Raw genomic sequence first — 41336 nt, 5'->3', positions numbered from 1 at the left:
CTACCTCGCGTTCCCGCCCGCGATAAGGACGGTCGTCTACTCCACGAACATGGTCGAGTCGATCAACTCCCGCCTGCGGAAGGCCACCCGCAACCGCGGCCACTTCCCCTCCGAGCAAGCCGCGTTGAAGGTCCTCTACCTCGCCGTCCGGGAGCAGATCACCCCCAGGGCACGCGACATCAACCACGTCGCCGCACACTGGAAGGAGGCACTGAACCAGTTCTCACTCTTCTTCGAGGACCGGCTCAGCATCCAATAATCCCACGGCACTTACACGAGATCGCTTACACGCCCACCACCCGGTGACGCGATCGGTGACCGGGGGCGGAGGGTGTGGTGGGCTGTCAGTACTCCCAGGGGTTCAGGACGGCAGCACCTGTCCGCGCCAAGTGCTTGACGTTGCGGCTGACGAGCGTCCAACCGTTTGCGATGGCCGTGGCCGCGATCAGCGCGTCGGGCGGATCGATGCTGGTGCCGGAGCTCTTGAGCCGATGGTGAACAGCGAGGTAGGCGGCGGCTTCCTGTTCGCCGATCACGGCGATCCGCCCCTGGTACTCCGCGCGAATACCATTGAGGACGTGTTCGAGTGCGGCCCGGCGCAGCGGATCGGAGGTGGCTTCGACGCCTGCCTCGATCTCCGCGACGGTGATGACACTGAGGAAGTGCCTGGGCGCCGGGACGGATCGAGCCCATTCGATGACGGCGGGGGCCGGCTTCGGCCGCGTGGTGAGCTCGGCGACCACGTTCGTGTCCAGCAGACAGGTCACTCGGGGTCTTCCTCGCCATCGTAGGAACGCGCCCCGAACTCCAGCCCTTCGAAGGGCGTTGTCAGGAGGAAGTCCAGGAAGCCGTCCGTTCCCAGCGTTGCCCAGCGGTGCAGCATCTCCGGCAGCGCGTCGATGTCGGTGTCGGCGAGTTCGGCGTCGAAGTGCCTGACCTGGTCCTCGGGCAGCGATCCGCGGATCTCTCTGATGGTCCGGAGCGGGTGGGACTCGTCGGGCCGGCGAGGGGGCACGGGCAGGTTCGGGGCGGTGCTCATGGCCGTCTCCTTCGGTAGGTCCGAGGAACAGCCTAGGGCCGCCGGGGCCGGGATCGGCGGCCCTGTCGGACGGGTTGTCGGTGGGGCGGGTGATGATAGGGGCTGATTCGCACAGTCGGACGGAAGGACACACCTGATGAGCTGGTGGCAGCAGCCACTGGTCGGCTTCGACCTGGAGACCACGGGCACCGACCCGGCCGTGGACCGCATCGTCACGGCCGCGCTCGTGGACACGGTCGGGGCCGCCCGGGTGGAGGCCGCGCACTGGCTGCTCGACCCCGGGGTGCCGATTCCCGCGGAGGCGGAGGCGATCCACGGGATCGGGGACGAGGTCGCGCGCGGCAAGGGGCGGCCGGCCGCGGAGGCGGTCGAGGAGATAGCCGCCGCGCTCTGCGAGCGGATCGCGGCCGGGCGGCCGGTGGTGGCGTTCAACGCGCCGTTCGACCTGTCGCTGCTGGACGCGGAACTGCGCCGGTACGGCCTGGCGACGCTCGCGGAGCGCCTCGGCGGACCGGTCGGGCCGGTGCTGGACGCGCTGGTCATCGACCGGGCCGTGGACAAGTACCGCAAGGGCTCGCGCACCCTGCAGCGGGTCTGCGAGGTGTACGGGGTGGAGCTCACCGACGCGCACGAGGCCGGCAGCGACGCGCTGGCCGCCGTGCGGGTCGCCGTCGCCCTGGCCGGGCGCTACCCGGCCGAGGTGGGGGAGGTCGCGCCGGCCGAACTGCACCGGCGGCAGGTCGACTGGTACCGGCAGTGGGCCGAGGGCTTGCAGGCCTGGCTGCGCCGCGGCAAGGACCCGCAGGCCGTGGTCGACCCGCGCTGGCCCTCCAGAGCCACCGGGTGACCGCGACCGTACGCCCGGCCCGCCCCGGCGACCTGCCCGGCTTCCTCGCCCTCGCGGCCGAGGTCGAGCACTGGTTCGGCCCGATGGTGGCCGAGCCCGGCTTCCACCGGGCCGTCGGCCGGAGCATCGAGGAGGGCCGGGCCACCGTCGCCGAGGACGGCCGGGGGCTGCTCGGCGGCCTGCTGTTCGGCACCGACGACGCCGAGCCCCCGCTGCACCACCTGCACTGGCTGGTGGTCGCCGAGCGCGCCCGCGGCACCGGCCTCGGCCGGGCGCTGGTCGAGGACGTGCTGCGCCGTCACGTCCGGGCCCCGGCCACCGTCGAGGTGGTGACCTTCGGCCCGGACCACCCCGGGGCGCGGACCAGCGGCGCCCGGGTGTTCTACGAACGGCTGGGCTTCACCCCGGCCGAGCCCGCCGCACCCGGACCGGAGGGCGGCTCCCGGCAGGTCTACCGGCTCAGGCTCGCCCGCCGACAGGACACGTAGGACAGGACGCGTAGGACGGGACGCGCAGGACAGGACGCGTAGGACGGGACGCGCGGGAGGAGACGCCTTACGACGCCGGGAAGTCGAAGGTGTAGCCCTGCGCGACCAGCCAGGGCAGCAGCTGCTTGAGCGCGGCCACGGTCTGGCTGCGGTCGCCGCCGCCGTCGTGCATCAGGATCACGCCGCCGGGCTTGAGCTGGTGCTGCACGGCGGAGACGATCGCGGGCACCCCGGGGCGGGACCAGTCGCGCGGGTCGACGGACCAGCCGAGGGAGGACATGCCGAGGCCCGCGGTGATGTGCTCGTTGTCGGCGTTGAAGCCGCCGCCCGGGGCGCGGAACCAGTCGACCCGGGTGCCGGGCCCGCCGGCCTGGACGATCATGTCGTGGGCGGCGGTGATCTCGTACACCGCCTTGTCGTGCGGGAGCTTCGCGAACGGCTGCGGGTGGTGGACGCTGTGGTCGCAGAGTCGGTGCCCGGCGGCGATGACGCGCTTGACCATGGCCGGGTTGGCGGCGGCGTTCTGGCCGATCTGACAGAAGGTGGCCTTCGCGTCGTACTGGGCGAGCAGGTCGAGGATCTGACCGGTGGCCGGGCCGGGGCCGTCGTCGAAGGTGAGCGCGACGGTGTGGCCGCCGGAGGCGGTGGAGCCGATCACCCTGCCCGGCCCGGTGTGCCCGGGCGGCGCGGCGGGGGTGGTGGCCGGGGCGCCCGGGGTGGCGCTCACGGGGCCGGGCGTGGTCGGGGTGCCCTCCGCGCTCGGCGCGCCGCCCGTGGAGGGGCTGCCGGAGGACGGCTTCGGGCTGTGCGGCCTCGGCGTGACCGGCGGCGCCGCCGGGCCGGTGCCGTTCGCGGCGTCCGAGCCGGGGGTGGGCGCGATGGTGCCGGCCGCCGTGCCGTCCGGTTGCGGCGGCTGGGCCGCCCCGGATATCGGGGACTGCGCGCCGGCGGTCGGCGGTTGCAGCGCCCCGCTGGCGGTGCCGCACGCGGACAGGCCCAGGACGGCGGCCGCCGCGATGCAGCCCGCGATCAGCCGGCGGCGGCCACGGGCCGTGCGCGGCGGGAGGGAGGGGCGGCGGGCGGCGGTCTCGGGCATGGCGGCGGCTCCTGAGGTGCGAAGTACGGTGCCGATCCTTCAGTCAGGATGACTGTGCGATAGGACGCCGATCGTAGATACCCCGGTTGCGTGCCGGACCGCTCAGCCCCCTGGGAGCCTTCTCACACCCGCCCGGTTTGTCCTCCGCCGTCGGAACGGGTACCGGCGCGCCGTCAGAACGGGTACGCGCCGTCAGAACGGGTACCAGCGCACGTCGGTGGCCCCCTCGCGCAGCGAGGCCACCCGGCGCCGGAACTCCGCCAGCGCCGCCGGGTTGCCGGCCGCCTGCTGCGCCACCCAGGAGGCGCTGGCGGTCTCCCGGGCCCCGCGCAGCACCGTGAAGCCGGGCCAGTCGCGCACGTCCCAGCCGTACGCCTCGGTGAACGCCGTGTACTCCTCGCCGGGCACGCCGTAGCGGTCGTGGCTGAGGGCGAGCACCACCAGGTCGTGTTCGCGCAGGTCGTTCGCCATGAACTCCAGGTCGAGCAGCACCGGCCCGTCCGGGCCGACGTGGACGTTGCGGGGCAGCGCGTCACCGTGGATCACACCGGGGTGCAGGTGCGGGGTGAGGTCGGGCAGGGCGGCCTCGAAGGCGTCCCGGCGGTGGCGGAGGAAGGCGACGTCCTCGGGGTCGACGTACCCCTCGGCGGAGGCCAGCCAGCGTTCGACGGGGGCGAGCAGGTCGCGCCGGCCGAGCGGGAAGGACGGCAGCGGCAGGGCGTGCAGGGCACGCAGCAGCGGGGCGAGGTCGACCGGGCGGGCCGGGCGGACGGCGGGGGCGAGCCGGTGCCAGAAGGTGACCGGGTGCCCGTGGGCCAGCTGCGGCTCGGGCGCCACCGCCTCGTACGGGCGGACCACCGGGACGCCCTGCCCGGCCATCCAGTGGGCGACGGTCAGCTCGCGGTGCGCCCGGTCGTACAGCTCGGGGCCGCGGCCGACCTTGGCGACCACGGCCGGGTCGCCGAGGTCGAAGACGGCGTTCTCGCCGAGCGCGAGCAGCCGGGCGTCGCCGGGGCCGGGCAGTCCGGCCGTCTCGCAGGCGTGGGCGAGCAGCAGCCGGGCGCGGCCCTCGTCGAAGGGGATCATGGCTGGGCTCCGTTCCGCCGGTGTTCGTCCGGAGGATGCCGGACGGTGATCATCATGACCCACGGACGCCGGGCCCCGCGCACTGCGGGGCCCGGCGTCGCCACGGCCGTACCGGGGGGAAGGGGGAGGAGGCCGGCGGGTGGTCCCGTGCCGGAGTTCCCCTCGGGGCGGGGTGGGGTTTTCCCTAACCCCCGACCCTGATTCCTCCTCCTCGGGGGTAGGGGGCGGGCTCCACCCTGAGGGGGAGCTGTCTCCACCCGGAGCACGAGGTCATCGAGCTTGCGCCCGGGGGACACTAGGGCGGGGCCGGTTCGGGGTGGCCCCACAACGGGGTTGGACTACGGGGGCTCCTTGCCGGGCGGCAAGCCGGTGCTCGTACGATGACGCCCAGACCTACTTACCTGCCGACCGGCTAGGAAGCTGAGTGCTTCCCGACGCCGGTCCTGCCGTCGCCCGGCGTCCCGTCCCCCAAGGGCTGCGGTGAACCATGCCCAGGAGGCATCACGAGCATGTTCCACCGACTAGGACACGTTGTCGTCCGCCGCGCCTGGTGGGTGATCGGCGCTTGGCTGATCGCGGCCGTCGCGATCATCGCGACCGCCCCGCCGCTGAAGGCCAACACCGACGAGGCCGCCTTCCTGCCCAAGCACTACGAGTCCATCCAGGCCATGGACCTCCAGCAGAAGGCGTTCCCGTCCAACCTCTCGCCGTCCGCGCTGCTGCTCTTCGAGCGCAACGACGGCGGCCAGCTGGACCAGAACGACGCGGCCGCCATGAACAAGGTCACCCAGGGCCTGGCCGACAAGAAGATCCCGCTGGTCGAGCAGGTGCTGCCGGTCTCGGAGAAGATGGGGTCCTACTCCAAGGACCACAAGTACGCGATGGCGCTGGTCTCCATCGACAAGAGCAAGATGCAGTCGGACGAGTTCACCGACGCCGCGAAGAAGCTCCGTGACGAGGGCAAGGCACTCGCCTCCGGCACCAACCTGAAGTACCAGGTCGGCGGCCCGGCCGCGACCTCGCTGGACCAGAAGGACTCCAGCAAGACGGCCGGCATGCTGATCGGCCTCGGCACGGTCGTGATCATCCTGCTCACCCTCGGGATCATCTTCCGCAGCCCGATCATCGCGCTGCTGCCGGTGCTCTCCGTGGTCATCTACTCCATGGTCGCCACCGGTCTGATCTCCGACGCCAGCAAGGTGTTCGGGCTCAAGGCCGACAGCTCGATGGAGCAGATCCTCACCGTGGTCCTCTACGGCGTCGGCACCGACTACTTCCTGTTCCTGATGTTCCGTTACCGCGAGCGGCTGCGGGCCGGGGACAACCGCAAGGAGGCCGTGGCCAACGCGGTCGGCCGGGTCGGCGAGGCCATCACCTCCGCCGCCGGCGCCGTCGTGGTCGCCTTCGCCGTGCTGGTCCTGTCCAGCCTCGGCATGTTCAAGGCGCTCGGCCCCTCCCTGGCCATCGCCGTCGCCGTCACCGCGATAGCCTCGGTCACCCTGGTGCCCGCGATCCTCTGCCTGATCCCCGAGAAGGTCCTGTTCTGGCCCTCCAAGGCCTGGCAGCGGGAGCCCTCGAACGCCCGCTTCGCCGCGATCGGCCGCGGCGTCGGCCGCCGCCCGGTGGTCGCCGCCCTGCTCTCCGGCCTGGTGATGGTCGGCCTCGCGGTCGCCGCCCTCGGCTACAAGGGCACCTTCGACATGGCCGGCAGCTCCATGCCGAAGGGCAAGGAGTCGATGGTCGTCCAGGACACCATGGTCAAGGCCTACTCGGCCGGCGCCGCCGACCCCGCCCACGTCTACGTGACCAGCGAGGACGGCAACAAGATCAACCTCGCCGGCCTCCAGGGCTACGTCAACGACCTCGGAAAGATCGACGGCGTCTCCAGCGTCGCCCTGCCCCACCCGGAGCAGGGGGTCAGCAAGGACGGGCTCACCGCCGACATCACCGTCGTCCTGAAGGACGAGGCGGCCAGCAACAAGGCCATCGACACCATCGGCGAGGTCCGCAAGGTCGCCCACGCCGAGGCGCCCGCGGGCACCAAGGCGCTCGTCGCCGGAACCACCTCCGTGTACAAGGACATCAACACGGCGATGGCCCACGACTACAGCCTGGTCTTCCCGATCGCCGCGGTGCTGATCATGATCATCCTCGGCCTGCTGCTGCGCAGCGTGGTCGCCCCCTGGTACCTGATGGCCTCGGTCGGCCTCGGCTTCGGCGCCACCCTCGGCGCCACCACCCTGGTGTTCCAGAACATCAAGGGCGAGGCCGGTCTGATGTTCATGCTGCCGATCCTGATCTACCTGTTCGTGGTCGCACTCGGCACCGACTACAACATCCTGATGATCGCCCGACTGCGCGAGGAGGCCCGCGAGGGCCGCGACCCCCGCGAGGCGGCCAGCCAGGCCATCCGCCACGGCGGTCCGACGGTGGCCGCGGCCGGCTTCATCCTCGCCGCGACCTTCGGCACCATGCTGCTGGCCGGCAACACGATGATGAGCGAGATGGGCTTCTCGATCGCCATCGGCATCCTCATCGCGGCCTTCGTGATGTCGATGTTCTTCACCCCGGCGCTCACCGCCCTGCTCGGCCACCGCGCCTGGTGGCCCGGCCACGGCGACAGCAGGGGCCCCGGCGAGGGCCCGGCCCCGCTGGCCGACGCGCACGGCGTGCCGGAGCCGGCCGGTCGTCGCTGATCACGGCCTGAACCACGGCTGAACGACAGGCGGCGCCCCGCTCCGGCGGGGCGCCGCTGCCCCCTTCCCGGAGGCGGCAAACGTGATCTGTCGGGCAGAAAAGCCCCCGGTCAATCGGGGTGTCGCCGTGCTACAGTCGACTCAGTTGCAGTTTTGGTTCCCATGAACGTATGTGTGCGCCTGCTGGTCTCAACCGACAGGCGCATTTGTTTTGTCCGGTGTTTCAGTCTCCGGATGGGGATCGCGGCTACTTGGGGATTCACGAGGTGTGAATCCCTGATGCCCCAATTAGAGGAGACGGTTATGGCTACCGGCACCGTGAAGTGGTTCAACAGCGAAAAGGGCTTCGGCTTCATCGAGCAGGACGGCGGCGGCCCGGACGTCTTCGCCCACTACTCGAACATCCAGGCCAACGGCTTCCGTGAGCTCGTCGAGGGCCAGCGCGTGGAGTTCGACGTCACCCAGGGCCAGAAGGGCCCGCAGGGCGAGAACATCCAGGTCATCGCCTGACGTCAGCCTTCACGCTGACACGTGATCCCGTGATCTCCTGATCCCGTGATCCTGTGAAGCGGGGGCCCGCACCGGACAACGGTGCGGGCCCCCGCCCATGCCGCCGTACGGCCGGGGCGGCGCACTCCCAGACGACGGCCGACGGGCCCGCGACCGCGGGCCACCGACCGACGGACGGAGACCCCGTGACCACCCCTGCCCGCCCGCCGCGCGACCGCGGCACCCGCACCACCGGCCAGAACCGCGGAGCCGACCAGGGCCGCGGCGCCGACCAGGCCCGCACCGGCGACCAGGCCCGCACCGGCCGCCCCCGCCGCAGCGGGGAGGGCGCCGATCGCCCGCGCAAGCCGCGCGGCCGCACCGGCACCCCGAAGAACGCCCGCACCGCCGCGCCCGAGCCCGCCGACTTCACCGTCGTCGAGGGCACCCCGGCCCGGCCCCCGGCGGCCACCTTCGCCGAGCTCGAACTGCCCAAGGCGATCCTCAGCGCGCTCACCCGCGAGGGCGTCACCGAGCCGTTCCCGATCCAGGCCGCCACCCTCCCCGACTCGATCGCCGGCCGCGACGTGCTCGGCCGCGGTCGCACCGGCTCCGGCAAGACCCTGGCCTTCGGCCTGCCGCTGCTCGCCCGCACCGCGGGGCGCCGCGCCGCCGCCCGGCACCCGCTGGCCCTCGTCCTGGTGCCCACCCGCGAGCTGGCCCAGCAGGTCACCGAGGCGCTCACCCCGTACGCCACCTCCGTCAACCTGCGGATCACCACCGTCGTCGGCGGCATGGGGATCAGCCGGCAGGCCAACGCCGTGCGCCGTGGCACCGAGGTCCTGGTCGCCACCCCGGGCCGGCTCGACGACCTGATCGGGCGAGGCGACGTCAACCTCTCCGACGTCGCGATCACCGTTCTGGACGAGGCCGACCAGATGGCCGACATGGGCTTCCTGCCGCAGGTCAGCAAGCTGCTGGAGCAGGTCGCCGAGGGCGGGCAGCGGATGCTGTTCTCCGCCACCCTGGACCGCAACGTCGACCGGCTGGTCAAGCGCTTCCTGAGCGACCCGGTGACCCACTCCGTCGACCCCTCGGCCGGCGCGGTCACCACCATGGACCACCACGTCCTCCAGCTGGAGCCCGCCGACAAGGCCTCCGCCACCGCCCACATCGCCTCCCGCGACGGGCGCGTGATCATGTTCGTGCACACCAAGCACGGCGCCGACCGGCTCGCCAAGCAGCTGCGCGCCAACGGCGTCATGGCCGCCGCCCTGCACGGCGGCAAGTCCCAGCCGCAGCGCAACCGCGTCCTCGACCAGTTCCGCGACGGCGAGGTCACCGCGCTGATCGCCACCAACGTGGCCGCCCGCGGCATCCACATCGACGGCCTCGACCTGGTCGTCAACGTCGACCCGCCGGTCGACCACAAGGACTACCTGCACCGCGGCGGCCGCACCGCCCGGGCCGGCGAGTCCGGCACCGTCGTCACCCTCGTGCTGCCCGAGCAGCGCCGCGAGGTCAACCGGCTGATGACGGTCGCCGGGATCCGCCCCACCGTCACCAAGATCCGCCCCGGCGACGCCGACCTGGCCCGGATCACCGGCGCCCGCACCCCCAGCGGCGTGCCCGTGGTGCCGGTCGTCCCGGCCGCGCAGACCGCCGTCGCGGACAAGCCCGCCGAGGCCAAGGCCGGCGCCCCGCGCCGCCGCCCCGGCAAGCGCTCCGGACTGCCCGCCGACGTCGACATGAACGGCAACCCGCGCCGCCCGCGCCCCAAGCAGCGCCTCGGCGCCGCGGGCGCCCAGGGCGAGCGCCCGCAGGCCGCCGGCTTCATCGGCCGCTCCTCGGGCCGCGCCCGGCCCGGCACCGGCTCCAAGTCCGGCTCCAACTACGGGACCGGCCGCCAGCGCCGCAAGGCCGACTGACCCGTTCCAGCAGCCCGATGGCGCGCACGGCCCCGGCCGCGCGCGCCATCGGCGCTTCCGCGCGCCGTCATCCGGACGGGTGGAAGGGGCCGGCTCCGTGAGCGGGGTCGGTGTCAGACTGTCGCCGCAGAGCGGTGACGGGTGGAGGGGCGCGGATGGCTGACGGCGGTGCGGACCTCGAAGCGGTCGCCGAGTACGACGAGACGCACGAGCTGACCGAGGACGAGATCATGAGCGCCGAGCCGGCTGAACCGGTGGCGGCGGAGTCGGTGATGATCACCACCTCGCTGCGGCTGCCCAAGCCGGTGATGGACGAGGTGCGGCGCCGGGCGCGGGAGCGGGGGCTGAAGCCGACCGCCATCATGCGGGAGTGGATCGAGGGCGCCGTCGCCAATGTGGACGAGCCGGTGCCGCTCAGCGTGATCACCGCCGCGGTGGCCGAGTACCAGCACCGCAAGGCCTCGTGACGGCTCAGGCGGCGAGGCTCGGGGCGGCGGTGCGGGCCGCGTCGTAGCGCTCCAGCAGCAGGGCCGCCACCTCGGGGGCCGGGCCGAGGACGCCGGCGAGCACGTCCGCTCCGGCGGCCGCCTCCGCGATGCGGTCCGGGAGGAGGCCCGGGGCCAGCAGGTACGGGGCGACGGCCGTGCGCTCGGCGCCGGCCGCGCGCAGGGCGGCGAGGGCGTCCGGGACGCGCGGGCCGGCGGCGGAGGCGTAGGCCACCTCGACGGCGGCCCAGCCGCGGGTGCGGCGCCACTCGGCGGCCACCGCGCGGGTCGCCGCGTCGGCGGCCGGATCGGAGGAGCCCGCCGCCGCCAGCACCACGCCCGTACGGGCCCGGACGGCGGGCGAGCCGACCGCCAGGCCGGCCTCGGCGAGGCGGCGGTCCAGGGCGGTGAGCAGCAGGGGGGAGGGGCCGAGCACGTCCGCCACCGGCAGCCGGGAACCCGCCGCGCGCAGGGCGGCCGGGATGTCGTGCTTGGCGTGGAAGGCCCGGTTCAGCAGCAGCGGCACCGCCACCGCCTCCGCCAGTCGCCCCACCACCTGGGGGATCCGCGGCGCGCAGTGGTCCAGGTACGCGGTGGCCACCTCCAGCCCGGGCCGCCGCGCCCGCACCTCCCGCACGAGCGCGGCCACCGCCGCCGCGTGGCGCGGGTCGCGGCTGCCGTGCGCGATCAGCAGGAGGGCGGGCGTCGTCATCGGTGCCTCACTTGGTGGCGGCCAGCAGGCCGCGGTTGCGCAGCACCCGGCGCTCGACCGGGGTGAAGACCAGCAGTTCGATGGCGATGCCGACGAACAGGATGAGGACGATGCCGAGCAGCACCCCGGACATGTCGGAGAGCTCGCGCTGGTCCTCCAGGAAGCGGCCCAGGCCCCGCCCGAGGTCGGGGGAGGAGGCGACCAGCTCGGCGGCCATCAGCGAGCGCCAGGAGAACGCCCAGCCCTGCTTGAGCCCGGCCAGGTAGCCGGGCAGCGCGGCCGGGATGAGGATGTGCCGGGCCCCGGTCAGGCCGGTGGCGCCGATGGTGCGCCCGGCCCGCAGGAACAGCGGCGGCACCTGGTCGATGCCGGCCACCAGCCCGTTGGCGATGGACGGGACGGCGCCCAGCAGGATCACCGCGTACATCATCGAGTCGTTGATGCCCAGCCAGATCACCGCGGCCGGCACCCAGGCGACCGACGGCAGCGACTGGAGGCCCTGGAGCACCGGCCCGATCGCGGTGCGCACCGGCCGGATGCGGGCGACCAGCAGGCCGATCGGGGTGCCGATGACGACGGCGAGGAGGAAGCCGGACAGGCCGCGCCAGACGCTGGTCCAGACGATCGAGAACAGCGTGCCCTGGTACCAGAGGTCCTGCGCGGAGTGCCACACGTCCGCCGGACTGGGCAGCTTGTACGAGGAGGTGAGGTGCAGGCTGTACGCGGCCTGCCACAGCGCGAGCACCACCAGCACGCCGATCAGCGGCGGCAGCGCCTTGCCGCGCAGCACCTCGCCGAGCGAACTGCGCTGCGCGGCGACCGAGTCGAGGGCGTCCAGGCCGGCGCCGACGCCGGCGGTGTCGGTGTCGTTCGCGCCCCGCGCGGCCTCGTCGTCCTGGTCCAGGACGGGGGTGGTGTCAGTGCTGGCCATGGCGACGGATCTCCCCACGCAGTTCTTCGGTGATCTCGATGGACAGGTCGGCCACGCCCGCGGACTCGATGCGGCGCGGCTGCGGCAGGTCGATCCGCCACTCGCGGGCGACCCGGCCGGGCCGGGAGGAGAGCAGCACGACGCGCTGCGCCAGGCGCACCGCCTCGCGCACGTTGTGGGTGACGAACAGGACGGACAGCTTCCGCTCGGCCCAGATCCGGGTGATCTCGTCGTGCAGCACGTCGCGGGTGATGGCGTCGAGCGCCGCGAACGGCTCGTCCATCAGCAGCACCTTGCTGCCCTGGGCGAGCGCGCGGGCCATCGCCACGCGCTGGCGCATGCCGCCGGACAGCTCGTGCACCCGCTTGCCGTACGCGCCGTCCAGGCGGACGAGTTCGAGGAGGCGCTCGGCCTCGGCGCGGCGCTCGGGGCGCGGCACGCCGGCCAGCTTGAGGGCGAGCTCGATGTTCTTCCCGGCGGTGAGCCAGGGGAACAGCGCGTGCTCCTGGAACATCAGGGCGGGGCGGCCGCCGGTCACCTCGATCGTGCCGCGGGTGGGCTGGTCGAGGTCGGCGACCAGGTTGAGCAGGGTGGACTTGCCGCAGCCCGAGGCGCCGAGCAGGGTGACGAACTCGCCGGGTGCGACGTCGAGGGTGATGTCGTCCAGCACGTGGGTCTGGGCGCCCGGGCGGCCGAAGGACTTGTGCACGTGCGAGATCCGGACGGCGGGCGCGCCGCCGGGGGCGTCGGCGCCGGGCGCGTCCGCCGAGGTGGTCAGTGCCGAGGTCATCAGGGCACCTCCTGCGTGAGTGGTCGTGGGCTCCTCCTCCGCCCGTCGGCGGGCAGGGAGGGGGGAGGGAGAGGGCTGCGGGATCGGGGCCGTGGTCCGGGCCCCGCCCACCCCGGTGGGCATCGATCGGGGATCGACCGGGCGGGCGGGGCCGGACCTCGGGGTCGGGGGGCGAACGGCGCCGCGGCGAACGGCGCCGCCGCGGGCGCTACTTGACGCCGAGCCCGGCGTCCGCGACGGCGGCCTGGCCCTTGGCGGCGAGGACCTTGTTCAGCAGGGTGAGGTCGTAGATGCCGTCCAGGTTGGGCTTCTTGAGGAGCCCGGCGGTCACGGCGTGGTCGGCCTCGGCCTGCAGGGTGTTCGCCAGCGGGTCGTCCAGGAAGTCGATGTCGGCCCAGGCCGGGTCGAGGACGGCCGGCTCCAGCGCGTTGCCGAGCTCCTTCTTGATCGCCTCGTTGGCGTCGGTTTTGGCCTTGTCCGGGTTCGCCTTGATGAAGGCGTTGGCGTTCACCGAGCCGCGCAGCACGGCCTCCACCACGTCCGGGTGCTCCTTGAGGAACTTCTGGGAGACGATGATGTTGGTGATCACGAACTTCTTGTCGGGCCAGACGTCCTTCTCGTTGAGCAGGACCTTCGCACCGAGGGTGACCAGCTTGGAGGCGGTCGGCTCGGGCACCCAGGCGCCGTCTATCGAGCCCTGCCGGTACGCGTCCGGGGTGACCTTGTTGTCGGTGCGCACCACGGACACGTCGCCCGCGCCGGAGGCCGCGTCGACCTTGTAGCCCTTGCCCGCCAGGTAGTTGAGCAGTGCCACGTCCTGGGTGTTGCCCAGCTGCGGGGTGGCGATCTTCTTGCCCTTGAGGTCGTCCAGCGAGGAGATCTTGTCCGGGTTGACCACCAGCTTGACCCCACCGGAGGCGGAACCGCCGATGATCCGCAGCGACTTGCCGTCGGACTTGGTGTAGCCGTTGATCGCGGGGGAGGGGCCGATCCAGCCGATGTCGATGGAGCCGGCGTTGAGCGCCTCGATCTCGGCCGGGCCCGCGTTGAAGACCTGGGTCTTGATCTGGGTGGAGCCCAGCTCCTTCTGGAGGATGCCCTCCTGGAGGCCGACCAGCGGGGTGCCGTGGGTCAGGTTGGCGAAGTAGCCGATCTTCACGGTGTCGGCGGAGAGCTTGGCGTCCGAAGCCCCGGCCGCGGCGGTGGAGTTGGGCGTGCCGCCGGAGGACTTGTCGTCCGCCTTGGAGCCGTAGCCGCAGGCCGACAGCAGCGCCACGGCGGTCAGGCCGGCGACGGCGGCGGCCGCGTGGCGTCTGATCCGACCGGCGTTGGGGCGGGAGAAGGTATGGGAGGGTGCCAGGTTCGGTGCCATGGTGAGTCCTGTTCGCGGACGGACCGTCAGGAGGCGGTCCCGGGCGGACGGTCGGGAAGGTGGTGCTCGCGGCGGTCGGGCGCCGGGGCAAGCCGGGCTGCCGTGGGGAGCGGCCCGGTGACAGGGCGGGATCAGCCCTGTCGGCCCACACATCGGGTCAGGCCGCCCTGGCCGCTGCCGAGGACGCCGCTGCCGATGCGGCCGCCTTCCTTGTCCATGCCCGAGAACGCCTCGCTGGGCATCAGACCCAGTCCTCCTCTTCGGATGCGTCGGGTGCGTCGGTGGTGCGTACGGTCTCGAAGGCCTCGCCCGCCATGCCGGCGGTGAGGGTGGTGCCGTCCGCCGGGTCGATCAGCAGGAACGATCCGGTGCGGCGGTTGTCGTGGTAGGCGTCGAGGGCCAGCGGCTCGGCGGTGCGCAGGCGCACGTGGCCGATGTCGTTGACGTTCAACCCCTCGGCGCCGCTGCGCTGTTCGAGGCTGTCGATGTCGATGCGGTAGGAGATCTCCTTGACCAGCGCCCGCACGGTGCGGGTGGTGTGCTTGAGCAGCACCTTGTCGCCGGCGCGCAGCGGCCGCTCGTTGAGGTGGCTGACGGTGGCCTCGATGTCCTTGGTCGGGGCGGGGGCCGCCCCGGCGGCGATGAGGTCGCCGCGGGAGATGTCGAGGTCGTCGGCGAGGCGGACGGTCACGGACTGCGGGGCCCAGGCGAGATCGGTCTCGCGGCCCAGCGCGTCGATCCCGGCGATGGTGGTGGTGTGGCCGGACGGCAGGACGGTGACGGTGTCGCCGACCCGCAGCACGCCGGAGGCCAGCTGGCCCGCGTAGCCGCGGTAGTCGGGGTGCTCCTCGGTCTGCGGGCGGATCACGTACTGCACCGGGAAGCGGGCCGGCTCGGAGCTCGGGTCGCTGCCGACCGGGACGGTCTCCAGGTGCTCCAGCAGCGTCGGGCCGCCGTACCAGTCCATGTGGGCGGAGGGCTCGACGACGTTGTCCCCGGCGAGGGCCGAGATCGGGACCGCCAGGACGTCCTCGACGCCGAGCGAGGCCGCGTAGGCGGTGAACTCGGCGGCGATGGCGGCGAACACCGGTTCGGCGTAGTCGACCAGGTCCATCTTGTTGACGGCCAGCACCACGTGCGGCACGCGCAGCAGGGCGGCGACGGCGGCGTGGCGGCGGGTCTGCTCGACCACGCCGTTGCGGGCGTCGACCAGGACGACGGCGAGCTCCGCGGTGGAGGCGCCGGTGACCATGTTGCGCGTGTACTGCACGTGGCCGGGGGTGTCGGCGAGGATGAACCGGCGCCGGGGGGTGGCGAAGTAGCGGTAGGCGACGTCGATGGTGATGCCCTGCTCGCGCTCGGCCCGCAGGCCGTCGGTGAGCAGCGCGAGGTCGGGCGCCTCCTGGCCCCGGTTGCGGGACGCGTGCTCGACGGCCTCCAGCTGGTCGGCGAGCACCGACTTGGAGTCGTGCAGGAGGCGGCCGACGAGGGTGGACTTGCCGTCGTCGACGGAGCCGGCGGTGGCGAAGCGCAGCAGGGAGGTGGCGGTGGCTTCGTGGCTGGTGGTGGTCATGGGTTAGAAGTACCCCTCGCGCTTGCGGTCTTCCATCGCGGCCTCGGAGAGCTTGTCGTCGGCGCGGGTGGCGCCGCGTTCGGTGAGGCGGGAGGCGGCGATCTCGGCGATGACGGCTTCGATGGTGGTGGCGTCGGAGTCGACGGCGCCGGTGCAGGACATGTCGCCGACGGTGCGGTAGCGGACCAGGCGGCGCTCGACCGGCTCGTCGTCCCTGGGCCCGCCCCACTCGCCGGCGGTCAGCCACATGCCGCTGCGGGCGAAGACGTCGCGCTCGTGGGCGTAGTAGATCTGCGGCAGCTCGATGCTCTCGCGTTCGATGTACTGCCAGACGTCCAGCTCCGTCCAGTTGGACAGGGGGAAGACGCGGACGTGTTCGCCGACGGCGTGGCGGCCGTTGTAGAGGGACCACAGTTCGGGGCGCTGGCGGCGCGGGTCCCAGGCTCCGAACTCGTCGCGCAGGGAGAAGACGCGCTCCTTGGCGCGGGCCTTCTCCTCGTCGCGGCGTCCGCCGCCGAAGACCGCGTCGAAACGGTTCTTCTCGATCGCGTCCAGGAGCGGGACGGTCTGGAGCGGGTTGCGGGTGCCGTCGGGGCGTTCGCGCAGCACGCCGCGGTCGATGAAGTCCTGGACGTGGGCGACGTGCAGGCGCAGGTTGTGCTGCGCCACGACGCGGTCGCGGTAGGCGATGACCTCGGGGAAGTTGTGGCCGGTGTCGACGTGCAGCAGGGAGAACGGGATCGCCGCGGGGTGGAAGGCCTTGAGGGCCAGGTGCAGCATGACGATGGAGTCCTTGCCGCCGGAGAACAGGATCACCGGGCGTTCGAACTCCCCCGCGACCTCGCGGAAGACGTGCACCGACTCCGCCTCCAGCGCGTCCAGGTGGGACAGCGCGAAGGGGGAGTCTCCGGCGCGGACCGGGCTGTCGGTCGCGGTGGTCATGCGAGGCCCCTCTCGGTCAGGAAGGCGTGCAGCTCGGCGGCGGACTCGGCGACCGCGCGGCCCCGCGTCTGGAGGCGCAGCTCCGGGTCCACGGGGGCCTCGTACGGGTCGTCCACGCCGGTCAGGCCGGAGATCTCGCCGGCCGCCTGCTTCGCGTACAGGCCCTTGACGTCCCGCTCGGCGCACAGCTCCACCGGCGTGGCCACGTGCACCTCCAGGAACTCGGTGCCGGCCGCCGCGTGCCGCTCGCGCACCGCGGCGCGCGAGTCCGCGAACGGGGCGATCACCGGGGCGAGGACCTTGACGCCGTTCGACGCCAGCTTCTCGGCGACGAAGCCGATCCGGGTCACGTTGGTGTGCCGGTCCTCGCGGGAGAAGCCGAGGCCCTTGGAGAGGAACTCGCGGATCTCGTCGCCGTCCAGGACCTCCACCCTGTGGCCCTCGGCGCGCAGCCGCTCGGCCAGCGCGAAGGCCAGCGTGGTCTTGCCGGCGCTCGGCAGCCCGGTCAGCCACACGGTGGCGCCGCGCTCGCAGGGGGCGGCCGTGCGGGCCGCCTCTGCGGCTCCGTCGGCTGCCAGGGTGTGAGCTGTCACGGTGTCTTCCTCACTGAATGGTTGACGATGGGTCAGAGGTGGATGCCGCACTCGGTCTTGCCCGAGCCGGACCAGCGGCCGGCGCGGGCGTCCTCGCCCTCGGCGGGCTTGCGGGTGCAGGACAGCGGCGAGCAGCCGATCGAGGTGTAGCCCTCCCACAGCAGCGGGTTGAGCAGCACGCCGTTGGCGGCGACGTAGGCGTCCACGTCCTCCTGCGTCCACCGGGCGATCGGGGCGATCTTGACCTTGCGGCGGCGGGCGTCCCAGGACACCACCGGGGTGTTCGCCCGGGACGGCGACTCGTCGCGGCGCAGCCCGGTGGCCCAGGCGTCGTAGCCGCCGAGGCCGCGGTTCAGCGGCTCGACCTTGCGCAGCGAGCAGCACAGGTCCGGGTCGCGGTCGTGCAGGTTCGGCCCGTACTCGGCGTCCTGCTCGGCCACGCTCTGGCGCGGGGTCAGGGTGATGACGTTGACCGGCATGGTCGCGGCCACCGCGTCGCGGGTGCCGATGGTCTCCGCGAAGTGGTAGCCGGTGTCCAGGAACACCACGTCCACGCCGGGGAACACCGAGGAGGCGAGGTGGGCCACCACCGCGTCCTCCATGGAGGAGGTGACGCAGAACCGCCCGCCGAAGGTGTCGGCGGCCCAGCGCAGGATCTCCTGCGCCGTGGCCTCCTCCAGTTCGCGGCCGGCCCGTACCGCCGTCTCCTCGTAGTCAGTCGCGGTGCTGCTCATGGGACGCACCCCCGTGGTTGGTCGCGGACAGCAGGCCGAGGAACTTCAGCTGGAAGGCCCGGCGGCAGCCGTGGCACTCCCAGGCGCCGTGCCCGGCCTCGGACGGGCGCAGGTCCTCGTCCCCGCAGTACGGGCAGAAGAAGGGGGCGGCACGCTCACTCATCGCCCACCTCGCTGCGCTCGGCGTTCGCTTCGCGAACACGCCCTGCCTGATTGGTTCTCCCCCAGCCTTCGGCCGGGGGGACCCCCATGCTGCACTCACTCACGACAGCTGCTCCTCGGTGGCGCGGGCCGCCCACTGGGCGAAGCGCTCGCCCTCGGTGCGGTCGGCCTGGTAGCGGGTCAGCAGGCGCTCGACGTAGTCGGGCAGGCCCTCGCTGGTGACCTTGAGGCCGCGGATCTTGCGGCCGAGGCCGGCCTCCAGACCGAGCGCGCCGCCCAGGTGCACCTGGTAGCCCTCGACCTGCTCGCCGTGCTCGTCGGTGACCAGCTGGCCCTTGAGGCCGATGTCGGCGACCTGGATGCGGGCGCAGGCGTTGGGGCAGCCGTTGATGTTGATGGTGAGCGGCTCGGCGAAGTCCGGCAGGCGCTTCTCCAGCTCGTCGATGAGGGTGCGGCCGCGCTGCTTGGTCTCGACGATGGCGAGCTTGCAGTACTCGATGCCGGTGCAGGCCATGGTGCCGCGGCGGAACGGCGAGGGGGTGACCCGCAGGTCGAGCGCCTCCAGGCCGGCCACCACCGCGTCGACGTGCTCCTCGGCGACGTCGAGGATGAGCATCTTCTGCTCGGCGGTGGTGCGCACCCGGTCGCTGCCGTGGGCCTCGGCGAGGTCGGCGATCCGGCCGAGCAGCTCGCCGTCGACCCGGCCGACGCGCGGGGCGAAGCCGATGTAGTAGCGGCCGTCCTTCTGCCGGTGGACGCCGACGTGGTCGCGCCAGCGGCTGGCGGGCTCGGCGGGGGCGGGGCCGTCGACCAGCCGGTACTTGAGGTACTCGTCCTCCAGCACCTGACGGAACTTCTCCACGCCCCAGTCGGCGACCAGGAACTTCAGCCGGGCGCGGTTGCGCAGGCGGCGGTAGCCGTAGTCGCGGAAGATGCCGATGACGCCGCCGTAGACGTCCGGGACCTCGTCCAGCGGGACCCACGCGCCCAGGCGCACGCCCAGCTTGGGGTTGGTGGACAGTCCGCCGCCGACCCACAGGTCGAAGCCGGGGCCGTGCTCGGGGTGGACCACACCGACGAAGGAGACGTCGTTGATCTCGTGCGCGACGTCCAGCAGCGGGGAGCCGGAGACCGCGCTCTTGAACTTGCGCGGCAGGTTGGAGAAGTCCGGGTTGCCGATGAAGCGGCGCTGGATCTCCTCGATGGCGGGGGTGCCGTCGATGATCTCGTCCTCGGAGATCCCGGCCACCGGGGAGCCGAGGATGACGCGCGGGGTGTCGCCGCAGGCCTCGGTGGTGGACAGGCCGACGGCCTCCAGCTTCCGCCAGATCGCGGGGACGTCCTCGATCCGGATCCAGTGGTACTGGATGTTCTGGCGGTCGGTCAGGTCGGCGGTGCCCCGGGCGTACTGCTCGGAGACCTCGGCGATCGCCCGCAGCTGGGGGACCGTCAGCCGGCCGCCGTCGATCCGGACGCGGAGCATGAAGTACTCGGCGTCGAGCTCGTGCGGCTCCAGGATCGCGGTCTTGCCGCCGTCGATGCCCTCCTTGCGCTGGGTGTAGAGGCCCCACCAGCGCATCCGGCCGCGCAGGTCGCTGGGGTCGATCGAGTCGAAGCCCCGGTGCGCGTAGATCGTCTCAATACGTGTCCGCACATTGAGACCGTCGTCGTCCTTCTTGAACTGCTCGTTGGCGTTCAGGGGGGTGAAGTGGCCCATGCCCCACTGGCCCTCGCCGCGGTGACGGGTCGCCTTGCGCGTCGCGGCGGGGCGCGGGACGGCGGGGCGGTCGGCCGAGGGCTCGACGGTCTCGGGGGAGGTGGCCATGGTGAAGTCCTTCGAGGCAGGTGGCGCTGGCGCCGGGTGGGTCGCTGGGCGTGCTCGGCGGTGCGGTGCTGCTGTGACCTGCGGATTTCTCAAGGCCGGAGAGAGCAGTGACCGGGACCGGGCGGGCGCCTGCGCATCCGCTTCAGCGGGGATGGCGGGAAGATCGGCGCAGGGAGCGGTGGTGCGGCGGAGTTGGGCTCAGGTCACCGGACAGATGGCGCTGGACACGCGAAGGAGATCGACGTGGAGTCGACCTACTAGGGTGGTTCCGGCGCTAGACATGGCAAGAGATTCGCACGGCGCGGGACTCGCGGTCCACTAACATCCGGATGCTGGACGCTGGAGTTTCGGCATTCGGGACAGCCGGGGGTTCCCGCCGCTCCGGGCCGGACGCCCGGTCACGCGCCCGTACACCCGGGGGAGATCAACCCGGGCGCCCCGGCCCGATACCGTTAGCCCTGTGCAAGCAGCAGGCGATACGAGCAGACCGAACCCCGAACGGCCCTCCCGGCGCCGGGGAAAGGGCTCCCGGCGCGCGGCCAAACAGGCCACCTGGAGCCGCACCGCGTGGGAGCTGGTGAAGGACACCACCAACACCTGCGTCGAGTACCGGGTCACCGGACTCGCCGCGGAGGCGGCCTTCTTCACCCTGCTGTCGATCCCACCGCTGCTGCTCGGCCTGGCCGGCACCCTCGGCTACCTCGACGGGTTCGTCGAGGCGGGCACCATCGCCCGGCTCAAGCAGGACATCGTCTCGGCCTCCGGAACGGCCCTGTCGGACACCTCCGTCAAGGAGGTCGTGATCCCGCTGCTCAACCAGGTCTTCGACGCCCCCCGGCCGGACCTGGTCTCGATCGGCTTCCTGCTGTCCCTGTGGTCCGGCTCCCGGGCGCTCTACATCTTCATCGACACCATCACCGTCATGTACGGCCTGGACGGCAAGCGGGGCATCGTCAAGACCCGGCTGATGTCGCTGGGCCTCTACTTCGGCGCCCTGGTGATCGGCTCCCTGGTGCTGCCGCTGCTGGGGGCCGGGCCCGGGCTGATCGAGAACGCGGTGCCCGGCATCTCCGGACTGGTGGGCGCCGCCTACTGGCCGGTCGCGATCGGGCTGCTGATCGTCTCGCTGACCACGCTCTACCACCTGGCCGTCCCGGTCTCCACGCCGTGGCGCGAGGACATCCCCGGCGCCCTCGTGGCCCTGGTGGTGCTGGTCTTCTGCAGCGTCGGCCTGCGGCTCTACCTGGTCAGCTCGGTCGAGGGCCCCTCGGTGTACGGCTCGCTGGCCGCGCCGGTGGCCGTGCTGCTGTGGATCTTCGTGGTGGCCCTCGCGGTGCTCATCGGCGCCGCCATGAACGCCGCCATAGACCGCCGCTGGCCCACCCTGGAGACCGCCGACGCCCGCGCGGAGAACGAGCGCGCCCAGGAGGAGGCGGCGGCCGCCGTGGTTCGCGAGGTCGCCGCCCGGCGGGCCGTCGAACGGGCCCGGCGGGCCCGCGAGCTGGGCCTGGCCGAGGGTGTCGAGGAGGAGTGGATCGAGGACGAGGGCGAGGACGTGGACGCGCCCGCCGAGTACCCCGAGCGGTGGGCCGACGTTTTGGCCGCCGACAACGTCCGCGGCCGCCTCACCGCCCGCCCCGGGCCGCACCACCGGCCCGCGCCGCCGCCGCCGGACAGCGACCGGCCGACCGGGCCGCCGCCGGAGCGGCAGGCGCCCAGCTACCCGCCCAAGCCGCCGTGGGAGCAGCGGTAGCCGGCGCCTCCGGGACGACGTCAACGGGCGTTGCCCCTCCCTCGGGAGGGGCCCCGCCCGTTGTGCTTCTCAGCCGTTGAAGGGGGGCTGCGGGGGCTGGCCGTAGCCGTGGGTGGGCTGCTCGGCGACCGGGGGATAGCCGTAGGAGGGTTGCTGGGGCCCGGTCGGGGTGTGGCCGTACGGGGGTTGCTGGGGCTCGGCGGGGGTGTGGCCGTAGGGGGGTTGCTGGGGCTCGGCGGGGGTGTGGCCGTAGGGGCGCTGCTGGGTCCCGGTGGGGGAGTGTTCGTACGGGGGCTGCTGCCCGACCGCGGGGTGCAGCTCGGTCGCGGCCCCGGGATCGGTGAAGGGGCGCAGCTCGGTCGGGGCTCCCGGGTCGGCGGCGGGGACCGGATCGCCGGTGCCCGGATTGCCGGAGCCGGGGCCGATGGGGGCGGGCTCGGCGGAGGCCGCGGCCATTGGGGCGGAGGCCTGCGGGGCGGCCGGCACCGGCAGCGGCTCGGGGCTCGGCTGCGCCGGGTCCAGGGCGGTGCGCCCGGAGGAGTCGCTCAGCTTGATCAGCAGCGCGACCATCAGCCAGTTCGCCAGCAGCGAGGAGCCGCCGGCGGCCAGGAACGGCAGCGCCTTGCCGGTCAGCGGGACCAGCCCGCTCACCCCGCCGACGACCACGAACACCTGGAGCGCGAGCGCCGCGGACAGTCCGGTGGCCAGCAGCTTGCCGAACGGGTCGGTCAGGCCGATCGCGGTGCGCAGGCCGCGCTGGATCAGCAGCACGTAGACCAGCAGGATCGCGGTCACCCCGGCCAGGCCCAGCTCCTCGCCGATCGTGGTGAAGATGAAGTCGCTGCGGCCGGCGAAGCCGATCAGCCAGGGCCGGCCCGAGCCGAGGCCCGTCCCGGTCAGGTGCCCGGTGCCGAGGCTGAACAGCGCCTCGGCGGGCTGTTCGGAGATCGCCTGGTCGCTGACCGGCGGGTAGTAGTTGAGCGGGTGCAGCCAGGCCTCGACGCGCCCGTGCACGTGCGGCTCCAGGGTGCCGACCACCGCCGCGCCGCCGACCGCCATCAGCAGGCCGAGCACCACCCAGCTGGTGCGCTCGGTCGCCACGTACAGCATCACGATGAAGACGCCGAAGAAGATCAGCGAGGTGCCCAGGTCGCGTTCGAAGATCAGCACCAGCAGGCTGACCGCCCAGATCGCCAGCACCGGCCCGGCGTGCCGCCCGCGCGGCAGGGTCAGCCCCCAGACCTTCCGCCCGGCCAGCGCCAGGGCGTCCCGGGACGCCATCAGATAGCCCGCGAAGAAGATCGTGATCGCGACCTTCACGAACTCGTCCGGCTCGAAGGACGGCAGTCCGGGGAGCTTGATCCAGCGCTTGGCGCCGAAGCTGTCGGTCGGGGAGAAGATCGGCGCGGTCAGCAGGATCAGCGCGCCCGCCATCACCAGGTAGACGTACCGCTGGAAGAAGCGGTGGTGCTTGACCAGGATGATCAGCGCGAGCGCCGCCGCCACCGCGATGAACACCCACATCAGCTGGGAGGGCGCGGCCGGGAGCTTCTGGTAGTCGCCCTTGGCGCTGTGTGCGGCCTTGTAGCTGAAGTCCAGCCGGTCCAGCAGCATCAGCCCGAAGCCGGTCAGGAACACGCCCAGCGGCAGGATCAGCGGGTCCGCGTACGGCGCGAACCGGCGCACCACCAGGTGGGCCACCCCGGCCAGCGCCCCGAGGGACAGCCCGTGCACCAGCAGCCCGGGCGGCATCTTGCCGGTCAGTGCCAGATCGGCGTCGATGTGGCCCGCCAGACAGACGGCCACCGCGAGCGCCAGCAGGCCCAGCTCGATGTTGCGGTGGCGCACGGCCAGTCGGCGGCCCTCGCCGCGTGCAGTGCTTTGCACCTCTTGTCGTCCCCTTGCTGTTCACCCGCGCGGCCGATATCGCCGACGGTGCATCCTGCCAGACGAACGTGACGTCGCGCCGGTTGCGCCTCCGGGCCCGGCAAGGGCAGAACTTTGCCCAGGTAAAGCTTTGTTGGGGTTCGGTAAAGCTTTCCTCAGGCTGCGGTATAGAGGTGGGCCCCGCGCGCGGCGGGCCCCGTCCGGGACGCCATCATGGCCGGGCGCCGCGGCCCCTGCCCGGCGCCGGCCGGACGGCGGCCGGGCTGCGGGTGCGGATGAGGTGGGCGGACGGATGAACGGCGCGGTGGACGGCCTGGCCGGCGGCGCGGCCCGGGTGCTCGCGTACAGCGGACCGCCCGCGTGGCAGTGGTCCGACCTGGCCACCTCCTGGACCCTCGAACCGCTGGTGCTCGTCCTCTCGGTGCTGCTCGGCGGCTGGTACCTGGCCGCGGTGCGCACCGTCCACCGCCGCGGCGGCGGGCGCTGGCAGCCCACCCGCACCGTCGCCTTCCTCGGCGGGCTGCTGCTGTGGATCTGGTGCACCTGCTCCGGCCTCGGCGTGTACGAGCGGATCCTCTTCACCGACCGGGCCGTGCAGGTCGTGCTGCTGCTCATGGTCGTCCCGCTGCTGCTCGCGCTGGGCGCGCCGGTCTCGCTGCTGGTCGAGTCCTCGCCGGAGCAGCGGCGGGAGCGGATCCTGAGGGCGCTGCGCAGCCGGCCGTCCAAGGTGCTGATGTTCCCGGCCGTCTCGACCGCGCTGCTGATGGCGCCGCCGTGGCTGCTCTACTTCACGCCCTGGTACGAGTGGTCGCTCTCCAGCGGGTTCGGGAACGTGGTGCTGCACCTGGCCCTGGTGCTGCTCGGCCTCGCCTACTTCTGGCCGCGGCTCCAGCTCGACCCGGTCGGGCACGAGTACCCGCACCTGGTCGGGTTGTTCATCACCTTCGCCGAGGTGATCTTCGACGCGGGCCTGGGGATCGTGCTGATCTACGGCGGCCACCTCGTCGCCGAGCACTACTACGTGGCGCTCGGGCGGCCCTGGGGGCCCAGCCTGGCGCAGGACCAGACCTGGGGCGGCAACGCGTTCTGGGTCCTGGGGGACCTGGTCGGGCTGCCGTTCCTGGCGGCGCTGGTGCGGCGGATGGTGGTGCAGGGGCGGGAGGAGATCAAGGCCGTGGACGCCGAGCTCGACGCCCGCTTCGAGGAGGCGGCCGCGCAGGCGCGGGCGGCGGGGCTGCCCGAGGAGGAGGAGAGCGGCATGCGGCCCTGGTGGCTGGACGACCCGAACCTCAAGCACCGGTACGGCGGGTAGGGCCGCTGGTTCCGGTTGGTTCCGGTTGGTTCCGGTTGGTTCCGCAGGTCAAAAACCAGTTGGCTCCGTCACGCCGCTCCGCTAGCGTGTGACGCGTCCGGTTCGGGGGCCGTTGGGCCGCCCGAGGAGTAGAGAGCAGGAGGTGAACCCCGTGGTCGTTGTCGCCCCGATAGCTGCCCTGGGCAGCACTCGCGTTCACCTCCTTTTCCCGGCCGCCGGCTGAGCCCTTCGCGCCAGCCGTAGCCCGCCGGGACCATCTCCTCCCGAAGGGCCACTGCGTTGTTCAACGCTGCCTCCGTTCCGTCGTTCTCTTCTTCCTTCTCCTCCGTTGGCGCCCCCTCGGACGCCCCCGCGCTGGCCGGCTACGGCTGGACGGCCGAGCTCGCGGAGCTGTTCGTCCCGCTCGCCGAGGCCGGGCTGCTCCCGGCCCGGATCGTCCGGGTCGACCGCGGCCAGTGCGACGCCGTCATCACCGACCCGGAGACGGGCGAGCCGCGCACCGTCCGGCTCGACACCCGGCCGGTGGGCGACGCCGACATGATCAACTGCCCGTGCACGGGCGACTGGGCCGCCGTCGACCTGAACGCCCGGCCGATGGCCGCCGTGGCCGCGCTGCTGCCGCGCTCCACCGCGATCATCCGCAAGGTGGCCGGCAAGCGCTCCGACGGCCAGGTGCTGGCCGCCAACGTCGACACCGTCCTGATCGCCTCCTCGCTCGCGGCCGATCCCGACCTCGGGCGGATCGAGCGCTTCCTCGCTCTGGCCTGGGAGTCCGGCGCCGAGCCGCTGGTCGTCCTCACCAAGGCCGACCTCGTCGACGACGCCGAGTTCATCCGGGCCGACGTCGAAGCGGTCGCGCCCGGCGTCACGGTCCTCGTGGTCAGCGCCGAGACCGGCGAGGGCATCGACGTGCTCCGCGCCTGCACACCGGGCACCACCGCCGTGATCGGCCAGTCCGGCGTGGGCAAGTCCACCCTGACCAACGCACTCGCCGGTGCCGAGGTGATGACCGTCCAGGAGGCCCGCGAGGTCGACCAGAAGGGCCGCCACACCACGACCACCCGCGAACTGATCCCGCTGCCCGGCGGGGGCGTGCTGATCGACACCCCCGGGCTGCGCGAGGTCGGCCTCTACGGTGGCGAGGGGGTGGACCTGGCCTTCGCCGACATAGCCGAGCTCGCCGAGGAGTGCCGCTTCCACGACTGCAACCACACCTCCGAGCCCGGCTGCGCGGTGCGGGCGGCCCTGGCCGACGGCACCCTGCCCCAGCGCCGGATGGACAGCTACCTCAAGCTCCAGCGCGAGAACGAGTGGATCGCCTCGCGCTCCGACGCCCGGCTGGCCTCGGAGCGGCTGAAGAAGTGGAAGACGATCAACAAGTCGATGCGCGCCGCGGGAGGCCCCGTGAAGCGCTGACACGGTAAGCGGTAAGGCGATGACCTGGTGGAGGGCGGCCCTCGGCGGCCGCCGGCCGCCCCCACCGGGCTCACAGGGAGCGGCACCCCATCGGGCAGGCCCGTTGCTGGCCTGCTGGCCCCCCGCGGGATGCGGATGGGTGCGGGGTAGGAAGGGTGGGTGTGCGCGGCGCGGGTGGGTGGTGGGCGCGGGTAGGAAGGGCGGGTGGGCCCCCCGCGGGATGCGGATGGGTGCGGGTAGGAAGGGTGGGCGGGTGCGCGCGGCGCGGGTGGGTGGCGGAGGGTGGGCGGGGGAGGGGGGAGGGGGACGAAGAAGAGGTGAGAACGGATGCCGCGAGGGGCTCTGCCGGCCCGTTCAGCGCGCTCCCGGCCCCTGCCCCGAAATCGGCCCCGGCACCGGGTCGGTGAGGCGCTGGAGGAGGGCGGCCGCGATGTAGCGCATCCGGCCTGTGGTCGTGCGCGGGTCGTAGCCGAGGTCGCGTGTCAGCGCTTCGTGCCGGGCCTGCAAGGTGGAGTGGTGCATGCCGAGTTCCGCCGCGGCGGCACGGACGCTGTCCGCTTCCACGAGCACGCGTAGGACCGTGGCCGAGCGGGCGTCGAGGCGCAGCAAGGCCCGGACGTCGTCGTGCGGGGCATGGGGGTCGTGGGCCTGCGCCAGCATGAGCATCGCGCCGAGGTCCGTCGCGTCGACGGTGGGCGTGGACGCGGCGGTCAGACGGAGTGCGATGATCGCGCCGTCCCACGACGCGGGCGCACGGTCGGCCCGCACCCACGGGCCCAGGCCGGCCCGGCCCGGAAGCGGCACGTTCCCCGTCGTGTCGAGGGTCGCGCGCAGGATCCCGTAGCGCGTCGGGAGGACCGCGGAGGGGGTGCCGGGAACCCGCTCGTCGACGCTGGTCGCGATCAACCGGATCCGAGTGCCTGCATCCAGGCGCAGCCGGGCCAGGGCCGTCGTGCGGTCGTTGACGGTTCGGGCCGCGTCGATGCCGATCTCCAGGGCGCCGCCCGCGTCGCGGCGCAGTTCGAGGAGTTCGACCGCGAAGGCGAGGCGCTCGACGATCATCACGTCGTTCGCGTGCGCGGCCCCTTCCCGCTCCAGCCACACGCTGCCGCTCGAACAGGGGCGGACGGGGAACCGCGGCTCCCGGCCGGTGCCGCCGTCCAGGAGCCGGCCTTTCGGATCGCGCCGGCTGGTGCGACTGTGCCGCTCGGCGCCGGCGACGGTGCCGGACAGGGCGGCGGCCCCGCGCAGGAGTCCGTCCAGGCCGACGTCTCCGGTGATCAGTGTGTCGAAGTAGGAGACGACCTTGAGGGCCTCACCCGCCTGTGGGTCCAGAGCGCTGATCCGGCCGATGAGTTCGTGCATCTCCCCAACGTACGTCGAGACCCCACCGCCGCCTCCGGCGATGACGGGGCCACACGTCGAGGAGGCCTGCCGGCCCGGCTCGGCGCGTGGCGGTCGCGGACCGCGCGAGGGAGCGGCCGCTGCGGCCGGTCGGACGCCGTGCTCCTGGACGCCGTGCTCCTGGACGCCGTGCTCCCGGGCGTCGTGCTCCCGGGCGCGCGAATGGCGGGCAAGTCCCTCGGATTCAGCCGCGTCCGGCGGTGGCCCGCGGCATGCGGGGAACGCGACGATGAACCGGACAGCGCAACCGCGTGGCGAGGAACGAGGGAGTTCCGAAGGCCGACGTCCTCGCCCGCCGCCGTTCGGTCCCGAGTCCTCAGCGGTCCTCTCCCCACGGCCGGCCGGCCCCTGGTTCGTCCGATGCCCCATGACCGGGCCACAGCGGTTCGACCCCGCCGCATCCAGGTGGGGGAGGCCGCCCGGAACGCTTGAGCGGCAGGCCTTCCTCAGCCTGTGACGAGGCGGTTCGCGGCGGCGCTGGAACGACGACCGGCGATCCCGGTCGTCCTGGAAAGTCTCAGGAAAGGCGAAGCATGAGAGCAGCACGGTTCCACGGCAAGGAAGACCTCCGTATCGAGGAGGTGCCGGAGCCCAGCCCCGGTCCGGGGCAGGTGAAGCTGCGCAACGCGTTCGCCGGTATCTGCGGCTCGGATCTCCACTTCTTCTTCCACCCCGAGTCACTGCCGTTCGACCTGGACCACCCGCACCCTCTGACCGGTGCCACCCTGCCGCAGATCCTCGGTCACGAGTTCTCCGGCACCGTCATCGAGGTCGGCGAGGGCGTGACGGACGTGAAGGTCGGCGACCGCGGCGCCGTCTACCCGCTGGCGGTCTCCTGTGGCGAGTGCGCGGCGTGCCGGAGGGGGTTGCCCTTCTCCTGCCGGCTGATGGGATCGCTCGGGTCGAACGTGGACGGCGGCGGCCTGGCGGAGTTCTCCACGTTCGACGCGTCGCTGCTGCACGTGCTGCCGGAGGGCGTGGACCTGCGGTTGGGCGCGCTCGCCGAGCCGATGGCGGTGGGGTGGCACGCCGTCGAGCGCAGTGGCGTCGAGCGGGGCGGTGCGGCGCTCATCGCGGGGGCCGGACCGATCGGCATCGGCGCCTGGTTCGCGCTCAAGGCCCGCGGTGTGGAGAGGGTGCTCGTGTCCGAGCCGAGCGCGGACCGCCGCGCGATCATCGCGGGCCTGGGGGCGAAGGTCGTCGACCCGGTGAACGAGGACCTCGCGGGTGCCATCGCCTCGCTCACCGATGGCCAGGGCGTGGACGTCGCGGTGGACGCCGCGGGTGCGGGGCCGGCGGTCACCTCCGCGCTGGCGGGCCTCGTCCCCGGCGGCCGGCTGGTGGTCACCGCACTGCACGAGCAGCCGATGGAGTTCCAGCCCACGCAGCTCATGATGACCGAGACGGAGATCATCGGTGCGGTCGGATACCGGCCCGAGGAGTTCGACGCGGTCATCGCGGCCATGGCCGACGGGGTCTACGACACCAGCGGCTGGGTGAAGGAACTGCCGTTGGAGGGCCTCATCGACGCGCTCCATTCGCTGCGTGCCGGCGTCGGGGGGAAGATCCTCCTCCAGGTCGGCTGAGCACCACCGAACGGTCCGGTGCGGACACCCGTCGGGGCGTCCGCACCGGACCTCGGCGGGTGTGCGGGCTCTCCGCGCGAACGGCTGATGCCGTCGGTTCGGAGCTCGGGGGAGAGGAGAGCCGGGGGAAAGGCGAACCGGGGGAGAGCGGTACAGGGGAGAGGGGAAGCCCCGGAACGGCAATGTCCGATTCCCGCCAGTCACCCCCCATCCGGTGCCGCAGACTGGACAGCGTGATCGACGACGACATCCGGTACCGAGCCGTGGACAGCCGCGACGCCCGCTTCGACGGCGTCTTCTTCACGGCCGTCACCTCCACCGGCATCTACTGCCGGCCGAGCTGCCCCGCCGTGACCCCCAAGCGCGTCAACTGCCGTTTCTACCCCAGCGCCGCGGCCGCCCAGGGCGCCGGCTTCCGTGCCTGCCGCCGCTGCCGCCCCGACTCCGTCCCGGGCTCGCCGGAGTGGAACCACCGCGCCGACCTGGTCGGCCGCGCGATGCGTCTGATCGGTGACGGCGTGGTGGACCGCGAGGGCGTCGCGGGTCTGGCCGACCGCCTCGGCTACAGCTCCCGCCAACTGCAGCGCCAGCTCACCGCCGAACTCGGCGCCGGTCCGATCGCCCTGGCCCGCGCCCGGCGCGCCCAGACCGCCCGCCTGCTGCTCCAGACCACCGAACTGCCCGTCACCGACATCGCGTTCGCGGCCGGCTTCGCCTCCGTCCGCCAGTTCAACGACACCGTCCGCGAGGTCTACGACCGCACCCCCAGCGGCCTGCGCGCCGAGGTCACGGCCGGGCGCCGCACCGCGACCCCGGCCGGCGGCCTCACCCTGCGCCTCGCCTACCGCGGCGCGATCGACAGCGACCACCTGATCGACTTCCTCGAACTGCGCGCCGTCCCCGGCGTGGAGGAGGTCGTGCCCGGTCCGCGCCCCGGCGCGCGCACCTACCGGCGCACCCTGGCGCTCCCGTACGGCCACGGCATCGCCGAGGTCGACGGCCTCGCGCCGGGGGAGCCGCGCACCCGCGGCTGGCTCGACTGCCGCCTGCTGCTCGCCGACCTGCGCGACCTGCCCACGGCCGTCCAGCGCCTGCGCATCCTCTTCGACCTGGACGCCGACCCGGACGCCGTCGACGCGCAGCTCGGCGCCGACCCGTTGCTCGGCCCGCTGGTGCGCGAGCGCCCCGGCCTGCGCTCGCCGGGGCACGTGGACCCGCACGAGCTCGCCGTCCGCGCCGTCCTCGGCCAGCAGATCACCGTCGGCGCCGCCCGTACGCTCGCGGGCCGGCTCGCCGAGAAGTACGGCACCGCGCTGCCCGAGCCCAACGGCGGCCTGCGGCTGCTCTTCCCCACGGCGGCGGTTCTGGCCACCGCCGACCCGGAGGACTTCGCGATGCCCGCCGCCCGCCGCCGAGCGCTCACCGGCCTGTGCGCCGCTCTGGCCGAGGGCGTGGTCCGCCTGGACGGCGGCGTCGACCGGCAGGACGCCGCGGCCCAGCTGCTGGCCCTGCCCGGCATCGGCCCCTGGACGGTCGGCTACCTGCGGATGCGGGCCCTTGCCGACCCCGACGTCTTCCTCCCGAGCGATGTGGGCGTCAAGCACGGCCTCACCCGGCTCGGCGCCCCCGGCGATCCGAAGTCCGCCGCCCGCGCGGCCGAGGCCTGGGCCCCCTGGCGCTCCTACGCCGTCCACCGGCTGTGGGCCGGAGCCTTGAGCGCCGACACCATCAGCCCCAGTTCCGGAACGGAGCACGCAAGCGCATGAGCACCACCGTCTACACCACCATGGAGAGCCCCTTCGGTCGGCTGCTGCTCAGCGGCGTGCTGCCCGAGGACGGCGGTCCGGCCGCCCTGGCCACCGTCACCGCTCCCGGCCAGAAGTACGCGCTGGCCGAGCCCGCCGACGACTGGGTGCTCGACCCTGAGGCGCTCGCCGAGCCGGTCGCCCAGCTGACCGCCTACTTCGCCGGTGAGCGCACCACCTTCGACCTCCCGCTCGCGCCCGAGGGCACCGAGTTCCGCCGTCGGATCTGGGCCGTGCTGGACGAGATCCCGTACGGCAGGACCGTCACCTACGGCGAACTCGCCGAGCTGGCCGGGCAGCCGCCGCGTACGGTCCGGGCGGTCGGCGGCGCGGTGGGTGCCAATCCGCTGCTGATCGTGCGCCCCTGCCACCGGGTGCTCGGCGCGAACGGCGCGCTCACCGGTTTCGCCGCGGGCGTGGACCGCAAGCGCTGGCTGCTGGAGCTGGAGAGCGGCACGCTCTTCTGAGGCTCCGGCCTCCTGGTACCCCGACCTTCTGACGCCCCGGCCTGCTGCCGGCTCAGTCCGAGTTCGCCAGATCCACCCGCCAGTTGTGGCTGCGCATGTGCCGCCCGGGCGGGAACTCGAAGTCCGTCTCGCCGAGCAGGGTGAACCCGGCCTTCGCGCAGACCGCGTTGGAGGCGGGGTTGTCCACTGACGGGAAGGCGTGCAGGTACCGGTGCGCGGCCTCGCGCCGGGCGGCCGCGACGGCCGCCCGGGTGGCGGCGACGGCGATGCCCCGCCCCTGGTGGGCGGGCAGCACGTTCCACCCCATCTCGTGCACCGTCGCGCCCTCCCACGTCCGGGTGCCGTAGCCGACCGTCCCGACGGACCCGCCCTCGGGCAGCAGCACGATCCGGTACATGCAGCCCAGGCCGGACGGGACGAAGTCCAGGTAGCGCCGGTGCCGGACGAGGAGCTGCTCCTCGGTCTCCGGCCCGCCGACGTGCTTCTTCATCTCCGGGGTGTTGACCCGGCGCAGCAGCGCGAGGTCGGCGTCGGTCCAGGGCTCGATCCGTATGTCCGCGGTGGTCATGGCGGGGACGGTAGCGCCCGCCGGGCCCGGGCGGCGAGCGGATTACCCGGTCCACCCGGCCTGCTCGGCCTGCCCGGTCGGTCTACTCGGCCAACGCGCCCGGTTCGGGCGCGGCCCCCGGCTCGGGCGCGGCCCCCGGCTGGGCGAGGGCGCGGGCGAGCTGTTCGAGCGCGGGCAGCGCGTGGACGACCGCGTCGCGGTCGGCCGGGGCGAGGGTGCCCAGGGCGGTGGCGATCCGGCGTTCGTGCGCGTGCTGCCAGTCGTCGAGCTGGCGCCGCCCGGCCGGGGTGAGCGCGATCCGGGCGGTGCGCCGGTCGCCGGGGTCGGCCTGGCGGTCCACGAACCCGGCTTCGAGCAGCTTGCCGACCAGCCCGCTGACGGTGTTGGGGGCGAGCCGCTGCCGGGCGGCGAGCTCGCCGACCCGCAGTGGCGCGGCGGCGAGGGTCTGGAGGAGTTCGACCTGCGCCATCGGCAGGGACTCCCACGGGTAGTCGGTGCGGATGCTGCTGCGCAGTGCGCGGCGGAGCCGGGTGACGGTGTCGGTGAGCCGCCGGGCGTGCTCGACCGCCGGGTCGGGGCTTTCGATGGCGGGGTCGGGAACACGTGGTGACGGCGGCATGGCGGACAGCGTATCGCCTGGTACCGACGGTTCCGGGGGCGCGGTCCGTCCCTCGGACGGGGGGTGGACGCTCCGCGAGACGCTTCGTATCGAGGTGCGATCTACTCGTAGAAAGAACATATCTGCATCCGATATATTCGTGGCATGAACGCCACCGCCTTTGCCACACGGCTGCTCACCGAGCGGCCCCGGCCGCGCGGCATAGCCGGCTGGCGCCACGCGCACTGGCTGGCCGTCGGCACGGTCTGCCTCGGCGCCTTCCTCGGCCAGCTCGACGCCAGCATCATCGCCCTGGTCTTCCCCGCCCTCGGCCGCCACTTCGACGCGGGCTTCGCCGCCGTCGAGTGGGTCGCGCTCGCCTACCTGCTGGTCCTGGTCGCCCTGCTGGCCCCGATCGGCTGGCTCTCCGACCTGGTCGGCCGCAAGACGATGTACATCGGCGGCTTCGCCGTCTTCGGCCTGTCCTCGCTCGGCGCGGGGTTCGCCGGCAGCCTGTGGATCCTGGTCGGCTGCCGGGCCGTCCAGGCCGTCGGCGCCGCGATGATGCAGGCCAACAGCGTCGCCCTGGTGGCACGCGGCGTCCCGGAGCACGCGATGCGGCGCGCGCTCGGCATCCAGGCCGCCGCCCAGGGCCTCGGGCTGGCGCTCGGGCCCAGCCTCGGCGGGCTGCTCATCGAGCACGCCTCCTGGCAGTGGGTGTTCTGGGTCAACGTGCCGATCGCCGCGTTCGGCATCCTGGCCGGCTGGTACCTGCTGCCCCGCACCCGTACGGAGGCACCGGAACCCCGCGCCCGCGAGGCCCGCACCGCCGTCGTGCCGGGGCCCCGCCGCGCCCACGGGTCCGACGACCCGCGCGAGTCCCGCTTCGACCTGCCCGGCATGCTGCTGCTCACCGGCGCGACCACCGCGCTGCTGCTCGCCCTGTCCACCGCCTCCGGCCTGCCGCTGCCCGGCTGGGCCGTCGCCGTCCTGCTGCTCGCCTCGGCCGTCCTCGTGGTGGCGCTGGTGCGCCAGGAACGGCGGGCCGCCCGGCCGATCCTGGCGCCCGGGCTGGTCAACACCCCGGGGGTGCGGTCCGGGCTGGCGGTCGCGCTGATCGGCTACCTGCTGCTGTTCTGCCCGCTGGTGATCGGCCCGGTGCTGCTCACCGGGGCGGGGGTGTCGACGGCCGGCGCGGGCCTGCTGGTCACCCTGCTGCCCGCGGCCTTCGCGCTCGCCGCGACGGTCGGCGGCGCGCTGCTGCCGCGGGGCTGGTCGGACGTGACGAGGTGCCGCTTCGGCGCGGCCGTCGCCGGCGCCGGGCTGCTGCTGTTCGCCGTGCTGCCGGTCTCGGGGGCGACGGTGGCGGGCCCGCTGCTGGTCGCCGGCTTCGGGCTGGGCCTGCTGCTGCCCGCCAACAACGCCCTGGTGATGCGGGCGATCCCGGCGGAGTGCTCGGCGGTCGGCGGCGGCATGGTGAACATGGCACGCAGCCTCGGTACGGCGCTCGGCATGGCGCTGTCCGTCCTCGGTGTCCACCTGGCGGGCGGGGCGTCCGGTGGGCGGACGGTGCTGGTCGTCCTCGCGGCCGTCGCGGTGGCCGCCGCCGCCCTGACCCGCCCGGCGGCGCCCGGGCGGTGACGGCTCGCCCCCCGGCTCGGCCCCACCCGGTGCGGACCCCGGACCAGCCCGGGTTCAGCCCCCAGGTTCAGCCCCGGGACGGGCCCTGCGTCACCGTCGTGTTCAGGGCGTCCTGGGCCCGGTTCAGGCCGAGCCGCACCAGCGTCTCCAGGGCGTCCGCGCAGCGGTCCAACACCTCCGGCATCGCGGCCAGCTCCTCGTCCGAGAACCGCTTCAGCACGTAGTCGCCGACGCTCTGCCCCTTCGGCGGGCGCCCGATGCCGAACCGCAGCCGGACGAAGTCCCGGGTGCCGAGGACGTCACCCACCGAGCGCGCCCCGTTGTGGCCGCCCGGCCCGCCGCCGCGCTTCAGCTTGCCGGAGCCGTACGCGAAGTCCAGGTCGTCCTGGACGACCACCAGGTGCTCCACCGGCACCCCGCGCCGACGCATCAGCGCGGCCACCGGGCGGCCGGACAGGTTGATGGTCCACAGCGGCTTGGCCAGCAGCACCCGGCGGCCGTCCAGCTCGATCTCCGCGACCATGGTGGCGATCCCGCGGCGGCGGAACCGGGCGCCGTGCCGCTCGGCCAGCCGGTCGACGGTCAGGAAGCCCGCGTTGTGCCGGGTCGTCCGGAACCACGGGCCGGGGTTGCCCAGCCCGGCGATCAGCCAGGGCGTGTCAGCGGTCATGACGGTCATGCGGGGTCTCCGGGGGTGGGGAACGGCGGACGGCCGGGGCGCGGTGTGGACGGTACGGAACCGCCGCCGCGCCCCGGCCGCCCGGGGTGCGTGGTGCGTGGTGCGGGTCAGGAGGCGGGCACGTCGGGGGTGGCGCCGCGCTCCTTGAGCATGTCGGTCATCAGCTCGACCTCGGAGGTCTGGGCGGTCACCATCGACTGGGCGAGCCGCTTCTCGACGTCGTTCTTCGCCATGTCGACGTAGCCCTGGGCCATCTCGACGCCGCCCTTGTGGTGCTGGATCATCAGTTGCAGGTAGAACACCTCGGCGTCCCGCCCGCTGAGCGAGCGCAGCTTCGCCATCTGGGTGTTGGTGGCCATGCCGGGCATCAGCGAACCGTCGTGGGCCTCGTAGTCGTGGCCCATCCTCATCCACGCCATCGGCTTGGCGGCCGAGTGCTGGGACAGCCCCCACTGGTCGATCCAGCCCATCATCATCCCGCGCTGGTTGGCCTGGGTGTTGATGATGTCGAAGGCGAGGGTGCGGGTCGGCTCGTCGGCGGTGCGGTCCCGGACGATGAACGACAGGTCCACCGCCTGCTGGTGGTGGGTCGCCATGTCGCGGGCGAACCCGGCCTCGGGCGAGTCGTCCGCCGGGACGGCCACCGAGGCCGAGCCGGAGGCCGACGTCCCGCTCGCGACCAGGGCGGGCACCCCGAGCGCCAGCGCCACCGCGGCGGCCAGCGCGGCCGGCCACCACAGCCGCCGGCGGCCGGAACGGGCGGACGGTTCCTGACCGGCCGCGTCCTGCTCCTCCACGGCGTCCACGGCGTCCACCGCGTCGTCGCGGCTCACATCTGCCCCATGGTGCAGGAGGCGCCCGGCTCCTGGGTCTGCTTGCCCTGGACGTACTTGGTGAAGAACTGGCTCACCCGCGGGTCGCTGGCGCTGTCCACGATCAGCTGGGTGCTCCAGGCGTTCAGGGTGATGGTGCCCTGCTCGTCCGGGTAGGGGCTCATCAGCGAGTACGGGGTGGCCTTGACCTTGTCGGAGAGGGTCTTGATGTCGTCCGGCGTGGCCTTGCCGTTGTAGGTGACCCAGACCGCGCCGTGCTCCAGCGAGTGGACGGCGCGCTCGTTCTCGACCGGCTGGTCGTAGACGTGGCCCATGCAGTCCAGCCAGATCGCGTTGTGGTCGCCGCCGACCGGCGGGGTCATCGGGTAGCTGACCTTGTCCTTGACGTGGTTGCGGCTCAGGTCGCCGAAGGTCTTCACACCCGGGATGTCCGCGTTGGCGGCGGCCTCCCGGTCCTTCTTCTTCTGGTTCTGGTCCATGACGACCCAGGTGCCGGTGGCGATCGCGCCGACCACCAGCACACCGGCCACCACCGAGGCTATGACCTTGTTGCGGCGGTCGCGGCGCTGCTCGGCGGCGCGCAGTTCGGCGATCCGGGCGCGGCGGTCGACGCCGCCCTTGCCGCCGGGCTTGTTGGACTGCTTGGAGGCGGAACCCATGATGGTTGTCCTTGTCCCCGCCGCGCACGGCTGGTGGCGCGGCGGTCGGCTGGAGTGGGAGGAGTGGCGGAGCCGCCGACGGGATGTCGGCGGTGGGTTCCGCTCAGGACCGGTGGACCTGGAGTTCGTGCAGATCGGGCGCCGGGTGCGGGCCGTCCAGCAGGCCTGCGGGCACCACCCGGGGCAGCGCCTCGGGCGCCGACGCGACCAGTGGCGACACGGCGGGCTGCGGCTGCGGCGGCGGGTTCGGCAGCTGCGCGTCCTGCGCGCAGTACGGGTGGCTGGAGCAGCCGTTGTTGCGCTGCGGCTGGCCGTCGGCGGTGCACAGGATCCAGTGACCCTGCTCCTCGGCGAACCGGGGGTGCTGCTCGGACGCCTTGGCGGCGCGGCCGGAATGGGCGGAGTGGCCCGAGTGGCCCGAGTGTTCGACGGGCAGGGCCACGACGGTGGCCTCGACGACGCTGACCACCGAGACGGCGCTCACCGGCGCCGGAGCCTGACGGGCGGACCCGCCCGCCGCCGTCGCCTGGCCCGCGCAGGGCAGGGCCGTCAGCAGCGCGACCAGCAGCATGACCAACAGCGCACCCGCCGGGCGGCCCGCCGGTGCGGCCCTCCCCGGTCGGGGGGAGCTGGGAGCCGACGCGGTCATGCGCACATTTAATCAGCCGAACGGGTGAAGCGATGCCCCTCCCGGGCCCTCATTTTCGCTGGCCCGCACCCCGCAATGTTCAGGAAACACCCTGCTCCGGGCACATCCGGCAAGCACGGACGGAACGGAAAAGGACGCGGCGGTGACGGCCCCGCGACCCCGGTGACACGGCGGTCGGTGAACCGGCAGGTGAACGCGGTGGCCGGGATGATCCGATCGGTGACCGGTTGTTGCCGAAACCCGGACAGCGTCGTTGCACTCGTAGACAATGACGCCAGTTCGGCCCCGCCGGGGGCGGCGCGACCACGGACCGACCAGGAGCCGCCAGATGGACAAGCAGGGTGCACCCGCACAGCCGCACCGGCCCGATGACGGTTGGTGGGACACGGTCTACGACGGCCCGGCGGGCACCCTCCCCGACACCCCGCACGCCGACCCGGGGGACGGCAGCGTGGACGACTGGTTCGACACGGCGGCCGGGCTGATCGGGCAGCAGCGCACGGCGGAGCCGGAGTTGGAGCCCGAGCTCGAACCCGAGGCCGAACCTCCGGCGGCGCGGGACAGCATCGACGACTGGTTCGACACCGCGGTCGGGGTGATCGAGGGGACCGCCGAGGGGGCCACCGGAGGGACCGCCTGGATCGGGCGCCAGCGCACCTCCCCCGAGAGCCGGCAGTTCCCGGCCCCCTCCGTCGCCGCCGACGCCCCTCAGCCCGAGCCCGAGCCCGAGCCCGAGCCCGAGCCCGCACCTGCGCCTGCACCTGCGTCCGAGCCCGAGGTGCCGCCCACCCCCGTCTCCCTGGAGAAGCCCGCCCCGGAACCGGCCCCCGAGCCGGAGCCCGAGCCCGAGCCGGCCCCCGAGCCCCCGGCCGCCCAGGAACCCGCCGAGGAACCCGTTCCCGAGCCGACCCCCGAGCCGACCCCCGAGCCCGAGCCCGACCACGCGCCGCAGCCCGACCCGGAACCGGCGCCCGCCGTCCCCGACCCGCGCCTGGCGATCCGCTCCCCGCGCGCCGACGCAGGCCCCGCCGTCCCGCACGTCGGCGGGCGCCCCCCGACGTACGGGCCCGAGCCGACGGCCGTACCGGAGGCGGATCCGAACGCGCTCGGCGCCGTCGTACCGGACACCGCGCTGGAGGGCGCCCAGTACGGCACGACCGTGCTGCGCGCCGTCTCCGTCCGGGGCGACTCCGCCCGTTACCGGGGCGAGCCTCGCCGGGACGGGCTGCTGGTGACCAGGTTCGGCGACGGCCCCGACGGGCTGCTGCTCGCCGTCCTCGCGGGTTTCGACCGCACGGGCGGAGGCGGCGAGGACGGAGGCGGTGAGGACGGGGCGCTCAGCGCCGGGGCCGTGGCGACCGGCACCGGCGAGGCCTGCCGCCAGCTGGCCGCCGCGATCGGGCGCAGCCGGGCCGGCCTGTCCGCCGATCTGCGCGACGGCGCCCGGGACCGTCTGCGCTACGGCCTCCAGCGGCTGGCCACCAGCGCCGCCGCCCCGCTGCGCGCGCTGGCGCCCCGGGAGGAGGGGGACGACTCCCCGTCCCCGGCCTCGCTGCACTGCCTGCTGGTGTCGCTGGATCCGGCGGCGGGCTACCGCGCGGCCTTCGGTGTCGGCCCGGGCGGCCTGTACCTGTTGCGCTCGGGGCACTGGATCGACGCGTACGCGGCCCGGCTGCTCCACCACCCGGACGGTCAGCCGTCCGCCCCCGAGGCCCCCGTGCCGGACCCGCGCCCGTTCCGCTTCCGTCTCGTCCCCGCGACCCCGGGCGACATCCTGCTGCTCTGCGCCCCCGGTCTGGCCCGTCCGATCGCCGACGAGCCGGCGGTCGCGCACTTCCTCTCCTCCCACTGGGCCCACCCCCACCCGCCGGGCACCGTCGACTTCCTCCGCCAGGTCCAGGTCCGCGCCAAGGGCTACGCCGACGACCGCACCGCCGCCGCCATCTGGACGGAGTGACCGGACGGACGGAGTGACCGGACACGGGAGGCCGGACACGGGGCCCGGCCCGCGTGAGGCCTCACGCCCGCAGGAGGATCCCGGCGACGGCGGTGGCCTGGCCGAGGGCGGCGTCGCGGTGGGTGCCGTCGAGGGCGATGGCGATGGGCACGGCGAGGCCGTCGAGGAGGGCGCGGAGCTGGAGGGCGCGGTCGGCGGCGGGGCCGGGGGTGAAGTGGCCGGTGGCGGCGCCCTCCTCGATGAGGGCGACCAGGTCGGCCTGCCAGGGGGCCTCGATCTCCTGCTGGCCGCGGCGGATCTCGGCGCTGGCGGGGGAGCGGCCCCACACCTCGACCCACAGGATCCAGCGCGGGTCGCCCGGCCCTTCGGGCAGGTAGAGGCGCAGGTAGGCGTCGAGGCGCTGCCAGGGGTCGAGCGAGCGGTCGGCGAGGGCCTCGTGGCGGCGGGCGCCGAGCTGGTCCTCGCTCCAGCGGAGGGTCTCCAGCAGCAGCTGGTCCTTGCTGCCGAAGTAGTAGAGCAGGTGTCCGGCGCTCATCTGGAGCTGTTGGCCGAGCCCGGCCATGGTGAGCTTGGCGAGCCCGTGTTCGGCGATCGCGGCCCGGGCGGTGGCGTAGACCTCCTCGCGGGGGCGCGCCGGTCGGCGCGGGCGGGGGTCGGCCATGGGGGCTGCTCTCCCTCGGTGGTGGGGGCTCAGAAGGCTACCCGGGCGGGAGCGTGCCGCTCCCGCCCGGGGGTGCGGACGTCAGAGCGCCTTCGGCTGCTGCTGGGTGATGCAGTGGATGCCGCCGCCGTTGGCGAAGATCTCGCGGGCGTCGACGAGTTCGACGGTGCGGCCCGGGTAGGCCTCGGCGAGGACCGCGGCGGCCTCCTGGTCGCGCGGGTCGTCGAAGGCGCACAGCACGACGGCGCCGTTGGCCACGTAGTGGTTGATGTAGGAGTAGTCGACGGGCTCGCCGTCCTCGTCCAGCAGGACGGTGGGGGCGGGCAGTTCGATGACCTCCAGCTGCCGCCCCCGGGCGTCGGTGGAGGCGCGCAGGGTGGCGACCAGGTCCCGGCAGACCTCGTGGTCGGGGTGGGCGGGGTCGGGCTGCACGTGGGCGACGACGACGCCCGGGCGGACGAACGAGGCGACGATGTCGATGTGGCCGCGGGTGCCGAACTCGTCGTAGTCGCGGGTGAGTCCGCGGGGCAGCCAGATCGCCTTGGTGGTGCCGAGGAAGGCGTGCAGCTCGGCCTCGACCTCCTCCTTGGTCCAGTGCGCGTTGCGGCCCTCGCCGAGCTGGACGGTCTCGGTGACCAGCACCGTGCCCTCGCCGTCGACGTGGATGCCGCCGCCCTCGTTGATCAGCCGGGAGGCGAAGCGCTGGACGCCCGTCAGCTCGCCGATGTGCTCGGCGATGTGCTGGTCCTTGTCCCAGCGGGCCCAGGACTGCGCGCCCCAGCCGTTGAAGATCCAGTCGGCGGCGGCCAGCGAGCCCTTGTCGTCGATCAGGAAGGACGGGCCGATGTCGCGCATCCAGGCGTCGTTGAGCGGGCGCTCGACGATCTCGACCTTCTCGGAGACGTACTCGCGGGCGGCCGCGGTCTCGCCGGTGTTGACGATCAGCGTGACGGGCTCGTACCGGACGATGGTGTCGGCGACGGCGGCCCAGGCCTGGCGGGCGGCGTGCAGGGGCTCGGGGCCGTCGAAGGTGGGGTTGGCGGTGGGGAAGGCCATCCAGGTGCGGTCGTGCGGGTGCCATTCGGCGGGCATCCGGTAGCCGAGGGAGGCGGGCGTGGGGGTGGTCATCGCGGAGTCCTTGGGGGTCAGAGGAAGTAGAGGCGGCTGAGCGAGACGCTGTCCGCGGGTTCGGAGCGCAGCGGCGAGCCGTCCAGGGAGACCAGCCCGGTCTCGGTGACCTCGACGTGGCCCGTCCGGGCGTTGCGGACCATGTCGCGCGGTCCGATGCCGCGGGTGCCGCGGACGCCGACGCGGCGGCGGCGGGTGGGCAGCCCGTCGGCGGGGCGGTCGAGGTAGGCGCCGTCGGCGGCGGCCTGGGCGACGAAGGCCACCGAGATGTCCGCGGCGGTCGCCCCGTGGGCGCCGAACTGCGGGCCCAGGACGAGGGGTTCGCAGCGGTCGGTGGAGGCGTTGGGGTCGCCGACCACGCCGTACGCGGGGAAGCCTGCCTTGAGGACGAGCTGCGGCTTGGCGCCGAAGTGGTCCGGGCGCCACAGCACGATGTCGGCGAGCTTGCCGACCTCGATCGAGCCGACCTCGTGCGAGAGCCCGTGGGCGATGGCCGGGTTGATGGTGAGCTTGGCGATGTAGCGCAGCACGCGCTCGTTGTCGTC

Annotated in this window: 41 protein-coding genes (1 of these 41 running past the window's edge); 15 read left to right on the top strand and 26 right to left on the bottom strand. The window is 73.4% G+C overall.

Translation table 11 applies throughout. From position 1 onward, the window contains the following. A partial coding sequence (locus RZ50_RS11455) for a transposase (RefSeq protein ID WP_217680503.1) occupies positions 1 to 259 on the top strand: 259 nt, incomplete at its 5' end. Between the two features lie 85 nt (positions 260 to 344). Here the strand turns inward: RZ50_RS11455 and RZ50_RS11450 are convergent. Further along, complete coding sequence (locus RZ50_RS11450) at positions 345 to 767, bottom strand: type II toxin-antitoxin system VapC family toxin (RefSeq protein WP_196949037.1); 423 nt, start codon at positions 765 to 767, stop codon at positions 345 to 347. After that, positions 764 to 1039, bottom strand: coding sequence for a hypothetical protein (locus RZ50_RS11445; protein WP_196949038.1), 276 nt, complete (start codon positions 1037 to 1039; stop codon positions 764 to 766). The genes RZ50_RS11450 and RZ50_RS11445 overlap by 4 nt, the downstream gene beginning before the upstream one ends. 136 nt (positions 1040 to 1175) lie before the next feature. Between RZ50_RS11445 and RZ50_RS11440 the strand changes: the two genes are divergently transcribed. Together RZ50_RS11440 and RZ50_RS11435 are read left to right on the top strand one after the other, a co-directional pair. Further along, positions 1176 to 1886: an exonuclease domain-containing protein gene (locus RZ50_RS11440; protein WP_196949039.1), complete on the top strand. Its 711-nt coding sequence runs from the start codon at positions 1176 to 1178 to the stop codon at positions 1884 to 1886. Further along, complete coding sequence (locus RZ50_RS11435; RefSeq protein WP_308271590.1) at positions 1883 to 2374, top strand: GNAT family N-acetyltransferase; 492 nt, start codon at positions 1883 to 1885, stop codon at positions 2372 to 2374. Before RZ50_RS11440 ends, RZ50_RS11435 begins: the two co-directional genes overlap by 4 nt. Before the next feature lie 67 nt (positions 2375 to 2441). Here the strand turns inward: RZ50_RS11435 and RZ50_RS11430 are convergent, their stop codons facing one another. Both RZ50_RS11430 and RZ50_RS11425 read right to left on the bottom strand, forming a co-directional pair. After that, positions 2442 to 3470, bottom strand: coding sequence for a polysaccharide deacetylase family protein (locus RZ50_RS11430; RefSeq protein ID WP_196949040.1), 1029 nt, complete (start codon positions 3468 to 3470; stop codon positions 2442 to 2444). 192 nt (positions 3471 to 3662) lie between these two features. Further along, entirely contained in the window at positions 3663 to 4556 is an 894-nt protein-coding gene (locus RZ50_RS11425) for a phosphotransferase enzyme family protein (RefSeq protein ID WP_196949041.1), read from the bottom strand. A gap of 509 nt (positions 4557 to 5065) precedes the next feature. Here RZ50_RS11425 and RZ50_RS11420 point away from each other — a divergent pair. The 4 genes from RZ50_RS11420 (at position 5066) to RZ50_RS11405 (ending at position 10136) form a co-directional block, all read left to right on the top strand. Next, positions 5066 to 7252: an MMPL family transporter gene (locus RZ50_RS11420; protein ID WP_196949042.1), complete on the top strand. Its 2187-nt coding sequence runs from the start codon at positions 5066 to 5068 to the stop codon at positions 7250 to 7252. Between the two features lie 303 nt (positions 7253 to 7555). Further along, on the top strand, positions 7556 to 7762 hold the full coding sequence (locus RZ50_RS11415; protein ID WP_196949043.1) for a cold-shock protein: 207 nt from the start codon (positions 7556 to 7558) through the stop codon (positions 7760 to 7762). A 185-nt stretch (positions 7763 to 7947) separates the two neighbouring features. Next, positions 7948 to 9669: a DEAD/DEAH box helicase gene (locus tag RZ50_RS11410; protein WP_196949044.1), complete on the top strand. Its 1722-nt coding sequence runs from the start codon at positions 7948 to 7950 to the stop codon at positions 9667 to 9669. 155 nt (positions 9670 to 9824) lie between these two features. Then, positions 9825 to 10136 (top strand): hypothetical protein, encoded by a 312-nt coding sequence (locus RZ50_RS11405; protein ID WP_196949045.1) that lies wholly within the window; start codon positions 9825 to 9827, stop codon positions 10134 to 10136. Positions 10137 to 10140: 4 nt separating this feature from the next. Here the strand turns inward: RZ50_RS11405 and RZ50_RS11400 are convergent, their stop codons facing one another. From RZ50_RS11400 to RZ50_RS30330, 11 genes are all read right to left on the bottom strand, one after another. Next, positions 10141 to 10866 carry a sirohydrochlorin chelatase gene (locus RZ50_RS11400; protein ID WP_217680501.1) on the bottom strand — a complete coding sequence of 242 codons (726 nt, stop codon included), beginning with the start codon at positions 10864 to 10866 and terminating at the stop codon, positions 10141 to 10143. A 7-nt stretch (positions 10867 to 10873) separates the two neighbouring features. Further along, on the bottom strand, positions 10874 to 11797 hold the full coding sequence (locus tag RZ50_RS11395) for an ABC transporter permease (protein ID WP_196949911.1): 924 nt from the start codon (positions 11795 to 11797) through the stop codon (positions 10874 to 10876). Beyond that, positions 11784 to 12587, bottom strand: coding sequence for an ABC transporter ATP-binding protein (locus RZ50_RS11390; RefSeq protein ID WP_196949910.1), 804 nt, complete (start codon positions 12585 to 12587; stop codon positions 11784 to 11786). The genes RZ50_RS11395 and RZ50_RS11390 overlap by 14 nt, the downstream gene beginning before the upstream one ends. Before the next feature lie 208 nt (positions 12588 to 12795). Then, on the bottom strand, positions 12796 to 13959 hold the full coding sequence (locus RZ50_RS11385) for an aliphatic sulfonate ABC transporter substrate-binding protein (RefSeq protein ID WP_196949909.1): 1164 nt from the start codon (positions 13957 to 13959) through the stop codon (positions 12796 to 12798). A 241-nt stretch (positions 13960 to 14200) separates the two neighbouring features. Then, the gene (locus RZ50_RS11375; RefSeq protein ID WP_196949908.1) at positions 14201 to 15532 is read right to left on the bottom strand and encodes a sulfate adenylyltransferase subunit 1; all 1332 of its coding nucleotides are present in this window, start codon (positions 15530 to 15532) and stop codon (positions 14201 to 14203) included. Positions 15533 to 15535: 3 nt separating this feature from the next. After that, positions 15536 to 16474, bottom strand: coding sequence for a sulfate adenylyltransferase subunit CysD (gene cysD, locus RZ50_RS11370; protein WP_196949907.1), 939 nt, complete (start codon positions 16472 to 16474; stop codon positions 15536 to 15538). Continuing rightward, positions 16471 to 17052 carry an adenylyl-sulfate kinase gene (gene cysC / locus RZ50_RS11365; RefSeq protein WP_217680616.1) on the bottom strand — a complete coding sequence of 194 codons (582 nt, stop codon included), beginning with the start codon at positions 17050 to 17052 and terminating at the stop codon, positions 16471 to 16473. Before cysC ends, cysD begins: the two co-directional genes overlap by 4 nt. Before the next feature lie 47 nt (positions 17053 to 17099). After that, the gene (locus RZ50_RS11360; protein WP_196950301.1) at positions 17100 to 17801 is read right to left on the bottom strand and encodes a phosphoadenylyl-sulfate reductase; all 702 of its coding nucleotides are present in this window, start codon (positions 17799 to 17801) and stop codon (positions 17100 to 17102) included. Continuing rightward, the gene (locus RZ50_RS11355) at positions 17782 to 17964 is read right to left on the bottom strand and encodes a hypothetical protein (RefSeq protein WP_196950300.1); all 183 of its coding nucleotides are present in this window, start codon (positions 17962 to 17964) and stop codon (positions 17782 to 17784) included. Before RZ50_RS11355 ends, RZ50_RS11360 begins: the two co-directional genes overlap by 20 nt. A 99-nt stretch (positions 17965 to 18063) precedes the next feature. After that, positions 18064 to 19788, bottom strand: coding sequence for a nitrite/sulfite reductase (locus RZ50_RS11350; protein ID WP_196950299.1), 1725 nt, complete (start codon positions 19786 to 19788; stop codon positions 18064 to 18066). Positions 19789 to 19986: 198 nt separating this feature from the next. Then, entirely contained in the window at positions 19987 to 20070 is an 84-nt protein-coding gene (locus RZ50_RS30330; protein ID WP_318264789.1) for a putative leader peptide, read from the bottom strand. Positions 20071 to 20248: 178 nt separating this feature from the next. On the opposite strand from RZ50_RS30330, the gene RZ50_RS11345 reads away from it, so the two are divergent. Then, positions 20249 to 21541 carry a YihY/virulence factor BrkB family protein gene (locus RZ50_RS11345; RefSeq protein ID WP_217680499.1) on the top strand — a complete coding sequence of 431 codons (1293 nt, stop codon included), beginning with the start codon at positions 20249 to 20251 and terminating at the stop codon, positions 21539 to 21541. Between the two features lie 69 nt (positions 21542 to 21610). Here RZ50_RS11345 and RZ50_RS11340 read toward each other — a convergent pair whose 3' ends face one another. Beyond that, on the bottom strand, positions 21611 to 23428 hold the full coding sequence (locus tag RZ50_RS11340; protein ID WP_308271588.1) for an FtsW/RodA/SpoVE family cell cycle protein: 1818 nt from the start codon (positions 23426 to 23428) through the stop codon (positions 21611 to 21613). Between the two features lie 292 nt (positions 23429 to 23720). Here RZ50_RS11340 and RZ50_RS11335 point away from each other — a divergent pair, with 292 nt between their 5' ends. After that, positions 23721 to 24740 carry a cytochrome c oxidase assembly protein gene (locus RZ50_RS11335; RefSeq protein WP_196951800.1) on the top strand — a complete coding sequence of 340 codons (1020 nt, stop codon included), beginning with the start codon at positions 23721 to 23723 and terminating at the stop codon, positions 24738 to 24740. A gap of 279 nt (positions 24741 to 25019) precedes the next feature. After that, positions 25020 to 26156 carry a ribosome small subunit-dependent GTPase A gene (gene rsgA, locus RZ50_RS11330; protein ID WP_196951801.1) on the top strand — a complete coding sequence of 379 codons (1137 nt, stop codon included), beginning with the start codon at positions 25020 to 25022 and terminating at the stop codon, positions 26154 to 26156. Between the two features lie 354 nt (positions 26157 to 26510). Here rsgA and RZ50_RS11325 read toward each other — a convergent pair whose 3' ends face one another. Then, complete coding sequence (locus RZ50_RS11325; RefSeq protein WP_196951802.1) at positions 26511 to 27521, bottom strand: hypothetical protein; 1011 nt, start codon at positions 27519 to 27521, stop codon at positions 26511 to 26513. Positions 27522 to 28093: 572 nt separating this feature from the next. Here RZ50_RS11325 and RZ50_RS11320 point away from each other — a divergent pair. The 3 genes from RZ50_RS11320 (at position 28094) to RZ50_RS11310 (ending at position 31418) form a co-directional block, all read left to right on the top strand. After that, positions 28094 to 29146, top strand: a complete 1053-nt coding sequence (locus RZ50_RS11320) for a zinc-binding dehydrogenase (RefSeq protein ID WP_196951803.1) — start codon at positions 28094 to 28096, stop codon at positions 29144 to 29146. A gap of 182 nt (positions 29147 to 29328) precedes the next feature. Further along, positions 29329 to 30912, top strand: a complete 1584-nt coding sequence (locus RZ50_RS11315) for a DNA-3-methyladenine glycosylase 2 family protein (protein WP_196951804.1) — start codon at positions 29329 to 29331, stop codon at positions 30910 to 30912. Further along, a complete protein-coding gene (locus tag RZ50_RS11310; protein WP_196951805.1) occupies positions 30909 to 31418 on the top strand; it encodes a methylated-DNA--[protein]-cysteine S-methyltransferase in 510 nt (169 codons plus the stop codon). Before RZ50_RS11315 ends, RZ50_RS11310 begins: the two co-directional genes overlap by 4 nt. Positions 31419 to 31470: 52 nt before the next feature. Here RZ50_RS11310 and RZ50_RS11305 read toward each other — a convergent pair whose 3' ends face one another. Together RZ50_RS11305 and RZ50_RS11300 are read right to left on the bottom strand one after the other, a co-directional pair. Then, positions 31471 to 31986 (bottom strand): GNAT family N-acetyltransferase, encoded by a 516-nt coding sequence (locus tag RZ50_RS11305; protein WP_196951806.1) that lies wholly within the window; start codon positions 31984 to 31986, stop codon positions 31471 to 31473. An 82-nt stretch (positions 31987 to 32068) separates the two neighbouring features. Beyond that, positions 32069 to 32605: a MarR family winged helix-turn-helix transcriptional regulator gene (locus RZ50_RS11300; RefSeq protein ID WP_196951807.1), complete on the bottom strand. Its 537-nt coding sequence runs from the start codon at positions 32603 to 32605 to the stop codon at positions 32069 to 32071. Between the two features lie 144 nt (positions 32606 to 32749). On the opposite strand from RZ50_RS11300, the gene RZ50_RS11295 reads away from it, so the two are divergent. Next, entirely contained in the window at positions 32750 to 34225 is a 1476-nt protein-coding gene (locus RZ50_RS11295) for an MFS transporter (protein ID WP_196951808.1), read from the top strand. Between the two features lie 67 nt (positions 34226 to 34292). Here the strand turns inward: RZ50_RS11295 and pth are convergent, their stop codons facing one another. From pth to RZ50_RS11275, 4 genes are all read right to left on the bottom strand, one after another. Further along, on the bottom strand, positions 34293 to 34895 hold the full coding sequence (pth, locus tag RZ50_RS11290) for an aminoacyl-tRNA hydrolase (protein ID WP_374199942.1): 603 nt from the start codon (positions 34893 to 34895) through the stop codon (positions 34293 to 34295). A 116-nt stretch (positions 34896 to 35011) separates the two neighbouring features. Next, on the bottom strand, positions 35012 to 35644 hold the full coding sequence (locus tag RZ50_RS11285) for a DUF305 domain-containing protein (RefSeq protein ID WP_196951820.1): 633 nt from the start codon (positions 35642 to 35644) through the stop codon (positions 35012 to 35014). 89 nt (positions 35645 to 35733) lie between these two features. Beyond that, positions 35734 to 36396: a DUF3105 domain-containing protein gene (locus RZ50_RS11280; protein ID WP_196951810.1), complete on the bottom strand. Its 663-nt coding sequence runs from the start codon at positions 36394 to 36396 to the stop codon at positions 35734 to 35736. Positions 36397 to 36499: 103 nt separating this feature from the next. After that, entirely contained in the window at positions 36500 to 37045 is a 546-nt protein-coding gene (locus RZ50_RS11275) for a hypothetical protein (RefSeq protein ID WP_196951811.1), read from the bottom strand. A 328-nt stretch (positions 37046 to 37373) separates the two neighbouring features. Here RZ50_RS11275 and RZ50_RS11270 point away from each other — a divergent pair, with 328 nt between their 5' ends. Further along, positions 37374 to 39002, top strand: a complete 1629-nt coding sequence (locus RZ50_RS11270; RefSeq protein WP_196951812.1) for a hypothetical protein — start codon at positions 37374 to 37376, stop codon at positions 39000 to 39002. A gap of 61 nt (positions 39003 to 39063) precedes the next feature. Here the strand turns inward: RZ50_RS11270 and RZ50_RS11265 are convergent, their stop codons facing one another. The 3 genes from RZ50_RS11265 to RZ50_RS11255 all read right to left on the bottom strand — a co-directional run. After that, a complete protein-coding gene (locus tag RZ50_RS11265; RefSeq protein WP_196951813.1) occupies positions 39064 to 39663 on the bottom strand; it encodes a TetR/AcrR family transcriptional regulator in 600 nt (199 codons plus the stop codon). 81 nt (positions 39664 to 39744) lie between these two features. Next, positions 39745 to 40791, bottom strand: coding sequence for an agmatine/peptidylarginine deiminase (locus tag RZ50_RS11260; protein ID WP_196951814.1), 1047 nt, complete (start codon positions 40789 to 40791; stop codon positions 39745 to 39747). Positions 40792 to 40808: 17 nt separating this feature from the next. After that, positions 40809 to 41336, bottom strand: the 3' portion of a protein-coding gene (locus RZ50_RS11255) for an urease subunit alpha (protein ID WP_374199908.1). The gene runs 1194 nt beyond the window's last position; 528 of the gene's 1722 nt are visible here — the last part of the coding sequence; the start codon falls outside the window, past its right edge — the gene reads right to left on this strand; its stop codon occupies positions 40809 to 40811.

This window comes from Kitasatospora sp. SUK 42 (assembly GCF_015776785.2).
Classification (GTDB): Bacteria; Actinomycetota; Actinomycetes; order Streptomycetales; family Streptomycetaceae; genus Kitasatospora.
The sequence above is the reverse complement of the archived record's forward strand: the minus strand, read 5'-3'. Positions and strand labels throughout refer to the sequence as shown.

Excerpts from the sequence above, each read along its gene's own strand:
- RZ50_RS11445 (WP_196949038.1), bottom strand. The coding sequence starts at position 1,039 with ATGAGCACCGCCCCGAACCTGCCCGTGCCCCCTCGCCGGCCCGACGAG.
- RZ50_RS11440 (WP_196949039.1), top strand. The coding sequence starts at position 1,176 with ATGAGCTGGTGGCAGCAGCCACTGGTCGGCTTCGACCTGGAGACCACG.
- RZ50_RS11430 (WP_196949040.1), bottom strand. The coding sequence starts at position 3,470 with ATGCCCGAGACCGCCGCCCGCCGCCCCTCCCTCCCGCCGCGCACGGCC.
- RZ50_RS11425 (WP_196949041.1), bottom strand. The coding sequence starts at position 4,556 with ATGATCCCCTTCGACGAGGGCCGCGCCCGGCTGCTGCTCGCCCACGCC.
- RZ50_RS11420 (WP_196949042.1), top strand. The coding sequence starts at position 5,066 with ATGTTCCACCGACTAGGACACGTTGTCGTCCGCCGCGCCTGGTGGGTG.
- RZ50_RS11415 (WP_196949043.1), top strand. The coding sequence starts at position 7,556 with ATGGCTACCGGCACCGTGAAGTGGTTCAACAGCGAAAAGGGCTTCGGC.
- RZ50_RS11405 (WP_196949045.1), top strand. The coding sequence starts at position 9,825 with ATGGCTGACGGCGGTGCGGACCTCGAAGCGGTCGCCGAGTACGACGAG.
- RZ50_RS11400 (WP_217680501.1), bottom strand. The coding sequence starts at position 10,866 with ATGACGACGCCCGCCCTCCTGCTGATCGCGCACGGCAGCCGCGACCCG.
- RZ50_RS11395 (WP_196949911.1), bottom strand. The coding sequence starts at position 11,797 with ATGGCCAGCACTGACACCACCCCCGTCCTGGACCAGGACGACGAGGCC.
- RZ50_RS11390 (WP_196949910.1), bottom strand. The coding sequence starts at position 12,587 with ATGACCTCGGCACTGACCACCTCGGCGGACGCGCCCGGCGCCGACGCC.
- RZ50_RS11385 (WP_196949909.1), bottom strand. The coding sequence starts at position 13,959 with ATGGCACCGAACCTGGCACCCTCCCATACCTTCTCCCGCCCCAACGCC.
- RZ50_RS11375 (WP_196949908.1), bottom strand. The coding sequence starts at position 15,532 with ATGACCACCACCAGCCACGAAGCCACCGCCACCTCCCTGCTGCGCTTC.
- cysD (WP_196949907.1), bottom strand. The coding sequence starts at position 16,474 with ATGACCACCGCGACCGACAGCCCGGTCCGCGCCGGAGACTCCCCCTTC.
- RZ50_RS11360 (WP_196950301.1), bottom strand. The coding sequence starts at position 17,801 with ATGAGCAGCACCGCGACTGACTACGAGGAGACGGCGGTACGGGCCGGC.
- RZ50_RS11355 (WP_196950300.1), bottom strand. The coding sequence starts at position 17,964 with ATGAGTGAGCGTGCCGCCCCCTTCTTCTGCCCGTACTGCGGGGACGAG.
- RZ50_RS11350 (WP_196950299.1), bottom strand. The coding sequence starts at position 19,788 with ATGGCCACCTCCCCCGAGACCGTCGAGCCCTCGGCCGACCGCCCCGCC.
- RZ50_RS30330 (WP_318264789.1), bottom strand. The coding sequence starts at position 20,070 with ATGTCTAGCGCCGGAACCACCCTAGTAGGTCGACTCCACGTCGATCTC.
- RZ50_RS11335 (WP_196951800.1), top strand. The coding sequence starts at position 23,721 with ATGAACGGCGCGGTGGACGGCCTGGCCGGCGGCGCGGCCCGGGTGCTC.
- RZ50_RS11325 (WP_196951802.1), bottom strand. The coding sequence starts at position 27,521 with ATGCACGAACTCATCGGCCGGATCAGCGCTCTGGACCCACAGGCGGGT.
- RZ50_RS11320 (WP_196951803.1), top strand. The coding sequence starts at position 28,094 with ATGAGAGCAGCACGGTTCCACGGCAAGGAAGACCTCCGTATCGAGGAG.
- RZ50_RS11315 (WP_196951804.1), top strand. The coding sequence starts at position 29,329 with ATGTCCGATTCCCGCCAGTCACCCCCCATCCGGTGCCGCAGACTGGAC.
- RZ50_RS11310 (WP_196951805.1), top strand. The coding sequence starts at position 30,909 with ATGAGCACCACCGTCTACACCACCATGGAGAGCCCCTTCGGTCGGCTG.
- RZ50_RS11305 (WP_196951806.1), bottom strand. The coding sequence starts at position 31,986 with ATGACCACCGCGGACATACGGATCGAGCCCTGGACCGACGCCGACCTC.
- RZ50_RS11300 (WP_196951807.1), bottom strand. The coding sequence starts at position 32,605 with ATGCCGCCGTCACCACGTGTTCCCGACCCCGCCATCGAAAGCCCCGAC.
- RZ50_RS11295 (WP_196951808.1), top strand. The coding sequence starts at position 32,750 with ATGAACGCCACCGCCTTTGCCACACGGCTGCTCACCGAGCGGCCCCGG.
- pth (WP_374199942.1), bottom strand. The coding sequence starts at position 34,895 with ATGACCGCTGACACGCCCTGGCTGATCGCCGGGCTGGGCAACCCCGGC.
- RZ50_RS11280 (WP_196951810.1), bottom strand. The coding sequence starts at position 36,396 with ATGGGTTCCGCCTCCAAGCAGTCCAACAAGCCCGGCGGCAAGGGCGGC.
- RZ50_RS11275 (WP_196951811.1), bottom strand. The coding sequence starts at position 37,045 with ATGACCGCGTCGGCTCCCAGCTCCCCCCGACCGGGGAGGGCCGCACCG.
- RZ50_RS11270 (WP_196951812.1), top strand. The coding sequence starts at position 37,374 with ATGGACAAGCAGGGTGCACCCGCACAGCCGCACCGGCCCGATGACGGT.
- RZ50_RS11265 (WP_196951813.1), bottom strand. The coding sequence starts at position 39,663 with ATGGCCGACCCCCGCCCGCGCCGACCGGCGCGCCCCCGCGAGGAGGTC.
- RZ50_RS11260 (WP_196951814.1), bottom strand. The coding sequence starts at position 40,791 with ATGACCACCCCCACGCCCGCCTCCCTCGGCTACCGGATGCCCGCCGAA.